This is a genomic window from Streptomyces sp. NPDC002671 (assembly GCF_053592475.1).
The window spans coordinates 1-52,410 of the sequence record NZ_JBSFVU010000040.1; the positions used below are offsets into that span (position 1 = coordinate 1).

At 68.4% G+C, this 52,410-nt stretch carries 40 protein-coding genes, 1 tRNA gene and 15 pseudogenes; 34 read left to right on the forward strand and 22 right to left on the reverse strand.

The window, feature by feature from the left end:
- Window positions 1–92: 92 nt before the first annotated feature.
- Together ACWD35_RS37915 and ACWD35_RS37920 are read right to left on the reverse strand one after the other, a co-directional pair.
- Entirely contained in the window at window positions 93–1,199 is a 1,107-nt protein-coding gene (locus ACWD35_RS37915) for a sensor histidine kinase (RefSeq protein WP_451355928.1), read from the reverse strand.
- A complete protein-coding gene (locus ACWD35_RS37920) occupies window positions 1,192–1,887 on the reverse strand; it encodes a response regulator transcription factor (protein WP_451355929.1) in 696 nt (231 codons plus the stop codon). The genes ACWD35_RS37915 and ACWD35_RS37920 overlap by 8 nt, the downstream gene beginning before the upstream one ends.
- A 130-nt stretch (window positions 1,888–2,017) precedes the next feature.
- Here ACWD35_RS37920 and ACWD35_RS37925 point away from each other — a divergent pair, with 130 nt between their 5' ends.
- The gene (locus tag ACWD35_RS37925; RefSeq protein WP_451355930.1) at window positions 2,018–2,545 is read left to right on the forward strand and encodes a tyrosine-type recombinase/integrase; all 528 of its coding nucleotides are present in this window, start codon (window positions 2,018–2,020) and stop codon (window positions 2,543–2,545) included.
- Between the two features lie 442 nt (window positions 2,546–2,987).
- Here the strand turns inward: ACWD35_RS37925 and ACWD35_RS37930 are convergent, their stop codons facing one another.
- The 3 genes from ACWD35_RS37930 to ACWD35_RS37940 all read right to left on the reverse strand — a co-directional run bounded on the left by ACWD35_RS37930 (window position 2,988) and on the right by ACWD35_RS37940 (window position 5,632).
- Window positions 2,988–3,767, reverse strand: coding sequence for a Tn3 family transposase (locus ACWD35_RS37930; protein WP_451355931.1), 780 nt, complete (start codon window positions 3,765–3,767; stop codon window positions 2,988–2,990).
- A 123-nt stretch (window positions 3,768–3,890) separates the two neighbouring features.
- Window positions 3,891–4,715 (reverse strand): ABC transporter permease, encoded by an 825-nt coding sequence (locus ACWD35_RS37935; RefSeq protein WP_451355932.1) that lies wholly within the window; start codon window positions 4,713–4,715, stop codon window positions 3,891–3,893.
- Entirely contained in the window at window positions 4,712–5,632 is a 921-nt protein-coding gene (locus ACWD35_RS37940; RefSeq protein WP_451355933.1) for an ABC transporter ATP-binding protein, read from the reverse strand. The genes ACWD35_RS37935 and ACWD35_RS37940 overlap by 4 nt, the downstream gene beginning before the upstream one ends.
- Window positions 5,633–5,841: 209 nt before the next feature.
- On the opposite strand from ACWD35_RS37940, the gene ACWD35_RS37945 reads away from it, so the two are divergent.
- Window positions 5,842–7,017, forward strand: coding sequence for a sensor histidine kinase (locus ACWD35_RS37945; protein ID WP_451355934.1), 1,176 nt, complete (start codon window positions 5,842–5,844; stop codon window positions 7,015–7,017).
- Window positions 7,014–7,676, forward strand: coding sequence for a response regulator (locus ACWD35_RS37950; protein WP_451355935.1), 663 nt, complete (start codon window positions 7,014–7,016; stop codon window positions 7,674–7,676). The genes ACWD35_RS37945 and ACWD35_RS37950 overlap by 4 nt, the downstream gene beginning before the upstream one ends.
- Window positions 7,677–7,807: 131 nt before the next feature.
- Here the strand turns inward: ACWD35_RS37950 and ACWD35_RS37955 are convergent.
- A pseudogene (locus ACWD35_RS37955) lies at window positions 7,808–10,580 on the reverse strand (Tn3 family transposase); the annotation flags it as partial.
- Between the two features lie 308 nt (window positions 10,581–10,888).
- Between ACWD35_RS37955 and ACWD35_RS37960 the strand changes: the two are divergent.
- The 5 genes and pseudogenes from ACWD35_RS37960 to ACWD35_RS37980 form a co-directional block, all read left to right on the forward strand.
- Window positions 10,889–11,827: an ATP-binding cassette domain-containing protein gene (locus ACWD35_RS37960; protein WP_451355936.1), complete on the forward strand. Its 939-nt coding sequence runs from the start codon at window positions 10,889–10,891 to the stop codon at window positions 11,825–11,827.
- A complete protein-coding gene (locus tag ACWD35_RS37965; protein WP_451355937.1) occupies window positions 11,824–12,675 on the forward strand; it encodes an ABC transporter permease in 852 nt (283 codons plus the stop codon). The genes ACWD35_RS37960 and ACWD35_RS37965 overlap by 4 nt, the downstream gene beginning before the upstream one ends.
- A gap of 34 nt (window positions 12,676–12,709) precedes the next feature.
- On the forward strand, window positions 12,710–13,993 hold the full coding sequence (locus ACWD35_RS37970; protein ID WP_451355938.1) for a histidine kinase: 1,284 nt from the start codon (window positions 12,710–12,712) through the stop codon (window positions 13,991–13,993).
- A complete protein-coding gene (locus ACWD35_RS37975; RefSeq protein ID WP_451355939.1) occupies window positions 13,990–14,658 on the forward strand; it encodes a response regulator in 669 nt (222 codons plus the stop codon). Before ACWD35_RS37970 ends, ACWD35_RS37975 begins: the two co-directional genes overlap by 4 nt.
- 262 nt (window positions 14,659–14,920) lie before the next feature.
- Window positions 14,921–15,193 (forward strand): annotated as a pseudogene (locus tag ACWD35_RS37980) (ankyrin repeat domain-containing protein); the annotation flags it as partial.
- 120 nt (window positions 15,194–15,313) lie between these two features.
- Here ACWD35_RS37980 and ACWD35_RS37985 read toward each other — a convergent pair.
- Window positions 15,314–15,424, reverse strand: a pseudogene (locus tag ACWD35_RS37985) (IS982 family transposase); the annotation flags it as partial.
- 136 nt (window positions 15,425–15,560) lie between these two features.
- Between ACWD35_RS37985 and ACWD35_RS37990 the strand changes: the two are divergent.
- A complete protein-coding gene (locus ACWD35_RS37990) occupies window positions 15,561–15,983 on the forward strand; it encodes a pentapeptide repeat-containing protein (protein ID WP_451355940.1) in 423 nt (140 codons plus the stop codon).
- A gap of 63 nt (window positions 15,984–16,046) precedes the next feature.
- On the opposite strand, the pseudogene ACWD35_RS37995 reads toward ACWD35_RS37990, so the two are convergent.
- Window positions 16,047–16,610: pseudogene (locus ACWD35_RS37995) on the reverse strand (IS110 family transposase); the annotation flags it as partial.
- Window positions 16,611–16,816: 206 nt separating this feature from the next.
- On the opposite strand from ACWD35_RS37995, the gene ACWD35_RS38000 reads away from it, so the two are divergent.
- The 12 genes and pseudogenes from ACWD35_RS38000 to ACWD35_RS38055 form a co-directional block, all read left to right on the forward strand.
- Window positions 16,817–17,653 carry a COG4705 family protein gene (locus ACWD35_RS38000; RefSeq protein WP_451355941.1) on the forward strand — a complete coding sequence of 279 codons (837 nt, stop codon included), beginning with the start codon at window positions 16,817–16,819 and terminating at the stop codon, window positions 17,651–17,653.
- Complete coding sequence (pyrF, locus tag ACWD35_RS38005; RefSeq protein WP_451355942.1) at window positions 17,641–18,261, forward strand: orotidine-5'-phosphate decarboxylase; 621 nt, start codon at window positions 17,641–17,643, stop codon at window positions 18,259–18,261. Before ACWD35_RS38000 ends, pyrF begins: the two co-directional genes overlap by 13 nt.
- Window positions 18,262–19,562: 1,301 nt before the next feature.
- Entirely contained in the window at window positions 19,563–20,807 is a 1,245-nt protein-coding gene (locus ACWD35_RS38010) for a COG4705 family protein (RefSeq protein ID WP_451355943.1), read from the forward strand.
- An 868-nt stretch (window positions 20,808–21,675) separates the two neighbouring features.
- Window positions 21,676–22,760, forward strand: a pseudogene (locus ACWD35_RS38015) (integrase core domain-containing protein).
- Window positions 22,761–22,803: 43 nt separating this feature from the next.
- Window positions 22,804–23,961: a mandelate racemase/muconate lactonizing enzyme family protein gene (locus ACWD35_RS38020; RefSeq protein ID WP_451355944.1), complete on the forward strand. Its 1,158-nt coding sequence runs from the start codon at window positions 22,804–22,806 to the stop codon at window positions 23,959–23,961.
- Complete coding sequence (locus ACWD35_RS38025; protein WP_451355945.1) at window positions 23,958–24,962, forward strand: zinc-dependent alcohol dehydrogenase; 1,005 nt, start codon at window positions 23,958–23,960, stop codon at window positions 24,960–24,962. The genes ACWD35_RS38020 and ACWD35_RS38025 overlap by 4 nt, the downstream gene beginning before the upstream one ends.
- A 93-nt stretch (window positions 24,963–25,055) precedes the next feature.
- Window positions 25,056–26,024, forward strand: a complete 969-nt coding sequence (locus ACWD35_RS38030; RefSeq protein WP_451355946.1) for a hypothetical protein — start codon at window positions 25,056–25,058, stop codon at window positions 26,022–26,024.
- A 148-nt stretch (window positions 26,025–26,172) separates the two neighbouring features.
- Complete coding sequence (chvE, locus tag ACWD35_RS38035) at window positions 26,173–27,282, forward strand: multiple monosaccharide ABC transporter substrate-binding protein (RefSeq protein ID WP_451355947.1); 1,110 nt, start codon at window positions 26,173–26,175, stop codon at window positions 27,280–27,282.
- 42 nt (window positions 27,283–27,324) lie between these two features.
- Complete coding sequence (gene mmsA, locus ACWD35_RS38040) at window positions 27,325–28,875, forward strand: multiple monosaccharide ABC transporter ATP-binding protein (RefSeq protein WP_451355948.1); 1,551 nt, start codon at window positions 27,325–27,327, stop codon at window positions 28,873–28,875.
- Window positions 28,872–30,119: a multiple monosaccharide ABC transporter permease gene (gene mmsB, locus ACWD35_RS38045; RefSeq protein WP_451355949.1), complete on the forward strand. Its 1,248-nt coding sequence runs from the start codon at window positions 28,872–28,874 to the stop codon at window positions 30,117–30,119. Before mmsA ends, mmsB begins: the two co-directional genes overlap by 4 nt.
- A gap of 56 nt (window positions 30,120–30,175) precedes the next feature.
- The gene (locus ACWD35_RS38050; protein ID WP_451355950.1) at window positions 30,176–31,339 is read left to right on the forward strand and encodes an aldose epimerase family protein; all 1,164 of its coding nucleotides are present in this window, start codon (window positions 30,176–30,178) and stop codon (window positions 31,337–31,339) included.
- Between the two features lie 138 nt (window positions 31,340–31,477).
- Window positions 31,478–31,909, forward strand: a pseudogene (locus ACWD35_RS38055) (beta-galactosidase); the annotation flags it as partial.
- On the opposite strand, the gene ACWD35_RS38060 reads toward ACWD35_RS38055, so the two are convergent.
- Both ACWD35_RS38060 and ACWD35_RS38065 read right to left on the reverse strand, forming a co-directional pair.
- Window positions 31,867–32,262: a zinc ribbon domain-containing protein gene (locus ACWD35_RS38060; RefSeq protein ID WP_451355951.1), complete on the reverse strand. Its 396-nt coding sequence runs from the start codon at window positions 32,260–32,262 to the stop codon at window positions 31,867–31,869. The pseudogene ACWD35_RS38055 and the gene ACWD35_RS38060 sit on opposite strands and share 43 nt — an antisense overlap.
- On the reverse strand, window positions 32,178–32,810 hold the full coding sequence (locus ACWD35_RS38065) for a hypothetical protein (RefSeq protein WP_451355966.1): 633 nt from the start codon (window positions 32,808–32,810) through the stop codon (window positions 32,178–32,180). The genes ACWD35_RS38060 and ACWD35_RS38065 overlap by 85 nt, the downstream gene beginning before the upstream one ends.
- A 237-nt stretch (window positions 32,811–33,047) precedes the next feature.
- Between ACWD35_RS38065 and ACWD35_RS38070 the strand changes: the two are divergent.
- Window positions 33,048–33,662: pseudogene (locus ACWD35_RS38070) on the forward strand (IS630 family transposase); the annotation flags it as partial.
- A 7-nt stretch (window positions 33,663–33,669) separates the two neighbouring features.
- Here the strand turns inward: ACWD35_RS38070 and ACWD35_RS38075 are convergent.
- The 3 genes and pseudogenes from ACWD35_RS38075 to ACWD35_RS38085 form a co-directional block, all read right to left on the reverse strand.
- Window positions 33,670–34,512: an SMP-30/gluconolactonase/LRE family protein gene (locus ACWD35_RS38075; RefSeq protein WP_451355952.1), complete on the reverse strand. Its 843-nt coding sequence runs from the start codon at window positions 34,510–34,512 to the stop codon at window positions 33,670–33,672.
- Complete coding sequence (locus tag ACWD35_RS38080) at window positions 34,509–35,282, reverse strand: IclR family transcriptional regulator (protein WP_451355953.1); 774 nt, start codon at window positions 35,280–35,282, stop codon at window positions 34,509–34,511. The genes ACWD35_RS38075 and ACWD35_RS38080 overlap by 4 nt, the downstream gene beginning before the upstream one ends.
- A 128-nt stretch (window positions 35,283–35,410) precedes the next feature.
- Window positions 35,411–35,557 (reverse strand): annotated as a pseudogene (locus ACWD35_RS38085) (helix-turn-helix domain-containing protein); the annotation flags it as partial.
- 165 nt (window positions 35,558–35,722) lie between these two features.
- Between ACWD35_RS38085 and ACWD35_RS38090 the strand changes: the two are divergent.
- The 3 genes and pseudogenes from ACWD35_RS38090 to ACWD35_RS38100 form a co-directional block, all read left to right on the forward strand.
- A pseudogene (locus tag ACWD35_RS38090) lies at window positions 35,723–35,920 on the forward strand (3-hydroxyacyl-CoA dehydrogenase family protein); the annotation flags it as partial.
- A 56-nt stretch (window positions 35,921–35,976) separates the two neighbouring features.
- Window positions 35,977–36,567, forward strand: coding sequence for a TIGR02391 family protein (locus ACWD35_RS38095; protein ID WP_451355954.1), 591 nt, complete (start codon window positions 35,977–35,979; stop codon window positions 36,565–36,567).
- 111 nt (window positions 36,568–36,678) lie between these two features.
- Window positions 36,679–37,851, forward strand: coding sequence for a PIN domain-containing protein (locus tag ACWD35_RS38100; RefSeq protein WP_451355955.1), 1,173 nt, complete (start codon window positions 36,679–36,681; stop codon window positions 37,849–37,851).
- Between the two features lie 99 nt (window positions 37,852–37,950).
- Here the strand turns inward: ACWD35_RS38100 and ACWD35_RS38105 are convergent, their stop codons facing one another.
- The gene (locus ACWD35_RS38105) at window positions 37,951–38,460 is read right to left on the reverse strand and encodes a hypothetical protein (RefSeq protein ID WP_451355956.1); all 510 of its coding nucleotides are present in this window, start codon (window positions 38,458–38,460) and stop codon (window positions 37,951–37,953) included.
- Between the two features lie 118 nt (window positions 38,461–38,578).
- On the opposite strand from ACWD35_RS38105, the pseudogene ACWD35_RS38110 reads away from it, so the two are divergent.
- A pseudogene (locus ACWD35_RS38110) lies at window positions 38,579–39,502 on the forward strand (transposase); the annotation flags it as partial.
- A gap of 87 nt (window positions 39,503–39,589) precedes the next feature.
- Here ACWD35_RS38110 and ACWD35_RS38115 read toward each other — a convergent pair.
- The gene (locus ACWD35_RS38115) at window positions 39,590–40,159 is read right to left on the reverse strand and encodes an NADPH-dependent FMN reductase (RefSeq protein ID WP_451355957.1); all 570 of its coding nucleotides are present in this window, start codon (window positions 40,157–40,159) and stop codon (window positions 39,590–39,592) included.
- A 108-nt stretch (window positions 40,160–40,267) separates the two neighbouring features.
- Between ACWD35_RS38115 and ACWD35_RS38120 the strand changes: the two genes are divergently transcribed.
- Window positions 40,268–40,741 carry a MarR family winged helix-turn-helix transcriptional regulator gene (locus tag ACWD35_RS38120; protein WP_451355958.1) on the forward strand — a complete coding sequence of 158 codons (474 nt, stop codon included), beginning with the start codon at window positions 40,268–40,270 and terminating at the stop codon, window positions 40,739–40,741.
- Window positions 40,742–41,328: 587 nt separating this feature from the next.
- Here ACWD35_RS38120 and ACWD35_RS38125 read toward each other — a convergent pair.
- Together ACWD35_RS38125 and ACWD35_RS38130 are read right to left on the reverse strand one after the other, a co-directional pair.
- A complete protein-coding gene (locus tag ACWD35_RS38125) occupies window positions 41,329–41,466 on the reverse strand; it encodes a hypothetical protein (RefSeq protein WP_385200261.1) in 138 nt (45 codons plus the stop codon).
- 114 nt (window positions 41,467–41,580) lie between these two features.
- A pseudogene (locus tag ACWD35_RS38130) lies at window positions 41,581–41,853 on the reverse strand (transposase family protein); the annotation flags it as partial.
- Window positions 41,854–41,860: 7 nt separating this feature from the next.
- Between ACWD35_RS38130 and ACWD35_RS38135 the strand changes: the two are divergent.
- Window positions 41,861–41,954, forward strand: a pseudogene (locus ACWD35_RS38135) (IS5/IS1182 family transposase); the annotation flags it as partial.
- A gap of 155 nt (window positions 41,955–42,109) precedes the next feature.
- Here ACWD35_RS38135 and ACWD35_RS38140 read toward each other — a convergent pair.
- Complete coding sequence (locus ACWD35_RS38140; protein WP_451355964.1) at window positions 42,110–42,805, reverse strand: glycerophosphodiester phosphodiesterase; 696 nt, start codon at window positions 42,803–42,805, stop codon at window positions 42,110–42,112.
- Between the two features lie 290 nt (window positions 42,806–43,095).
- On the opposite strand from ACWD35_RS38140, the pseudogene ACWD35_RS38145 reads away from it, so the two are divergent.
- Together ACWD35_RS38145 and ACWD35_RS38150 are read left to right on the forward strand one after the other, a co-directional pair.
- Window positions 43,096–43,785: pseudogene (locus ACWD35_RS38145) on the forward strand (integrase core domain-containing protein); the annotation flags it as partial.
- Complete coding sequence (locus ACWD35_RS38150) at window positions 43,778–44,674, forward strand: zinc ribbon domain-containing protein (RefSeq protein ID WP_451355959.1); 897 nt, start codon at window positions 43,778–43,780, stop codon at window positions 44,672–44,674. The pseudogene ACWD35_RS38145 and the gene ACWD35_RS38150, both read left to right, overlap by 8 nt.
- 175 nt (window positions 44,675–44,849) lie before the next feature.
- On the opposite strand, the gene ACWD35_RS38155 is transcribed toward ACWD35_RS38150, so the two are convergent.
- A complete protein-coding gene (locus ACWD35_RS38155) occupies window positions 44,850–45,176 on the reverse strand; it encodes a putative quinol monooxygenase (protein WP_451355960.1) in 327 nt (108 codons plus the stop codon).
- 132 nt (window positions 45,177–45,308) lie between these two features.
- Here ACWD35_RS38155 and ACWD35_RS38160 point away from each other — a divergent pair.
- From ACWD35_RS38160 to ACWD35_RS38170, 3 genes and pseudogenes are all read left to right on the forward strand, one after another.
- Window positions 45,309–45,903 (forward strand): annotated as a pseudogene (locus tag ACWD35_RS38160) (transposase); the annotation flags it as partial.
- Window positions 45,904–45,971: 68 nt separating this feature from the next.
- Window positions 45,972–47,384: an aminopeptidase P family protein gene (locus tag ACWD35_RS38165; RefSeq protein ID WP_451355961.1), complete on the forward strand. Its 1,413-nt coding sequence runs from the start codon at window positions 45,972–45,974 to the stop codon at window positions 47,382–47,384.
- Window positions 47,385–47,632: 248 nt separating this feature from the next.
- Window positions 47,633–47,785: a hypothetical protein gene (locus tag ACWD35_RS38170; RefSeq protein WP_451355962.1), complete on the forward strand. Its 153-nt coding sequence runs from the start codon at window positions 47,633–47,635 to the stop codon at window positions 47,783–47,785.
- 122 nt (window positions 47,786–47,907) lie between these two features.
- Here the strand turns inward: ACWD35_RS38170 and ACWD35_RS38175 are convergent, their stop codons facing one another.
- Window positions 47,908–49,266, reverse strand: a complete 1,359-nt coding sequence (locus tag ACWD35_RS38175) for a tetratricopeptide repeat protein (RefSeq protein ID WP_451355963.1) — start codon at window positions 49,264–49,266, stop codon at window positions 47,908–47,910.
- Window positions 49,267–49,412: 146 nt separating this feature from the next.
- Here ACWD35_RS38175 and ACWD35_RS38180 point away from each other — a divergent pair, with 146 nt between their 5' ends.
- Window positions 49,413–50,756 (forward strand): M64 family metallopeptidase, encoded by a 1,344-nt coding sequence (locus ACWD35_RS38180; protein ID WP_451355965.1) that lies wholly within the window; start codon window positions 49,413–49,415, stop codon window positions 50,754–50,756.
- Between the two features lie 303 nt (window positions 50,757–51,059).
- Here ACWD35_RS38180 and ACWD35_RS38185 read toward each other — a convergent pair.
- Both ACWD35_RS38185 and ACWD35_RS38190 read right to left on the reverse strand, forming a co-directional pair.
- A pseudogene (locus ACWD35_RS38185) lies at window positions 51,060–51,296 on the reverse strand (transposase); the annotation flags it as partial.
- 753 nt (window positions 51,297–52,049) lie between these two features.
- Window positions 52,050–52,123 (reverse strand) — tRNA-Met (locus ACWD35_RS38190).
- Window positions 52,124–52,410: the final 287 nt, after the last annotated feature.

Here is a 52,410-nt window from a genome sequence, read left to right on the forward strand (position 1 = left end):
AAGCTACCTCGCCGGCCTCGAACTCCGCGCCTCCATGATCTGGGTCGGAGATCTCTTGCAAGCAGCCGATTGATCACGACATCACACAGGCCCTAGTGGGCCCCGCTCAGGGACGATGCCTGCGGCGTGCCGGGAAGTCGAATCGTGACGAGGAGACCGCCGGTGGGGCGGGGTGCGAGGTCGATGGTCCCGTCGTGTGCTCGGACGATGCTGTGCACGATGGCCAGCCCGAGGCCGACCCCGGCATGTTCGTCGGTGCGTGTGCGTTCTGTTCCGCGTTGGAAGGGTTCGGTGAGGGTCGGTAGGAGTTCCGCTGGGACCCGATGGCCAGTGTTCTCGACTCGCAGCACGCTCGCGTCGTGCTGCGGTTCGGTGTGGACCGTTACGGTGCCGCCGGCGGGAAGGTTGTGGACGATGGCGTTCTGGACGAGGTTGGTCACCATCCGCAGAATGAGCGCCGCGGAGCCGAGGGTCTGTGCCTTCTCGCCGGTGACATCGAGCGTGATCTGGCGTTTTTCGGCGAGGGGAAGCAGCGTTTCGGTGGCTTCTTCGGCGATGAGGGACAGGTCGACGGGCTCGCGGGTGAAGCTCTTGCGGTCGGCGCGGCTGAGTAGCAGGAGGGCCTCGGTGAGGTCGATCGCCCGCGTGTTGACGGTGTGGAGGCGTTCGATGAGTTCGCCCTGGTCCCGCGTGGGGTTGTTGCGGGCGAGGTCGAGGAGTGTCTTCGAGATCGCCAGCGGGGTGCGCAGTTCGTGGGAGGCGTTCGCGGCGAAGCGTTGCTGTTCGGTGACGTGGGATTCGAGTCGTTCGAGCATGGTGTCGAACACGTCGGCGAGTTCGCGGAATTCGTCTTGGGGACCTTGCATGCGGACCCGGTGGGACAGTGATCCGTTCGCGGCCATCCGTGCCGCGTCTGCGATCCGTGTGAGTGGTGCGAGCATCCGGCCGGCGAGGATCCATCCTCCCAGGAGGCCGAACACCAGCAGGAAGGCCAGTGCTATGGCCGCGGCGGGGGCGAACATGCGCTCGAGGACGTAGCGGTTGGGTGCGACCCCGAGAAGGCCCTGGGGGCTGTCGGGTACGTAGCGCAGCAGGAACACCCATACCACGGCCAGCAGGAGAGTGCCGGCGATGAGGAGGAATCCGGCGTAGCTGATGGTGAGTTTCAGGCGGGCGCTGAGCCCTGGGCGCCTATTCACGAGTGCCGCCGGGGTGGGTGGTGTCCATGCCGGTGTCGATTCGGTAGCCGACGCCGGGCACCGTGGCGATGAGCCATGGTTCGCCGAGTCGTTTGCGCAGGGCGGAGACGGTGATGCGGACGGCGTTGGTGAAGGGGTCGGCGTTGGCGTCCCAGGCCCGCTCCAGTAGCTCTTCGGCGCTGACGACACCTCCTTCGGCGGCGACGAGGACTTCGAGCACGGCGAACTGCTTCCGGGTGAGCGCGACGTAGCGTCCGTCGCGGAAGACCTCCCGGCGGAAGGGGTCCAGCCGCAGGCCCGCGAGCTCGCGGACCGGGGGGCGGGCGTACGCGCGTCTGCGGTCGAGCGCCCTCAGCCGCAGGACGAGCTCCCGCAACTCGAACGGTTTGGTGAGGTAGTCGTCGGCGCCGAGTTCGAACCCGGACGCCTTGTCGTCGATCCGGTCGGCAGCGGTGAGCATGAGGATCGGGATGCCGCTGCCGGAGGCGACGATTCGTCGGGCGACCTCGTCGCCGGAGGGGCCGGGGATGTCGCGGTCGAGGACCGCGAGGTCGTAGGAGTTGACGCTGAGCAGTTCCAGAGCGGAGTTGCCGTCGCCGGCGATGTCGGCGGCGATCGCTTCCAGCCGGAGACCGTCCCGGACGGCTTCGGCCAGGTAGGGCTCGTCCTCCACGATCAACACGCGCATACCTGAAGCCTAAGCAGCACGGCATATCGCCGACATATGCTTCTTCACCCAGCTCGGACTCAGCCCCGCCGTCGTCCGCCGCGACGGCGCCTCCGAACTCGCACCCCGCTCCCTGGACGCCCGCCAGCAAATGCGCTACCTGAGCGCCGTCGAACGCCGCCCACTCGCCCGCGACCGCGCCATCGGCCGGCTGCTGTTCTACTCCTGGCTACGCATTGCCGAACTCGTCTCCTGGCTGCGCATTGCCGAACTCGTCGCCCTGAACGACACCGACGTCGTCCCCCTGTCCGCGCGCAAGGGAAAGGTCATCGTCCGGTCCGGCAAGGGCGAGGCATCCCGCGAGGTCCCGCTCATCGACACCACTGCCCGGACCTCGCGCACCGAATGGCGGACCGAACGCGCCTCCTGGCCCGGCGCAGACAGCCCTGCGCTGTTCCTCAACCGACGCGGCGGACGGCTCACCACCCGGGCAGTCGACCAGCTCATGGACGAACTCGCCACCGACGCCGACATCGTCGACGAAGCAGGCAACCTCGCCCTGACCGCCCACATCCTCCGGCACACCATGGCCACCAACCTGCTCCGCGTCGGCCTCGACATCGTCGTCGTCGCGAAATCCTCGGTCATGCCCCGCTCGACACTCCCCACCGATCAATAGGGCGCCGCTGAGCTGGGCGAACTCAATCGCGTGTACCGGGTTGCACGAGTCTTACCGGCACCATGATCGTCTGGGGCGCCTGCTACGCCACCGGCCAGATCATCACCCACGACCAGGACCTCACCGGCGCCACCGCCAAGACCGTCCTCGGCGGCTCCCGTCGGCCTCGCCCTGACCTTCGGTCTCATGGTCGCCGTCCGGCGCTACATCGCTCTCGCGCATCCAGCACGACGTGCACAGACCGCTGCCGCGGACCTGGCGGTTGGTCCAGAAGGCGAGTTCGACGCCGGAGCGGTGGGCTTCTCGGTCATCGTCCGGCAGGCGCCACCACGCGGGCGAGATCAGTACGGTGGCTCAGGCGCGGGCGCGGGGCAGCCAGGTGTCGACGTCGCGCCACGCGAGACGCCGGCGCGGCCCGCTCGCAGTGCCGTACAGGCGCGGTTCATATGTTCTCCACAGTGGATCGCGCGGTCTGGTCGGCCGGGGCCCGGGGTTCCGGTACGGAGGTCACGGCGAGGCTGAGACGGGCGCCCATATCGAGGTTCACCTCACCGGAGGGCCGGACATGGGACCAGAACAGCGGGGTCAGGCCGCGCCGGTCGGCGGGCGTGAGGAGGTCCGCCCACTCCGGTTCACCGAGGATGTCCTGGAGCATCAGGGTGTTCACGTAGACCGGGGCCGATTGCAGAATCCGCAGGGACAGCACGAACATCTCCTGCTCGGCGCGCCGGTTCGACGCTATCTCCCCGCCCTTCCCGTAGGCGATCACGGAGTTGGCGCCGTTGGAGGACTCCATCACGTTCAGGCCCTCCTCGATCTCCCGCTGAAGGTCCCGAAGCCGCAGGTAGCGGGCCACGAAGATGGTCTTCTGGGCGCGGCCGACCTCCAGCATCGCCGCGTAGGTGGGGTGGGATGCGTTGCGGGTGAAGCGGCGCAGGATCGCCTCGGTGGACGCGGTCCGGGTCTTGCCGGTGAGGACGGCGATGACCAGGCCGCGCGGGTGCAGGGTGACGTCGCCGGCTAGCAGCCCGGCCGGGTCCTGACTGCGGCTGGCGTACCGGTCGCCTGCCCGTGGCCTCGCCGTTCCCCGGCCTGCAGGAGCTTGACCGTCAGGCCACCCAGCGCGGCGCGGGCTTCGGTACGGGCTGCCCGCCGAAGCCTCGCACTTCGGGCAATCATGGCGTTCCACCGCACCTGCGGCCTGATCTGGTGTCAGATCCATGGCGGAAATCTCGCAGAAGTGCCTCTCGGAACGCGGGAGTTCCGAGAGAAGTTCTGCGTCGTTTATGAGAGACCGTCATCAAGGCTGCCACGAGCTACTGGGACCTCGCTCCTGGGGGCACACTCACACGTCGCGGCGTTTCACGACGAGAACGGCGAGTGCGATCGTGATCAGCGGCCAGAGCGTGTACACGATCCAGGAGCCGGGGACCGTGGCTGTGTAGCCCAAGGATCCGGGCTCCGGCCCCCAGGTTCGGATCAGGCGGTTCCAGGCGGCCGACATTAGCGCGTGTTTGATGTCCGCCGACCAGCGGCTGCTCTCCGAGAACATGGGGGGCAGCATCATCAGGGTGAAGACGCTGGTGACCATGGTCCCGGCGGCATGCCGGAGCAGAACACCGAGACCCAGACCGACCAGGGCGCAGACCGGAGCCAGCAACGCGGATGCCACCAGCGCCCGGAACACACCGGGGTGGGTGATCGGAACGCCGGCATAGTGCCCGTCCAGGATGGCCTGGGAGACCAGGAAGGAACCGGTGGAGGCGGCCGTGCCGACCGCGGTCCACAGTGCGGCGGTGACGGCCGCCTTGGCCAGCACGACCGAGCCGCGGGCCGGGACGGCCACGGTGGTGGTGCGGATCAGCCCGCTGCTGTATTCGCTCACGACGGCGAGGGCGCCCATGCTGCTGGCGACGAGGATCAGCGTCCAGTAGCCGGCCGGCGGATAGGCGTCGTAGGGCCGGAAATCAGCGGGGCCGGAGGGCGCGGCTTTGTCCGTCAGCGTGGCCACGGCGGTGGACCCGATGCAGAACAGGAGGGTGAGTGCGATCGTCCACGGTGTGGACCGCAGGGACCGTGTCTTGATCCACTCGGCGGCGAGCAGGTCGCAAAAGCGGGCGGGCGGCGCGGCGACGGGGGTGGTCCGGGGGGCGGAGGTGAGCGTGGTCATCGGGGCTGTCCTGCCTGGTATTCGGTGCTGTCGGCGGTGAGTTCCATGAAGGCCGCCTCCAGTGAGGCGGTACGGGTGGTCAGCTCGTTCAGCTGGATACCGCCCTCGAAGGCGAGCACCCCGATCCGGTCGGCCGAGAGCCCGGTCACGGCGAGTTTCTCGGCGCTGGTTGAGCCCTCCGGCTCGACCGAGGCGCCCGCCGCGGTCAGCACGGCTGCCAGCTCGGCGGCCTTCGGTGTCCCCACCACGACGCTGCTACGGGTGCTGCGGGCCGCGAAGTCCCGTACCGACTCGGCGGCGATGAGGCGGCCCCGGCCGATGACGACCAGCTGGTCGGCGGTGTTCTCCATCTCCGACATCAGGTGGCTGGAGAGGAAGACCGTGCGTCCCTCGGCGGCCAGTCGCCGGAAGAGCCGGCGTACCCAGAGGACGCCCTCCGGGTCCATGCCGTTGATCGGCTCGTCGAACATGAGCACAGGCGGGTCGCCGAGCAAGGCCGTGGCGATGCCGAGGCGCTGCTTCATACCGAGGGAGAATCCGCCGATGCGGCGGTTCGCCACCTCGGTCAGCCCCACCTCCCGAAGTACCTCGTCCACCCGGCGCCGCGGGATGCCGTTGCTGCGGGCCAGAGCGGACAGGTGGGCCGCGGCGCTGCGGCCGCCGTGGACCTGCCCGGCTTCGAGGAGGGCGCCGACGTGCCGCAGTCCGCGCGGGTGGCGGTGGAAGGGGACGCCGCTGACGGTGGCGGAGCCGGTGGTGGGCGCGTCCAGGCCGAGGATCATCCGCAGGGTGGTGGACTTGCCGGCTCCGTTGGGGCCGAGGAATCCGGTGACCTGGCCCGGCCGGACGGTGAAGGACAGATTGTCGACGGCCGTCTTGGTGCCGTAGCGCTTGGTGAGTTCGCTGACTTCGATCACGGCACCCACACTGCCGAGAGGAGCCCCGTCAGGGCATGCGGCCGTGGGCGGCAATCGTGCGGCCGAGTTGGCCCGTGGGCGTACGTCCCCGGGCTGATGCCGCGCTGGTGGTGGCCCGGTTAGTCTCGCGGCGTGAATCCCATGACGACCATTTCGTTGCCTGCGCGTGTTGCGCACCGTGGCCTTGTTCCCGGGAGGGCGCACCGCCGATGACGAGAACGAAGGCCGTGGCTTGGGCGGGGGGTGCCTCCTATCTCCTCGTGGTGGGTCTGCTGGTGGGGGCCGCACCGCGGGCGTCGGGCACGGTCCACGGTGTCGGGGCGCTGCTGGCTGTGAGCCTGCTCGCCGGCGTGGTGCGACGGATGCCGCTGCTGGCTCTGGCCATGGCACTCTTCGGATCCACTGCTGTGGTGGTGGGCCCTCCGAGTTCCGGCCATGAGAGCCTGGCGGCGTCGTACCAGGGCCAGTTCCTGTCGTATCTGGCGGTGGACCTCGTGCTGGCTTTCATCGTCGCCACATGCGTACGGCGCGCTTCGACTGTCGCCGTGGCCGCGTCTGTCGCCGTGCAGGTGCTGGTGATCGGCGTCTTCGCGCACGGGGACGGCCTGGCCGTCAACGAGGTGATCGCCCTCCTGGCGTTGGCCGCATCCTGCATGGCCAGTCTGCTGAGTCGCGAGCGCCGCGAGCACGCGGTGGCGCTGCGTGCACAGGAGGTGGCCGAGGCCGTGACCGCCGAACGGCTGCGGATCGCACGGGAGCTGCACGACATGGTCGCGCACAGCATCGGCATCATCGCCATCCAGGCCGGTGTGGGCAGCCGGGTCATCCAGACCCAGCCGGCACAGGCGCGCGAGGCCCTGCACGCCATCGAGGTCACCAGCAGAGAGACTCTGTCAGGCCTTCGGCGCACGTTGGTGTCGCTCCGTCAGGCCGACCTGGGCGCGACCGCGTCGGAGCAGTCACCGCTCGCGCCCTCGCCGGGGCTGGCGGACGTCGAACGGTTGGCGGCAGCGACCGCGGGCGCGGGGGTACGCGTCGACGTGCGCTGCAGCGGGGAGCAGCGTCCCGTGCCGGCCGACATCGAGCTGTCCGCCTACCGCATCGTGCAGGAAGCCGTGACCAACGTGGTCCGGCACGCGGGCACCGGGCGTTGCCGGGTGGTCATCGACTACGGAGACGAGGAGCTGTCCGTGGAGATCGTCGACGACGGGCGCGGCGCCACCGGGAACGGCTCGGCCCACGGCTTCGGCATCATTGGGATGCGGGAGCGGGTCAGTCTGCTGGGCGGCCGCCTCAGCGCCGGGCCGCGCCCTGAGGGCGGCTTCCGGGTGGCGGCCCTGCTGCCGCTGCCCGCACCCATCGCAGTTCCGGTGGAAGCCCGATGACCGTCCGGGTGGTACTCGCCGACGACCAGCCGCTGGTGCGGTCCGGTCTGCGCGTGCTCATGGCCGATCACAGCGATCTGGAGGTCGTCGGTGAAGCCGCTACCGGCGCCGAGGCCGTCCAACTGGTGAGCGACATTGGCCCCGACGTCGTGGTCATGGACATCCGGATGCCCGGCATGGACGGGATCGAGGCCACCCGCCTGATCACGGCCGGTCCGGCAACCACACGCGTCCTCGTCCTGACCACCTTCGACGAGGACGACCATGTCTACGGCGCGCTCCGGGCCGGCGCGAGCGGCTTCGTGGTCAAGGACATGGCGCTGGACGACATCCTCGCGGCGATCCGCGTGGTCGCCGCCGGCGACGCACTGATCGCGCCGGGTGTGACGCGTCGTCTGATCGCGGACTTCATCGCGCGCCCGGCACCAGCCCCGGAGCACTCCCCACGGTCGGTCGAGGGCATCACCGAGCGGGAACGGGAAGTACTGACCCTGGTCGGCCGCGGCCGGTCGAACGCCGAGATCGCCGAGGACCTCTTCATCACGGTGGCCACCGCCAAGTCGCACGTTTCACGGCTGCTCACCAAACTGGGCGCCCGGGACCGGGTCCAGCTCGTCATCACCGCCTATGAGATGGGGCTCGTCACCCTGCCTCGCTGACGGCGTCACCGGCCCCATGGTGAAGCCGGAAATACCCTGTCGCTCACGTCGCGGGTACGAGCAGCCGAAGGAGCAGCCGCCACCCGCCACCCGCTGCGGCCGTAAACAGGACTGGCCGGTCCCGGGCTGGCTCAGTCCTCTCCGTCGTCGTCATCGTCGGGGTTGACGGCGTCCGGGTCGCGCAGGGGCCGCAGCCCGTCAACCGGCTGGGAGGCAGTGCAGCTGTAACGGCCGAGCACGTTGAGGTTGCGGTGCTTGAGCGGGGAGAGCCGGGCGATGTCCTCGTCCCGGATATCGTGGCCCTCGGCGCGGAGCTGGGCGACGGCGGCGTCGATGTACCGGGTGGTCCAGAGCACCACGGCGTTGAGGACCAGGCCCAGCGATCCGAGCTGGTCCTCCATGCCGTCCCGGTACGCCTGGTGGATGGTGCCGCGCTTGCCGTGGCACACGTCGCGGGCCAGCTTGTGGCGAGACTCCTGAACGGTGAGCTGCCGGTTCATCTGCCGCCGGTAGGTGTCACCGACCGGGTCCACGACACGGAGCAGGTGCTCGGTCTTGGCGATCCGCCCGTACTCGGCGAACGCCTGGCCCAGCGGGGTCGGGTGGCCCTCGCGGCCGAACATCCGCAGCAGCTCATAGGCACGTACCTGGTTGGTGACCAGGGAGCCGGCGACCCGCAGCATGTCCGGCCAGTGCGTGATCACCTTGTTCAGGTTGACCCGGTTGCGGGCCAGCGGCTCCAGCGGCCCGTATGTACCGGTTTCGACGCCGGGCAGTGTCGCGCGCCAGAACCGCTGGGGCGGCGTTGATGGTGCGGACGGGGACGACGAACCGCAGTCCGTCGACCGAGGCCGGCAGCCCGTCGCCCCAGTACGCGACGATCGGCACACGGCTTTGGGCCGCGACCAGCGCGGCGTTCGCCGCGGCAATGGTGTCGGCGCGCAGGTAGAACTGGTCGACGTGCACCAGCCGGGCTCTGGTCAGCGCCTCATGTGCGGGGTTGATGACCGGAGTCATGCCTATGTTGCACGCCTCCGAGACCAGGAGGGCCACCAGGGAGGTGGTCAGGTCCTTCATGCGGGTCGTGCCGTCGCCCAGGTGCACGAAAGCGTCCAGGAACCCGGTCCAGCCGTACACCTCGAAGAGCAGCTCCGGCAGGTCGATCTTCGGGAGCATCTTCTGGACCCGGCCCCGCAGCCAGGCCAGCGACTTCGGCTCACCCAGCGCGCCGAGCTTGGACACGTTCAGCTTCACCCGCCCGGCGGGACCTCGATGGAGACCTTCGTGACCTGCCCGGCCGTCTCCAGCCGCTCCGCCATCTGCTTCCACGCCGTGTCCAGCGCCGTCACCAATGCGGCCAGGTGCTCCTCGACCGGCATGTCCAGGCTCAGCCCGGCCAGGACCTCCTCCCGCACCGCCTCCCACTCTGTGCCGTCCAGCAGCCGAGCGCGCGGGTCCGACCAGCGGTGCGAGGGAGAGGCGAACACGTCCCGGCGCTGAAGCGCGCGGTGCAGTTGCTCCAGCACGCACACGACGTACGCGTCCCGGTCCACGGCCCCCGGCGGCAGCTCGGCGTTGGCGTACACCGCCTTGCGCCACACGGCCGGCACCAGCTTGTCGTCGACCTCTCGCGGCAGCAGTGGCTTGTCCTTCACCCGCCGCCTCGCCAGCACGGGCAGCCGCTTCACCCCGGCCAGGATGCGGGCTCCTCCGCTCGCCGCGTCCAGCGCCTTCGACTCGCCCAGCAGCGACAGGAACGGCCGCACCGTGTTGTACCGGGTGGCCAGCGCAGCCCGCATGGCGACCGCCGCCGAGTCCTCGTCCTCTGGCACGAGCGAGACCACCATCGCGGCCGAGCTCATCACCACCGCCCGCGGCGCGACCTCCTCCACCGCCCGCCACAACGCGGCCGCGTCCAGATCCGTGCCCTGTGCCTCGACCAGCTTCAGCTCCTCGACCAGCTCCAGCTCCTCGAACAGCACCTTCGCCGCCCGCGCCAGGGTCCGCGACGCCTTCTCCAGCTGTGGCAGCGTCGAGAGCCGTTCCTTGTCCGTGGCCCTCTTCGCCGTGCTGATCAGCCTCGTCGCCATCAGCACCGAGAACAGGTCCAGCGCCTCGTCGATCGCTTTGGCCTCAAGGTGGCGCATCACCGCGGTGAGCATCGCCGTGCGCTTGGGCTCCGCCGCCCGCTCCAGGCTCGCGGCCTTGGACCCCAGCCCGTACCGGGCCAGCGCCGCGAGCCGGTTCGGCGGGATCTGCGACAGCTTCAACCGGCCCAACTGGAACGCGCCGATCTCGTCGACCCGCTCCAGCGACCGCGCGAAGGCCGTGCCCGTCGTCCGCGTCGGCGGCCGGCGCAGCCGCTCCAGCTCCGAGTACCGGCCGCCCTCCGGCGTCACCAGTGTGGCCACCAAATCCGCCGGCAGCGCCGGATCCGCGCGGTGAGCCGCCCTGGCCACGGTGGCGTGCAACCGCTTCTCCGCGATCGTGCGAACCTCGGACACCTGCCGGGCCAGCACCGACACCCCCGGCAGCAGCACCCGGTTCCGCCGCAGCCGGCCCACCGCCTGGTTGAACAGCGCGACGCCCCTTCGCGTGCGTCCACGCCCGGCCGTGCAGGAACGTACGGAACTTCCGACCCCACTCCGGGTCGTCGTACGGGTGGTAGCCGTAGGCGTCCCGGATCTCCCACGCGTGCTCGTACGCCGTCTTCACCCGCTCGGTGTACCGCTTCACGCACGACGGGTCCTCGATGCCGAGCTGCGCGGCCAAGTGCTCGACCACCGGCCACGGCACCGCGAGGGGGTCCTCCATGAACAGCCCCACGTACCGGACCGTGCACATCTGGAGGGCGAAGCCCAGCTGGTGATACTTCGTACGCCGCAGCGCGATCAGATCCCGGTCCGGCACGCTGTGGGCACGAGTCTGCCTCCGGAACGCTGCCCAGACGGCGACTGCTTCTCTGCGGTGCTGTGCTTGTGGCCGCGAGTTCCTGCCGACGCGTCGGATCGCAGGCGCACACTCCGCCGCGTCCTCGGTCATGCCCTCGCCGCCGCCCCGACCAGCGAGGCCGCAGGAGCCGTAGTACCCCGGTACCACCTGCCCGGCAGTGTTCAGTCCCCGGTACCACCGGATCCGGGAGATCGCGGACTTAGCGTGGTGGAGGAGGCGCCGGGCGTGCCGGGCGCCGGAGTCCGAAAGAGAGAACGCGAATGATCGAGGCCCAGCAGCTCACCAAGAGGTACGGGGAGAAGACAGCCGTCGACGGTCTGGACTTCACCGTGAAGCCGGGTACGGTGACCGGATTCCTCGGCCCCAACGGGGCGGGCAAGTCCACGACGATGCGCATGATCGTCGGACTCGACGCACCGACGCGCGGTTCCGTCACGGTGAACGGCCACCGCTACGCCCGTCACCAGGCGCCCCTGCAGGAGGTCGGGGCGCTCCTGGAGGCGAAGTCGATCCACCCGGGCCGCTCGGCCTACAACCACCTCCGTGCGCTCGCGCTGACCCACGGCCTTCCGCGCCGCCGGGTCGACGAGGTCGTCGAACTCGCCGGTCTCGGCAGCGTCGCGAAGAAGCGGGCCGGTGCCTTCTCCCTCGGCATGGGACAGCGACTCGGCATCGCGGCCGCGTTGCTGGGCGATCCGCAGACGGTGATGCTGGACGAGCCTGTCAACGGACTGGACCCCGAGGGCGTGCTCTGGATCCGCAACCTGCTGACCTCGCTCGCCGCCGAGGGACGGACGGTGTTCGTCTCCTCGCACCTGATGAGCGAGGTGGCGTTGGTGGCGGACCACCTGATCATCGTCGGCCGGGGACGGCTGCTCGCCGACACGACCGTACGGGACCTGGTCCGCGAGGCGGGCGGCGACACCGTGAAGGTCGCGACGCAGGACCCGGCCCGGCTGCGGGACGTGCTGGCCGGGCCGGGCGTGGAGATCACCGGCCGCGTCGGCACCGAGGAACTGCAGGTGATCGGGATGAGCGCCCGTGAGATCGGGCTGAAGGCGGCCGAGCACGGGATCCCGCTCTTCGAGCTGACCACGAAGCCGGTGTCGCTGGAGGAGGCATTCATGGAACTGACCAGGGACGCCGTGGAGTACCACGGCTCCACGACCGGCACCGACACCTCCGGGAGCGCGGCATGACCACCCTGACGGCCACACCTGAGACCCCCGAGACGGCCCAGCCCGCTGCGGACCGGCCCGCCTACCGAGTGACCGGACGCCGCGTGCTTGCCTCGGAGTGGGCCAAGCTCTGGTCCCTGCGTTCCACCTGGATCACTCTCGGTCTGGGCCTGCTGTTCCTCGTGGCCTTCGGCGTCATCGCCGCGAGCCACTACAAGTCCAATCTCGACTCCGGCCGGCACATGGACCGCGACTTCGCCACCGCGACGGCGGTGAGCCTGTCCCTCTTCGGCACGAACTTCGCCCAGCTCGCCCTCGGCGTGCTCGGCGTGCTGGTCACGGCGGGCGAGTACTCCACCGGCATGATCCGCTCGACCCTCGCGGCCGTACCGCGCCGGCTGCCCGTGCTGTGGTCCAAGGCGGCGGTGTACGGGCTGGTCGCACTGGTGGTCGCGACCGTCGGCGCGTTCGCCGCCTTCCTCGTCGGCAGTCAGATCGTGTCCGGCACGCCCGCTGCCATGGACCTCGGGCACGCCGGCGTCGTACGCAGCCTGCTGGGCGCCGGGCTCTACCTCGGCCTGGTCGGCGTGATCGGCACCGCCCTCGGGGCGCTGCTGCGGTCCGTCGCCGGCGGCATCTCGGTCCTGGTTGCCGCCCTCATGCTGGTGCCCGGACTGGTCTCCCTGCTGCCCACCTCGTGGCAGGGCGGCATCGACCCCTACCTGCCGAGCCACGCGGGCGAGTCGATCTTCGCGCTGGCCCATGACTCCACCACCCTGTCGCCCTCCGCCGGGCTCCTGGTCTTCCTCGGCTGGACGGCACTGGCGCTGGCAGGGGCGGCGTACCGGCTGCTGCGCAGCGACGTCTGAGGAACGGCACCCGCATCATGGACGGGTGAATTCCGTGACCACCGATGATCTCAGCGGGATGGGTCCGCTGGTCGCCCGGCTCGGCCGGGTCGGCCAGCGGCTCCGGCACGCCGACCGGGACCGTCCGTGGGTGCTGGACGCCGCCGTGGTGGTGCTGGTCTTCCTGATGTTCTGCCTGCCGGATCTGCTGCACGGGGTCCACGGGGACGGCGACGGTCCGCGCCGCTTCCGCCTTGCGTTCACCCGGCTGCCCGTGGTCGGCACGCTGGCTCTGCAGGCCGGGCTGGTGTTGCCGCTGTTGTGGCGGCGGCGGGCGCCCGCTGTGGCCTTCGGCGCCGTCACGGCCGTGTTCGTCGTCCAGTGGTCCCTCGGCGCCGCACTCCGTGCGGACGTCGCCCTTTTCATCGCCCTCTACAGCCTGGCTCTGCACGGGCGGCTGGGGCAGCTGCCGTGGGCCTGTGCGGTCATAGCGGGTGCGCTGGGCCTGGTGGCGGCGCGGGTCTCGGCGGCGATGTCGGTCTGGGACGCGCTCTTCTTCCTGCTCAGCACTGCGACCGCAGCCCTCGCGCTCGGTCTGATGATCCGTATCCGGCGGGCCCAGCTGGCCGGGCTGCGGGACCGCGCGGCCCGGCTGGAGATCGAACGCGACCAACGGGGCAGGCTCGCCGTCGCGGCCGAGCGGGCGCGAGTGGCCCGCGAGATGCACGACATCGTCGGCCACAACCTGTCCGTCATCATCACACTCGCCGACGCGGGCACCTACGCCACTGCCGCCGCCCCAGAACGGGGAAAGGAGGCCCTGCACCTCATCGGCGACACCGGGCGCCAGGCCCTGAGCGAACTGCGGCGCGTGCTCGGCGTACTCCGCGAGGCGGACGGCCCGCGGAGCGAGCCCGAGCTGAGCCCGCAGCCCGGTCTCGCGGACATCGACGCGCTGTGCGAGGGGGTACGGTCCGCCGGCCTGGAGGTCGTCTACCGTACCGTCGGTGACATCGACGCCCTCGACAGCGGGGTGCAGCTGACCGTCTACCGCATCGTGCAGGAGGCCCTGACGAACGCCCTCAAACACGCCGGCGCGGGCGCACGTGCGAACCTGGCGATCGTCGTGGAGGACGCACGGCTGACCATCACCGTCCAGGACTCCGGCCCACCCACACCGGCCGACCGTCCCGGCACGGCGAACGAGGAAGGACACGGCCTGGTGGGCATGCGAGAACGAGCAGCTCTCTACGGCGGAGACGTCAGCGCGGGTCCCGCGGGGCCAGGATGGACGGTGCACGCCACCCTCGACCTCGCTCCCCAGGGCGGTGCCCGGTGACCACCGTGCTCGTCGTGGACGACCAGCCCCTTCAGAGGTACGGCTTTCGCATGCTTCTGGACTCCGTACCCGAGACGGAGGTGGTCGGGGAGGCGGCACACGGAGCCGAAGCCGTGCGCAGGGCCGCCGAACTCCGCCCGGATGTCGTCCTCATGGACGTACGCATGCCCGGCATGGACGGTATCGAGGCCACGCGCCGTATCGTCGCCGCTGGCGACCGTTCCCGCGTCCTCGTCCTGACCACCTTCGACCTCGACGAGTACGTCCACGCAGCCCTGCGCGCTGGAGCCAGCGGCTTTCTCCTCAAGGACGCCCGCCCTGAGGAACTCCTCGCCGGCATCCGCGCGGTAGCCGTCGGCGACGCGGTGATCGCGCCCGCGCTCACCCGCCGCCTGCTGCACGAATTCGCCCGTCTCGTGCCACCCGGGGGCGACGGCTCCGCCGAGGATCCGCGCCTGAGTGTCCTCACCGACCGCGAACGCGAGATCCTCGTCGCCATCGGCAAGGGCTGGACCAACGGCGAGATCGCCACGCGTTTCGTCCTGTCGGAGTCCACGGTAAAGACGCATGTCGGCCGCGTCCTGGCCAAGATCGGTGCGCGCGACCGCATCCAGGCGGTGATCTTCGCCTACGACCACGGCCTGGCCCGACCTCACTCGGACTGAGCGGCGGGTCACGTCACGGATGATCTGACGCCTGCCTGGAGGGAGTTGGGCGCGGGTTTCGGCGACGAGGTCATGGTTGCAAGGACACCGGTCCGGACAACAAAGAACCCCTGGGTCTCTGACCTGGGGGTTTCGCGTGGAGCGGGTGACGAGAATCGAACTCGCGCTCTCAGCCTGGGAAGCGACGGCACTTGTGTATGGGCACGGCGCTGCGAGGGGGGTGCCCCTATCTCTTTCGTCAAGCCGGGTGAGGATGGTCGGCATGACGGATCGGGATCGGTTGGGGCGGGCCGCGGTGCACTATGCGGCTGGCGGCGGAGATGTGGACGGCCTGAGGGTGCTGTTGGCTGAGGGCGCCGACCCGGTGGCTGCCGATGCCGAGGGTTGGACACCGCTGCATTTTGCTGCTCAGGCGCAGGTGCCCGCGGCCGTCGAAGTCCTGCTGGCCTCGGGTGCGGCGGTCGATGTCGTGGACCGTCATGGCAATACGCCGTTGTGGAGGGCGGTGTTCTGTTCGCGGGGCGAAGGCGGGACGATTCGGCTCCTTCTGGAAGCCGGTGCCGACCCTGACCGGGACAACGTTCATGGCGTGAGCCCGAGGGCGCTGGCGGGGCGGATTGCCAACTATGACGCGGCTGTTCACCTTCCGGCTGGGCGGAGCGATGCCCACGGCTGGCCGCCATGGGGCCAACTGCGGCGAGTCCTTCAGCAAGTCGTCGGTCTTTACATGGAGTGCGGTCGCGAGGGAGTCCAGCTCTGTCTTCACACACAGAGGTTGGACTCCTTCGCGACGTCCGCGTGCGTCTTGCCGCGCATCTGGGCGCGAGCGATACCGGACAGAGCGGTCCGCCCCGGCTGCCCGGCAACGACAGCCCTCCTCAAGAGCTGGCACGATGTCCAGCATGAGCCGACTGGTAACGCTGAAGGAGAGCCTCGCGTCCCGCCGTCCACACGCAACGCTCCAGCGGGAGTCCTTCGACGGCGGCGATCTCGCTTCCGTGCGTTTGCAGCCGTTGTGGTTCACGCGGTGCACATTTCGTGAGACCGATCTCCGTCAAGCCACCCTCGACGGCTGCCACTTCAAACTGTGCGATCTTCGCGGGGCGAATCTGCGCGGTGCTTCGCTGAGAGGGGTCACGCTGGCGGGCTGCGATCTGACCGGCGCCGACCTCCGCGCCGCTGACTTGACCGGCGCCCGTTTCGGCCGGGTTCTCACGGGCGCCCCGCCCCACGGTCTGACTAATGCCACCGGCGTCAAACTGGACAACGCCGTCCTCCGCAACCTCCAACTCGAGCAGGTCATCGGCTGGCCCATTACCGGGTGAACGACTGACGACCGAGGCTCACGCTCTCGTCACGGACGTCGGCCAAGCCTTGGAATTGATCATCTGGTCAAGGACGGCCGTCAATGAGGCGGCCAGGCTCGGGACGATCAGCGCTGCAGCCTCGGTCCCCGGAACGGTCACGGTCTGCTCGTCCAACGCGGCGAAGATGTCCTTGACCAGCCGCTCGGCCATCCGCGGTGCCTTCGGCCGCAGCAGGGTGACCAGCCGCCGACGGCCGGCCTTGCGGATCTGGGCCGGAGACCCGAACCGTTCCAGCAGCGTGAGGACGGCCGGGTGCTGCAACCGCGGCCCCAGCACCCGTTCCAGCGAGGGGTGGATCTGGGTCAGCAGGCCGTGCAGCCGGTTGGCGACCCTGGTTGCCTCGCCGGCCAGGTCGTCGTCGAAGCCCACGATCATGTCCAGCTCGGCGATCGCCTCGTCCTCGCCGTCGATCGCCCGCAGCGTGTGAGGCATCGCGCGAGCGGCGTCGGCGATGATGAACGCGTCCCTCGCGTCGGTCTTGGCCTCGCCGGGGTAGAGGTCGGCGATCCGCCGCATCGTCAGCCCGAGCAGGTAGACGACCGGGCAGCCCATGTCCCTCGCCACCGCCAGCGGCAGAGCCCCGATTGGTCAGTGGGCGCGGGGGTGGTGGTCGGAGTGTCCAAGGCTGCCTTCTTCCGTCACGTGGGCCGGGGAGGGATGGAGGGCTGCTATGCGGAGACTGTCTGTGTGCGTGCGCATGGCGCCATGGTGCTCGTACGGGACGGGCGGGGTGGGCGAAGCGCGCCAGCAGTCAGGATGCGTTCAGGTGCCCGGTGGCACGGTCGGACAACGTGACCTATGAAACGTCTGAGAGTCGGGTGGTTCCGGAGGAGGGTCAGGCCCCCGGTTCGCGTCACCGGCTGCGCTGGATCAAGGTGCCCGAGGTCACCGTCTACTTCTGGATCATCAAGGTGCTGTGCACGACGGTCGGCGAGACCGCGGCGGACCTGCTGAACGAGAAGGCGGGTCTCGGGCTGACCGGTGTGTCGGTTCTGATGAGTGCCCTGCTGGCCGTCGTCCTGGTGGTCCAGTTCCGCTCCAGCGTCTACCGGCCGGGCGTGTACTGGCCGGCGGTGGCACTGATCAGCGTCGTCGGCACGCTGATCAGCGACAACCTCACCGACAACATGTGTGTGCCGCTGGAGACGAGCACCACGGTCTTCGCGATCGTCCTCGCGGTCGTGTTCGTCGTCTGGTACCGGCGCGAGCGGACCCTGTCCATCCACCACATCGACACCACCAGCCGCGCGTCCTTCTACTGGCTGGCGGTCCTGTTCACCTTCGCCCTGGGCACCGCGGCCGGTGACCTGGTGTCCGAGCGTATTGACCTCGGCTACTGGCTGTCCGCCGTCCTGTTCGCGGCGGCCATCGCGGCGGTGGCCATCGCGCACTTCGCGCTGGACCTGGACGCGGTGTGGAGTTTCTGGATCGCCTACATCTTGACCCGCCCGCTGGGCGCCTCGATCGGCGATTACCTCTCCCAGCCAACTGGCGACAGCGGCCTCGGCCTTGGCACCGTCGTGACGAGCGTTCTGTTCTTCGCGGTCATCCTCGGGCTGGTCATCTACCTTTCCGTCACCCGCAGGGACGTCGCCGAACCGGAGCAGGCGACGGGATGCGCGGCCTGAGCCACACGTCAGTTCGGTGGGCCCGGCGGCACGCGGCGGCTGGCCCCGATCTGGTCAAGGGCCTTGTCGCGCAGGGCAAAGAGGTTTTCCTGGACCTCAAGCTCTTCGAGATCCCCAACTCGGTCGCCGGCGCGGTCCGTGCCGCGGGGGCTCTGGGCGTCTCCATGGTGACCGTGCACAGCATGGGCGGCACGAGCATCATGACCGCCGCTGTCGAAGCAGCCCGCGACTTTCCCGAAATGCGGATCCTCGCCCTGACCGTGGTCACCAGCATGACCGACGAGGATCTCGCTGACATCGGCATCGGTGACTCGGCCAAGCAGCAGGCGCTCCGGCCGGCCCGCCTGGCGGGCAAAGCCGGTTGCCACGGCGTGATCGCCTCGCCTCAGGACGTCGCGTTCTTGCGCAGCGCACTGGGTACCGATGCCCTGATCGTCACTCCTGGAGTCACACTGCCTGGTGAAACCCCGACCGACCATGCCCGTCCCGGGACTTCGCGGGCTGCCCTCGATGCCGGCCTCTCACATGTCGTCGTGGGGCGAACGGTCACACACGCCAAGGACCCGGCAGCCGCCTTTCGTTTCGTCCGCGCCGGTCTCGCTCTGTAGTAGACCGATCTGGGAAGACGTCAGGCGGGGTGGCGAGTGGTCGGCCCTCCTGACGGATGCCTTTCTCGCGCTGGAAGTGGGCTCGTTCGCGGCGTAGCACGGTCAGGACACCGATGCGGCAGGCACCGGCGTTGCGCCAGTGCACTGGTAGCAGTTCCTGGGCCGGGTCACCTCACGGGCAGAAGTTCGGCCGCGGGACCGCTGGTGGTGATCCGGCCGGTGTTCATCAAGTGCGCGGTGTCGGTGTGGCAGGCGATCAGGTGGTGTTCGTGGGAGACCACGAAGCCAAGTGGTCGCGCGTTCGGACGGTGCTGGCGTTGTGGTCTGAGCGTGCAAGGCGGTCTTCTTCGGTCGCGGGGGAGGGACGGACGACCGATATGGAGAAGAGGTGCGTGTGTGCATGGAGCCATGCTGCTCGCGTTGCACGAGTGGGGCGAGTGATCAACGGGACAGTCAGGATGTGTTCAGGTTCCCGCTGGCACAGTCGAGCAGTATGACCCATGAAACGTCTGAGAGTCCGGTGGTTCCAGAGGTGGGCACCCAGCAACGAGACCAGCAGCGAGCCGGCGAACAACCGACCGAGGCGGGCTCACACCACCTCTCCGGCACTGGATAGGAGAGTGGCAGGAGAGCCTCCTCTGTGCGGCCAGGAAAGAAGGCCGTACGGGGGATCCGGCGACGCGAATTCACGCGCTCCGCAGGTTGAATTCCGGGACGAAGTTCCCAGAATTCTGGCCAGCTCCGCCGGCCAGGGCTCGAATTGGCTCCACGAATTCCATAGGCTGGCTAGGGGGCTGGGGGGGCTTCCGGCCGACCAGCAGGGGCACGGTCTGACCTGAGAAACCGAACGCTTCCGAGGCGGCTAATGCTCCCCTGCTGGTGACTACGGCACCGAGTCTCTCCAACTCGGCGGCTCCCATTAGAGGCATCAGCGCCTTCCCGGCGCCTCCCTGCCGGGCGGAGCGGGCAGTAAAAGCGTGTATTGCATCATGCAGGAAAACCTCAAGATCCCGCCTAACAAGCTGCGCCACCCCTGGGTCATAACAGGCATACAGAAAGGCCTCGCGCAGGCCGAGGAAAGAATAAAAGCGGAGGCCATCCTGAAAACGCGAACCGTGTCACGGATAACGCCTCCGGCGGCGCGGCCCGAGTGGGCTTGACGAGCAATCGAAATCATCCCACCGCCCGGCAGGTCCGAGGCTGCACCTGTCTACACATTTGTAGACAATTACCGTTCCGCAGACGTGAGGGCCGCTCCCTCTGTGCTGCCGCCCGTTCTATGTGAGGGTTGCATGACAACTATGACGACGCCCGAGAGTCCTCGGACGCATGCCAAGCAGATGCTGAACAAGGTTCCCGAGGTCACGATCTGGTTCTGGATCATCAAGATCCTGTGCACCACGGTCGGCGAAAGCTTCGCCGACTGGATCAACATGAACCTCGGCGTTGGCCTGATCAACACGGCATTGATCTTCACCGCGGTTCTGGCAGGCGTCATGGGCTGGCAACTCACCACCAAACGCTACGTCCCGTTCGTGTACTGGCTCACCGTCGTGGTGGTGAGCGTGACCGGCACCCTCTACACCGACATCCTCACCGACAACCAGGGCGTTCCCCTCGCGCTGAGCAGTAGCGTGTTCGCCGGCGTCCTGGCCGTTGTCTTCGGGATCTGGTACGCCCGCGAGCGGACCCTGTCGGTCCACACCATCACCACCCGTCCCCGTGAACTCTTCTACTGGCTCGCGGTCCTGGTCACTTTTGCCCTCGGCACCGCGACCGGCGACTGGACCCTGGACCTGACCGGCTGGAGCCCAGGTGTCTCCGTGTTCCTGCCTCTCGGGTTGATCGTCGCGATCGTCCTCGCATGGCGCCTCGGCGCCAACGCGGTGCTCTCCTTCTGGCTGGCCTACATCCTCACCCGCCCGCTCGGCGCCAACCTCGGCGACTGGCTCGGCTCGCCCAGCGGCGACGGCGGCCTGGGCCTCGGCACCGCGGTGACCAGCGTGATCTTCCTGGCCGCGATCCTCGCTACGGTCGTGTACCTCACGCTCAGCCGCAGCGATGTCATCGAGACCGACGACCTCACTCATACCCCGCGAGCGCTGAACCCGGCGCGTGAGCGGATCATGCTCGGTTACTACGCCGTCGTAGCGGTCGCAACTGCGGCGCTTCTCATCTGGGCACACCACCAGCCCCACGCGGCCGCGGCCAGCGAGGATGACGCCCCCGCACCTGTAACCGCCCATCTCACCCCGGAGCAGGCGACGTCGCCGTTCCCTCCGGCTGAGATCGCAAAGTTCCGCACGATCGCAGCTGACACCCTGGCAAAGCTCAATTCGGGCAACCAGTCAGCCGCGACCACCCGAGTGACCGACCTCGAGACCGCTTGGGACGACGACCAGTCCACCCTTGAGCCCAAGAGCGAGCAGTCCTGGCACTTCCTCGACAACGAAATCGACCACGTCCTGAAGGCGCTACGCGCCCCGAGCCCGGACAAGGCCACCGAGGTCAAGGCGCTCAACACCCTCCTCACCTCACTCGGCTAGCCAACCACCATGACGGATTGCCCCGACGCATCCCCTGCGCCGGGGCAGTCAACATTCCGAACCGCACGCGGCACGCGGATCGCCAACAGCCACGGCCGTTTGGTCTGGACGCTCCTTTGACGCTCCGAGCGTCTGAAGGGTCCTTCAACGGAGCCGTGAACGGCCTCTGACCTGGGAGCCGCGGCGCTCGCGTTCCTGCTCTCCGCCCCGGCGATCAACCCGATCGTCAGACCGTCCCTGCTGGGCTGCGCGGGAAGACATTGAAACCGCCGACCGCAAGGGGCTCCAAGCGGCTTGCCGAGTAAGAGGAACATCAACGGCTCCCGTGATGTACCGATGGGTTCGTTACCCCGCAGAACCCCCGTGTCGACAAGGCCCAGCCTCACTCTCTGAATCCCAGCGGCCAGAGAACGACAAGTCTGCCGTGCGACATCTCTATAACGGATGTGTCAGCACCCAACGACTTTCCCGGCCTCGACGCCCAGCCATGCATGCCGCAGCCCCCGTCCGAGCGGCACTCGGGCCCGGACAACTCCCGGAAGATCCACCTGGCCCTTCCCGAGGAGCCACCCGACGTGACCGGGCCCGTCGCTGCCGCCCTCCTGCACTTCCTTCGCGCCCTGCTCGGCGATCCGAGTCAACCCCGTCCCGAAGCCAGAGACAGTCAGGAAGAACGGGCAGCTGCTGGCCCTTCTCACCCTTCCGAGGTATGACAGATCGCCACATAACAACCCGCGGCGCGCTCCATGTCACGCCTACGTACGTACTGGGGGTTTCACCGCACGTGATCCTGTGCCGTTCAGAAACTCATCGCTGCTGCTCGAGGTAGGTCTGGCGCGCCGCGATGGCCTCCTGGCACCCTGGCCGGATGTTCGTCTCACTGGTGTACGAGGTGGCCCGGAAGCTGCTGTCGGTCCCGGCGGTGCTGGTACGCCGGCGCGCGGCGAAGGACGCCGAGTTGCTGGTACTGCAGCATGAGAACGCGGTGCTGCACAGGCAGCTCACGGGCCCGGTGCGGTACGAGCCGGCGGACCGACTGTGGTTCGCGGCATTGTCCGGGCTGATCCCGCGACGTCGGTGGTCGCGCGTTTTCCCGGTCACGCCCGCGACCCCTCTGGCATGGCACCGAAGACTCATCGCACGCAAGTGGAACTACAGCAAGCGCCGGAGCAGGCCGGGCAGGCCACCGACCATGAGCGCGGTAAGGGCGTTGGTGGTGCGGCTGGCCCGGGAGAATCCGCGTTGGGGCCGCCGTCGGATCCAGGGCGAACTCGTTCGTCTGGGGCATCCGATCGGCAGCACGACGGTCTGGGAGATCCTGACGGCTTCCGGCATCGATCCGGCCCCGCGTCGCAGCGGACCGACATGGCGCGAGTTCCTGACCACGCAGGCCGAGGGCATCACCGCCTGCGACTTCGTGCATCGACCTGATCGACCTGCGCCGCGTGTACGCATTGGTCTTCCTCGAGCACGGCACGCGCCGACTACACATTGCAGGGGTTACTGCGCATCCGACCGGACCGTGGACGGTGCAGCAGGCGAGAAACCTCGCCCTCGAGTTCGGTGTCCGGGTCGACTCTCTCCGCTTCCTGATCCGCGACCGGGACGCGAAGTTCACCGAGTCCTTCGACGCGGTCTTCGCAGCCGACCACATCGAGACCCTGAGGACCGCGCCGCGAGCTCCTCGGATGAACGCGCACTGCGAACGGGTCATCGGAACCCTGCGGCGCGAAGCCCTCGACCACCTGCTGATCTGGGGTGCACCCTGCGACCACTACCGACCTGACCACGCGCCGACTCCTCCGCACCCGAGTACTCGGCGGCGTCATCAACGAGTACAGATATCCAGCCCGACCAGCGGCGACGAGTTTCCGAACGGCACAGGTTCCGTTCGACCCATTGACACCCCAGGGGCGACGTCCTTACTGTCACGCCAGCATTTCGAACGGGTGACGAAATTTCGAACAGAATCCAAGGGCACAGGGGGCCAACTGCCGTGCGCATCACGGGAATCAGCACACACGTGGTCGGGACGCCTTGGCGCAATCTGACCTACGTCCAGGTGCACACCGACGAAGGGCTCACAGGAGTCGGCGAGACCCGGATGCTGGGCCACACCGGCGCACTGATCGGCTATCTGCGGGAGGCGGAGGCCAATCACATTCTCGGCTCCGACCCGTTCGCTGTCGAGGACCTCGTCCGCCGTATGAAGTACGGCGACTACGGGCGGGCCGGCGAGATCGTCATGTCCGGCATCGCCGTCATCGAGATGGCCTGTTGGGACATCAAGGGCAAGGCCCTCGGCGTGCCGGTGTGGCAGCTGCTCGGCGGGAAGGTGACCGACGAGGTCAAGGCCTACGCCAACGGCTGGTACACCACCGAGCGCACCCCGGAGGCGTACCACAAGGCCGCCCAGGGAGTGATCGAGCGCGGCTACAAGGCCCTCAAGATCGACCCCTTCGGGACCGGTCACTTCGAGCTGGACCACGAGGAGAGCCTGTACGCCGTCTCCCTCATCGAGGCCGTGCGGGACGCGATCGGCCCCGGGGCCGAGCTGATGCTGGAGATGCACGGCCGCTTCTCCCCGGCCACCGCCATCCGTCTGGCCCGCGAGCTCGCGCCCTTCAAGCCCGCCTGGCTGGAGGAGCCGGTCCCGCCGGAGAACCTGAAGGCCCTGGAGAAGGTGGCCGCCAAGGTCGACATCCCGGTGGCTACCGGTGAGCGCATCCACGACCGGATCGAGTTCCGCGAGCTCTTCGAGAGCCAGGCGGTGGACATCATCCAGCCCGACGTCGGCCACATCGGCGGCATCTGGGAGACGCGGAAGCTGGCCGCCACCGCCGAGGCGCACTACGTGCTCGTCGCGCCGCACAACGTCGGTGGGCCCGTCCTCACCGCCGCCTCCCTCCAAGTCGGCTTCACCTCCCCGAACTTCAAGATTCTTGAGCACTTCAACGACTTCGCGGACGCGGAGATCAAGCAGGTCGTGAAGGGGGCGCCGCAGGTCGTCGACGGGTACTTCCAGCTCTCCGACGCGCCCGGTCTCGGCGTCGAGCTGGACACCGACGCGGCGGCCGAATTCCCCCAGCAGCAGGCCCGGTTCGACCTGTGGGCCGACGGCTGGGAGCAGCGCAAGCCGAAGGGCACGCAGTGAGCACGGCCGTCGTCATCGAGGGGCCAGGCGAGCACCGGATCGTCGCGCACGAGCCGACGGCTCCAGTCGCCGGTGAGGCCTTGGTCCGGGTCCACGCGGCGGGCATCTGCGGCAGCGACCGCGAGGTCTACCAGGGCAACCGGCCCGAGGGGTACGTCCGGTACCCGCTGACGCCCGGCCACGAGTGGTCCGGGACCGTCGAGCAGGTCGGCGCCGGTGTGCCCGCGGCGCTCGTCGGCCGCAAGGTCGTCGGCGAGGGCTTCCGCAACTGCCAGGTCTGCGACCGCTGCCACGCGGGCGAGACGACGTTGTGCACGGCGGGGTACGAGGAGACCGGATTCACCCAGCCGGGCGCGATGGCCGCCACGCTGACGCTTCCGGCGCGGCTCCTCCATGTCCTGCCGGACGACGCCGATCTGACGGCCGCCGCCCTCCTCGAACCGGCCGCCTGCATCGCGGCCGCCGCACTCAAGGCCAACGCCCGGCCGGGCGAGCGCGTGGCCGTCGTGGGCACCGGCACGCTCGGGATGTTCGCGGTCCAGTTCCTCAGGGCGGGCTCTCCGGCCGAGCTGCTCGTGGTCGGCACCCGCCCGGACCGGGCCGCACTGTCGCAGGAGTTCGGCGCCACCGACTTCCGTACGAAGGACCAGGAGCTCCCTGACGACTTCGACGTGGTGATCGAGACCGCTGGGTCGGACTCGGCCGCCCGCACCGCGACCTCGCTACTGCGGCGCGGTGGGCGTCTGGTCCTCACCGGTATCCCCGCGCCGGGCGCCGAAGGGCTCGACCCCACCGATCTCGTCGTACGGCAGCTGGAGGTGCATACCGTGTTCGGGGCGCCGCCGGCGGCCTGGGCGCACACCGTACGGGTGTTCGGCGCCGGGCTGCTGGACCCGTTGCCCCTGGTCACGCACGAGCTGCCGCTCGCCGAGTTCCCCGAGGCCATCGCACTGGTGGAGTCCGGCGATCCGAAGGTCGGCAAAGTCCTCCTCCGCCCCTGAACCATACGCCGGTACGGAGACTCCTGACGCTCCGTACCGGCGTACACGCAAAGCCACGAACATTGTCCGAAATATCGAACACAGAGGACAACTGTGACCGACGCTCCCCCTACGGCAGCCCGTCGACCCGGCGAGCAGGCGCTCGCCGCGCTCGGCCTGGGCGCGCCCGACCCCTCTCCCGCCGACGCCTCGCCGCACACCTTCCCGGGAGGCGGCCGCTGGCGCACCGAAGTGCCGTCCGTCGAAGGGCCCGAGGCCCTGGCCGTGGTCCTGAAGGAGTCCTCGCGGCTCGACGTGCCGATCCACCGGATCAGCCAGGGCAGCGGTGTGTGGATGCTGACCGACGCCGAGATCACCGAGATGGTCGAGGCCACCGGTGAGCGCGACATCGAGCTCTGCCTGTTCACCGGCCCGCGCGGCACCTGGGACATCGGCGCCTCCGTACGCACCGACTCGCGCGGCGGCGGGCTGCGCGCCCGCGGCCACGACGCGGTGGCCGGCTGTGCCGAAGATGCCGTCCGGGCAACGAAGCTGGGCGTCAAGTGCCTGCTCGTCGCCGACGAGGGCGTGCTGTGGACCCTGCACCGGGCGCGCGCGGCCGGCATCATCCCGGCGGACACGACCCTGAAGGTCTCCGCACTGATCGGGCCTGTCAACCCGGCCTCGTACGCCGTATACGAACACCTCGGCGCCGACTCGCTCAACGTGCCGAGCGATCTGACGCTCGATCACCTCACCGAGATCCGGCGGGTCTCCGCCGCCCCCATGGACATGTACATCGAGGCCCCCGACGACCTCGGCGGCTACGTCCGGATGTACGAGGTCGCCGAGCTGATCCGGCGCGGCGCGCCGCTCTACCTGAAGTTCGGCCTGTCCAAGGCGCCCGCGATCTACCCGTACGGGCACCATCTGCGCGACGTGACGCTGGCGACCGCCCGGGAGCGGGTGCGGCGCGGGCGGCTCGCCCTGGACCTGCTCGCGCGGCACGGAGCGGACGGCGACATGGCGCCGCTCGGCTCGCGGCTGCCGGGTGCGCTCAAGCGGTTCGTCACCTCCTCATAGCGTTCCGGACAAATCCCCGAAAACTTCATAAACCTCGACGTTGCCGCACACGATCCCACACACCGCTTCTCGGTCGCACCCGTGCCGCCGCCCGTAACCGCTTCTCCTCGCAAGACCGAGCCCTGCACACACATCAAGGATGATGATCATGCGTAATCGCAGAGCAGCCCTCGCCGCCATAGCCGGAGCCGCCTCCCTCGCTCTCACCCTGTCCGCCTGCGGCCAGAGCGGCTCGGGCGGCAGCAAGGAGAAGTCGGGCAGCGCCAAGGGCGGCACCATCGGCATCGCGATGCCCACCAAGTCCTCGGAGCGCTGGATCAACGACGGCAACAACGTCGTCAAGAACCTCCAGGCCAAGGGGTACAAGACCAAGCTGGTCTACGGCGAGGACGACCCGAGCACTCAGGTCTCGCAGATCGAGAACCTGATCACCCAGGGCGTCAAGGGCCTGATCATCGCGGCCATCGACAACAAGTCCCTGAACAACGTCCTCCAGGAAGCCGCCTCCGCGAAGATCCCCGTCATCGCCTACGACCGGCTGATCCTCGGCACCAAGAACGTCGACTACTACGCCTCGTTCGACAACGAGAAGGTCGGCGTGCTGCAGGGCACGTACATCGCGCACAAGCTCGGTCTGGACAGCGGCAAGAAGGGCCCGTTCAACATCGAGCTGTTCGCCGGGTCGAACGACGACAACAACACCAAGTACTTCTTCGGCGGCGCGATGAGCGTGCTGCAGCCGTACATCGACAAGAAGGAGCTGGTGGTCAAGTCCGGGCAGACCCAGCTCAACCAGGTCACCACCCTGCGTTGGGACGGCGCCACCGCGCAGAAGCGCATGGAGGACATCCTCACCTCCACGTACTCGAGCGCCAACGTCGACGCGGTGCTCTCGCCGTACGACGGCATCTCGATCGGCATCCTCGCCGCCCTGAAGTCGGACGGTTACGGCTCCTCCAGCAAGCCGCTGCCCGTCATCACCGGACAGGACGCCGAGCTCGCCTCGGTGAAGTCGATCATCTCGGGCCAGCAGACGCAGACCGTCTACAAGGACACCCGCAAGCTGGCCGACGTCGCGGCGACCATGGTCGACGACGCCCTCAACAGCAAGACGCCGCAGGTCAACGACACCAAGACCTACCACAACGGCACCAAGGTCGTCCCCGCCATGCTGCTGCAGCCGGTGAGCGTGGACAAGACCAACTACGAGGACGTGCTGGTCAAGGGCGGCTACTACACCGACGCCCAGCTCAAGTAACCGCCGCAGCCCACCGACCGCAACCGACTGGAAGGCACGACCATGGCGGGACCCGTCCTGGAAATGCGCTCGATCGTCAAGACCTTTCCCGGCGTCAAGGCGCTGTCGGACGTCACTCTGACCGTCCGTCAGGGCGAGGTCCACGCCATCTGCGGCGAGAACGGCGCCGGCAAGTCCACCTTGATGAAGGTGCTCTCCGGCGTCCATCCGCACGGCACCTACGAGGGAGAGGTCCTCTTCGAGGGAGAGGAGTGCCGTTTCAAGGACATCCGGGCGAGCGAGAACAACGGCATCGTCATCATCCACCAGGAGCTGGCGCTGGTGCCGTACCTCTCCATAGCGGAGAACATCTTCCTCGGCAACGAACACGCCACGCGCGGGTTCATCAACTGGAACGACACCCTCAAGCACGCCACCGAGCTGCTGCGCCGGGTGGGCCTCGACGAGCACCCCGAGACCCGCGTCACCGACATCGGCGTGGGCAAGCAGCAGCTGGTGGAGATCGCGAAGGCGCTGTCGAAGTCGGTGAAGCTCCTCATCCTGGACGAGCCGACGGCAGCGCTGAACGACGAGGACAGCGGCAAACTCCTCGACCTGATCCTGGAGTTGAAGAACCAGGGCCTCAGCTCGATCATCATCTCCCACAAGCTCAACGAGATCCGCAAGGTCGCCGACTCGGTGACGATCCTCCGCGACGGGAGGTCGATCGAGACGCTCGACGTGAAGGCGGCAAAGACCACCGAGGAACGGATCATCTCCGGGATGGTCGGCCGCGACCTCGACCACCGATTCCCCGAGCGTACCCCGCACGACGGGGAGCCGGACGCCGCCCCGGCCCTGGAGATCCGCAACTGGACGGTGCACCACCCGATCGACCGGCAGCACAAGGTCGTCGACGACGTCTCGATCAACGTGCGGCGCGGCGAGATCGTCGGCATCGCGGGCCTGATGGGCGCCGGCCGCACTGAACTCGCGATGAGCGTCTTCGGCCGCACCTACGGCCGGTACGCGGCCGGCACGGTCCTCAAGGACGGCACGGAGATCCGTACGAAGTCCGTCGCCGAGGCGGTCGGGCACGGCATCGCGTACGTCACCGAGGACCGCAAGCACTACGGCCTCAACCTCATCGACACCATCAACCGCAACATCTCGCTGACCGCCCTGCACAAGGTCGCCAAGCGGGGCGTGGTCGACGAGCACGAGGAGCGGCAGGTCTCCGAGGGCTTCCGCACGTCCATGAACATCAAGGCGCCGACCGTCTTCGAGCCGGTCGGCAAGCTGTCCGGCGGCAACCAGCAGAAGGTCGTGCTCAGCAAGTGGATCTTCGCGGGTCCCGACGTGCTGATCCTGGACGAGCCCACCCGCGGCATCGACGTGGGCGCCAAGTACGAGATCTACACGGTCATCGACCAGCTGGCCGCCCAGGGCAAGGCGGTCGTCTTCATCTCCTCCGAGCTGCCCGAGCTGCTGGGCATGTGCGACCGCATCTACACGATGGCCGCGGGACGGCTGACCGGTGAGGTGCCGCGGGCCGAGGCCACGCAGGAAGTTCTGATGCGCCAGATGACCAAGGACAAAGAGGTACCCCGATGAGCACGGATGTAACCGCGAAGAGCCCGGCCCCCGCGCCGCCGGGCGGAAGCGGATCGGCCGCAGGCGGCGGGGGCCTGCTCCAGCTGATGCTGAACGGCCTGCGCCGCAACATGCGGCAGTACAGCATGCTGATCGCGCTCGGCCTGATCGTCGTCCTCTTCCAGATCCGGACCGGCGGAGACCTGCTGCTGCCGCGCAACGTCTCCAACCTGGTGCTGCAGAACAGCTACATCCTGATCCTCGCGATCGGCATGATGCTGGTGATCATCGCCGGGCACATCGACCTGTCGGTTGGCTCGCTGACGGCGTTCGTGGGCGCGTTCGCCGCCGTACTGACCGTCAGTCACCATGTCGCCTGGCCCATCGCCCTGGTGCTGTGCCTGCTGGTGGGCGCGGTGGCGGGCTCGGTGCAAGGCTTCCTGATCGCGTATCTGGGCATACCGTCGTTCATCGTCACCCTGGCCGGGATGCTCCTCTTCCGCGGTCTGACGGAGATCCTGCTCAAGGGACAGACCCTCGGCCCGTTCCCCAACGGGCTGCAGAAGATGGGCAACGGCTTCCTGCCCGAGGTCGGCCCGAACACGAACTACCACAACCTCACACTGCTCCTCGGCATCGTACTGATGGTCGCCGTGGTGTGGCAGGAGGTACGGGCCCGGCGCCGGCAGCAGGAGTTCACGCTCGCGCTCCTGCCCGCGCGGCTGTTCGCGCTGAAGCTCGTCGCGCTGGGCGCCGCGATCCTCGCCCTCACGATGCTGCTCGCCAGCTACAACGGCGCCCCGATCGTCCTGATCATCCTCGGTGTCCTGGTGGCCGGCTACGGCTACGTGATGCGCAACGCGGTCTTCGGTCGCCACATCTACGCGATCGGCGGCAACCTGCCGGCCGCGAAGCTGTCCGGCGTCAAGGACAAGCGGGTCACCTTCCAGGTTTTCCTGAACATGGGCGTGCTCGCGGCCCTGGCAGGTCTGGTGGTCGCCGCCCGTCTCAACGCGGCGTCACCGAAGGCCGGCGTGAACTTCGAACTCGAGGCGATCGCCTCGTCGTTCATCGGTGGCGCGTCCATGAGCGGCGGTGTCGGCACCGTCCTCGGCGCAATCATCGGCGGTCTCGTCCTCGGTGTGCTGAACAACGGCATGAACCTCCTCAGCGTCGGCACCGACTGGCAGCAGGTCATCAAGGGCCTGGCCCTGCTGGTAGCGGTCGGCTTCGACGTGTGGAACAAGCGCAAGTCCGGTTCGTAAGTCAGATCGGGCCCCGCCGGAACAGGCGGTGCCCCTCCCTTTCCAGGAGCCGTTGCATGGAACTCAACAGACGCACGGTCATTGCAGGCGCGGCAGCCGCGGGCCTCGCCGCGACCACCCTCGGCACAGGCACGGCACAGGCGGGCACCTCGGCCCCGGAAGGCAGGAAGCCGGTGAAGGAGCTCTTCGGCACGCTCGCCGACGGCACGAAGGTCTACCGCTGGTCGCTGGAGAACGGCGGCACCCGCCTGAAGGCGCTGTCCTACGGCGGCATCATCCAGTCCCTGGAGATCCCGGACCGGCACGGCCGGTACGCCAACGTCTCCCTCGGCTACGACAACCTCGACGCGTACATCAAGGGGACCACCTTCTTCGGCGCCACCATCGGCCGCTACGGCAACCGCATCGCCAAGGGCCAGTTCACCCTGGACGGCAAGAAGTACCAACTGTCCGTCAACGACGGCGCGAACAGCCTGCACGGCGGCGCCAAGGGCTTCAACACCAAGGTGTGGGACATCGAGCCGTTCGCCGCCGGCTCCGACGTCGGCCTTCATCTGTACTACACCAGCGTCGACGGCGAGATGGGCTACCCCGGCACCCTGAAGACAAAGGTCACCTTCACGCTGAACAAGCACGGCGACTGGCGCATCGACTACGAGGCCACCACCGACAAGCCCACCGTGGTCAACCTCACCAACCACACGTACTACAACCTCGCGGGCGAGGGCAGCGGCAGCGTCTACGACCATGAACTCTGGCTGGCGGCAGGCCGGTTCACCCCGACCGACTCGGGCCTGATCCCCACCGGCGAGCTGGCGAAGGTCAAGGGCACCCCCTTCGACTTCTCCCACCCCAAGCCGATCGGACGCGACATCCGCATCGGCCATCCGCAGCTGGTCACCGCCAAGGGCTACGACCACAACTTGGTGCTCGACAAGGGCGTGACCGCGAAGCCCGAGCACGTGGTGACGCTGCGCGACCCCGGCTCCGGCCGCACCCTGAAGATCTTCACCGACCAGCCCGGTGTGCAGTTCTACTCGGGCAACTTCCTCGACGGCACCCTGGTCGGCCCGTCCGGCCGCACCTACCGGCAGGGCGACGGACTGGCCCTGGAGACCCAGCACTTCCCGGACTCGCCGAACGAGCCATCGTTCCCGTCGACGGTGCTGCGGCCGGGGCAGACGTACCGCACGACCACGGTGCACACGTTCGACTGCTGAACAATGCGGATGTCGGATGCCGCCACCTGCTGTCGGTTTCTGAACTCTCACCGGAATCACACGGGTTGAACAGCTCACTATCCGTATGAAGAGGTGGTCCGCGCTCCCCCGCGCGGGCCACCCAGATGCGGAGGGTCCATGGCCGACAACGTCACCTCGCTGTTCCGCTCTGCCGCGGCGCACAGTCCGTCGACGGCCGCGCCGGCACGCGAGGGAGACGGGGCGGCTCCGCTGGACCTCTGCATCCCGTGCAACCCCTACTTCCCCACGCCCGCCATATTCGACGAACTCGCGGGCCGACCGCGCGAGATCCACACGTACTACCCGAACAGCGCCGACACCATCACGGCCGAGGAATGCGACGGCAAGGGGCACGCGGAGTCGCGGTGGACGCGCGACGCAGCGTACGAGCGGCGCTTCTACCTCACCAACCTCGCCAACGGCATCAAGGTCCACAACGTCTACATAACCTTCGGCGGCACCTCCTGGGGCTGGCTGCCCGCGCCAATCGTCCACACCTCGTACGACTACAGGGCCGCCCTCGACGAGGCGCGCCGGCCGACCGCCAAGCCGGACCGGGCGGCGGACATCACGCTCCCGAATCCGTCGGTCAAGGCGTACCACCTGGTCAATACGGATCGGATGGCCAGGGTGCCGGTGGCGTGGTCCTGGCCTGGTGGGTCAGGCCGCGTGCGGCGATGCTCCCCCAGAGGGGGCACCCCCAGCCAGGCTCCGGTGTCGCGGTCGCCCTGCCAGCCGCATTCGGGGTGGGGACGCAGGGCCCACTTCCAGCCCGTGGCGGTGGGGCGGTCGGGGGCTTTGCGGTGGCGCAGCGGGGTCAGGCAGTGGGGGCAGTGCCGGGAGGTGCCCCGCGCCGGGACGGTGACGACGGCGATGCCCGCCTCAGGGGCGAGGTGCCGCAACGGCCGGCGATCCGCCCGCGCACGGTCTGCGACAGGCGCGTGTTCGTGGTGCGGCCCATGCCGTGGGCTTCCATCGACCGCAGGTTTTCCAGGTAGATGACGGTGGCCCCCACGGTGACGGCCTGGTCCACCGCCCAGCGGGCGGCCGACCAGGCCAGGGCGTCGTTGAGGTTCGACCGCCGGTTGGAGACGTGCCGGATCTCGCCGCGCAGTACTTCGTGCTTGTCGGCCAAGTGGTGCTGTTCGTCCCCTCCGATGAGCCGCTGGTAGTGGTCGGCCTTGGTGTGCAGGTGCTCCGAGAGGCGGCGCAGGCGGTGCTGTCTGGCCAGCACACCGGCGGCACGGAACTGGGCTCCCGCACCGAGTGCGGTGATCGTGCCGTCGTCGTGGAGGCGGGCGGCCCCGGCGGACAGCAGGGTGTTCGGGCCCCAGTCCACGCCGAGCGCCACGCGGTGGCCGGTGCGGCGGGCCTTCGGCACGGGATGGGTGTTGGCGAGATCGGCCCGCACCCGGCCAGCCGCGACACGCAGGGTAGGCAGGTGCAACACCGGGCGAGGCGACGCCGGCCCGGTGCGCGGGCCGCTCAACAACGGCGGTCTGTACGGGGAGCGCGAGGGCTGGCATCTGCCGGGGTTCGCGGAGGCCGCTGGGAGGCCGTCGACCTCCCCCGGGCAGAGCGGCGGCAGCAGGTGACCACAGCCATCAGTCGGGAGACCCTGCGCCGGATCCTGCGCGCCGGCAAGGTCTCCTGGAAGACCACCACTACGTAAAAGGCGTCCACCGACCCGGAGTTCATCACCAAGATGCACCGCATCCTGGCGCTCTACGACACCCCGCCGACGGACGGGCGGGTGATATGCGTCGACGAGTTCGGGCCGCTGAACCTGATGCCCCGCAAGGGCAAGGCCTGGGGGTTGGTGAGGCGTCCGCGCAGGCTGCGGGCCACCTACAACCGCTATGGCGGCGTGCGGCACATGCTCGCTGCCCTCGATCTGGCCACCGGCAAGCCGTACTACCGCATCCGCCCGCGCAAGCGCTGGCGCGAGTTCCTTGGCCTGCTCAAGGCCCTGCGTGCGCGCCGGCCTGGGGAGAAGCTGTATGTGGTGCTGGACAACTTCTCCCCGCACAAGCATGCCCAAGTGCGTGCCTGGACCACGGACAACGACGTCGAGTTGGTCTTCCTGCCGACCTACGGCTCCTGGCTGAACTGGATCGAGGCCGAGTTCGCGGCCCTGCGCTACTTCGCCCTGAACGGCACCGACCATCGCAGCCACGGCGAGCAGAATGCGGCCATTGCGGCCTACGTCCGCTGGCGCAATGCCCGCGCCGAGCCGAAGACGGCGTTCGCGCCCGACTCACCGATCCGGTCCTGGACCGATTACCCGAACAAGGCTGCGTGACGAGCCACTAGCCGCCGAACGCGGGCTGCGGCAGCCCCTTCCCGGCGCCGGGCAGCACCAGTACCGAGCCGGAGAGCGGGTGCGGCGCCTCCAGGCCCGTATGGGCTGTCGTGATGTACAGGTCGGTCAGGTCCGCTCCGCCGAAGACGCAGGCCGTGGGGCGGCGCACGGGGAGCTCCACGACCCGGTCCAGCGCGCCGGACGGGGTGTAGCGGCGGACCGCGCCGCCGTCCCACAGCGCGACCCACACACAGCCGTCGGCGTCGACGGTGAGCCCGTCCGGGAAGCCTAGGCCTTCATCCACAACCGCCAACGCCCTTCTGTTAACGGGCAGTTGACCGTCACCCACATCGAAGACGTCGATCCGCCGGGTCGGCGTGTCGATGTAGTACATCAGCCGGCCGTCGGGACTCCAGCCGGTGCCGTTGCTCACCGTCACGTCGTCGAGGAAGGTGTGGGCGGTGCCGTCGGGCGCGAACCGGGTCAGCGTGCCGCCGCCCACTGCCTCGTCGTAGCGCATGGTGCCGGCCCAGAGCGCGCCGTCGGGTGCAACAGCCGCGTCGTTGCCCCGGCGGCCCGGGGCAACCTCCCGGTGCAGCCAGCGGAAGCCTTCCGCGCCGTAAAGCCCCACGCCGTCACGGAGGTTGACCACCAGGCCGCCGCCCGCGCGGGGTTTCGCCGCGCCCACGTGCTGCTCGGTGGCCATGACCGTACGGCGTCCGGAGCCGGGATCGTACGTGTGGACCCGTGAGCCCAGGATGTCCACCCAGATCAGCCGCTGTGCGGCGGTGTCCCACGTGGGCCCCTCCCCGAGCGCCGCCTCCGCGCGGACGGCCACGTCGAGAGTCATCCCATGCTCCGGTGGCCCAGCCGCTCCGACAGCTCGGCGGCACCCTTGGCGGCGAGCTGCTCCAGCTCCCCGCGCCGCGCGTCGCTCCAGCGGATCATCGGTACGGATATGGACAGCGCCGCGACGACCTGTCCGGTGCGGTCGCGCACCGGGGCGGCGACGCAGCTGACGTCCGGGTTGGACTCGCGGCTCTCCACGGCGATGCCGCGGTGGCGGATCTCTGCGAGGGCCTCGCGCAGGGCGGACGGTTCGGTGATGCTGTTCGGGGTCATCGCGACCAGCTCCGCGCTGTCGGGGATGCGCGAGGTCAGCTCTGGCTCGGGGAGCGAGGCGAGCAGCATCTTGCCGACGGAGGTGCAGTGGGCGGGCAGCCGGCGCCCGGCGGCGGACACCATGCGCACCGCGTGCGTGGAATCCACCTTCGCGATGTAGATGACGTCGGTGCCTTCCAGGATCGCCACGTGTACGGTCTCGTCGCAGGTCACGGCGACGGAGCGGGCGACCTGCTGGCCCTCGGCGGCGAGATCCAGCTGCTCGGCGTACCGGCTGCCGAGCTGGTACGGGCGGACGCCGAGCCGGTAGCGACCCGGCTGGCCCGGCACCTGGACGATGTAGGAACGGGCGGTGAGCGTCGTGACCAGCTCGTGCACCGTCGTGCGCGGCAGCTGTAGCTTGCGCACGATGTCGGGGGCGGAGAGCGTCCCGTCCCCGTCGAGGAAAAGCTCGAGAATGTCGAGAGCTCGGGTCACGGCAGGTACGAGTCGTCCCACAACCGGTCCCCTCCCTTGTGTTCGAAATTTCAACAGACGATCGGCATGACGAACACAGGCTACTCACAGTAGTCTTGGACGGGCAATGGGCGTGCGTTGCCGTATGTAATCTCCGTGGCGAGCGGTGACTAACGTCGGCCTCTGCGGTCGCCGAGTTCTCCGCGCAGGCGTTGGGCCCGGAGCACCAGTTCCAGTTCGAAGCGCCGGTCCGGGTCGTCGATCTCGTCGCCCCACAGCCCGCGGATCTGCCGGAGGCGGCAGCGAACCGTCTGCGGGCGGCGTTGTCAACTTGCTCGGGGCGGGGTGTTGAGGACGTGGTGGGGCCGGGTGGAGGCCTGATGGTCAGGCTGCCGCGGGCAGGTCGGCGGTGCCTCTCACCGACACCGCGCGGGAACGGAGCCCCGCCATCCGCAGCGCCAAGCAGCCGAACCGCCTTCGAAGGCATGGTCCGCGGCTGCGGGCATCTGATGGGACCGCTGGCACTGGCCGATCACATCGGTTTGGACACAGCGCTGGCAGTTGCCGAATCTCTGTACGCCGAATTCAGGGAACCCCTCTACGCACCCCCGCCTCTGCTGTCCCGGATGGTCGAAGCGGGGAACGTCGGGCGGAAGTCCGGGCGAGGTTTCTATACGTACCCGACACCCGCTGGACGTATAAGCTCGACAAGCCCAAGGCTGACGTGCAGGCAGCGGTGCAGATCATCGAACAGGTCCTGGACCGAGTCCTGCCTGGATGGCGAACCGCCGACTGGCCCGAAGGAAAGAGGCAGCCGTACTGGCGTGAGCGGGAGGCTGCCCACCGGGCCATCGCGCAACTGGAAGCCGAGCAGGAACTGATCGAGAATCTCGGAAGCGGTGCCCCTCAGCTCGATGCAGCGACGCTCCACCCGTGGGTATGGGGCAGCGTTCAGGGGCTCTGGGGTAGTGGCCACTTCCGCGAGGCGGTAGGGATGGCTGCCAAGGCGGTCAATGCCCAGGCGCAAGCAAAACTGGGTCGAAAGGATCTTTCCGAGGCGAAGCTTCTGGGAGATGCCTTCTCCACCAAGCCGCCGGCTGATGGACATCCGCGACTGCGCTTGGGCACCGACGACGGCAGCGACACGTTCAGGAGCCGTCACGAAGGTGCGGGGAGCTTTGCCCGCGGCATCTACTCGGCGATCCGCAACCCCATCGCTCACGAACTTGATCACGAGCTGGACGAGAATCAGGCGCTCGAGCAGCTGGCCGCCTTCAGCATCCTTGCGCGGTGGGTCGATGAGGCAGATGTCGAGACCGCGCCGTAGCCAGCAGGTTGCACGTCAGCTGTTCCTGTGTCAGGTCTGAGCGTGCTGCAGAGGTCGGCGGTGTAAGAAAACGCCCCCAGCTCCAGGGACCAGCGCCGTAGCCTTCATCGAGTGATCGTCATCGACAGCAACCAGCTCATCCAGGCTCAGCCCGGCAGTCCTGTCTGGCTGCTTCTCAAGGCTGTAGGCGAGCAGACTGGGCACTCGCTCGCGATCAGTGATGTGTCGCTCTGGGAAGCTACAAATAAAGCGCGAGAACTCATAGCGGCGGACAGTCAGGCAGCGGACAAGGCGCTTCAGAAGCTGAACGGCAGGCTCCGTTCCTACGAGGTCCGCGTCGGCGCGTCCACCGTCGCCGAGGTGGGCATATCCGACAGCCGAATCGATGCAATGATCCGCCGGTATGAGTCTCGGCTGCGGGAGACCTTTCAGGTCCTGACAACCCCGCCTGACACCGCAGTTGAGGCGCTTCGCCGCGAGGCCCTCAAGCTCCCGCCCTGCAAGCCCAATGGTGAGGGCGGGCGGGACACATCCATCTGGCTCACAGCCCTAAGGGCTGCTGCGAATGAGCATGCAAACACAGGCACGGCTTTGCCCCTGATCTTCGTGTCGCGTGACAAGGGCTTCACTGACCCCTCCGATGTGGAGCGCCTGCACCCAGCTCTCCGCAATGATCTTCCAGATGGTCTGGATGTGGTGTTCTGCCGCAGCCTTCCCGCCGCCTTTGCAGAGGTCAGCGCCCCGGCAGAACCCTCCAGCCTGGTGATCGACACCAGCAGCACGGAGGTCAGTGACCGCATCATCACAGCTGTCGTTGAGGGAGCACTTCCAGGCGTCCCCGAAGCTGTGAGCGCTGGTGCCCGTGAAGGGAACAGCCAGGTCTTCACTATGGGCGATCTTCTGCGGTCAGCCTCCGTCCTCTTCGAGGGGTTCGCCGAACCGCCGATAGCGTCCAAGAAGCCTGGCCAGACCGTTGTGGTCGGCACCGGCTCATGGCGTTTCCTGCCGCCTGCCGAGGACGAGGAACTTTCAACGGACGCCCGGCTCACTCGGGGGCGAAGGTATGCCTTCGGTGAACGAATCGGTAGGTCGCTGTGCGTCACCGCCACTTTGGTGTGGACAGTCGACCCCAACGGCGGGCTCGGAGACTTTCAGGTGGCCCAGGTCTCTAGCAACGCCTACTTCATCGGACCTGCGATGCGTGTGACCGCCCATGACGACGGAAGTATCAGCACCATGCCTGTCACTCTCGGACCAGACGGAGTCTGGGGTGCCACCTGCTGATTCGCCCGTGGGGATGTCCTCAGAGGCACATCCATCGGCCACAAGGTGCTCAGCGGCACTGCAGACCGGCGTCCTGCTATGCCTGCCCGGGGCCCGCGGTCAGTGCTGCAGAGTCGGCGGTGCCGAGCGCTGTGGCAGGACCCGGACCGCGCCGCCCTTCCCTGCGCCGGATGTGGTTTTGAGCTGGTCGTTCTCCACTTCCAGGACGTGGATGATGCGGACGAGTCGCTTGACCTCCTCGCGTAGTTCGTTGCGCTCCCGGCGGGCCTTCTTCAGCGCCTCCGCGAGCTCGTCCCGCTCCCGCTGAAGCCGCTCGGTGTCCTTCGGGCGGATGTTCTGGGCCCGCACCAGGGCATAGAACAGGTCCTTCAGACCGGTGTGCTTGTGCGTGAGCTTGTTGCGTTTCAGGCCCGCCTCCTCGGCTAGTGACTTGATCGTCAGCTGGCCGTCGGACCGCAGCGGCACTCCCGTCAGCAACTGGACCATCGCGTCGGTGATCGCCTGGATCTCCTCGGCGTCATCCGGCCGCTGAGCCCGTGCCGCCTCCGCGGCAGGCCCGAGCGCCGAGGCGATGATCTCGGTCAACTGCCCGGCCGACACTGGGCCCACGATGCCCTCTCGGTCTTCAGCGGGAGTATCGATCACCGGTCAACCTCGGTCCTCGGCTCGGGGATGATGCGGGTGGCCTCGTGCTGGCTGATGCGCTCGAATGCCGGCTGCGCGAGCACCTGGTGCTGAGATCGTCTGCCGGGATGGCTCAGGCGCCTACGGCGAGGCGGTCCGCCGGGCCCTGCCCGGCGCGGTGCAGGTCAGCGACCGCTGGCACCTGTGGAAGAACCTGTGCGACAAGACGCTGGCCGAGGTTCGCTCCCACAGCTCATGCTGGGCCACCGTAAACCCCTCCCGCCCCGCGAGAGCACACGAGCAGACCACCCGCGAGCGCTGGCACCAGGTCCACGACCTCCTCGGCAGGGGCGTCGGCCTGCTGGAATGCGCCCGCCGCCTGAACCTATCCCTCAACACCATCAAGCGGTACGCGCGCACCCGCGAGCCCGAGGCCCTGCGCCGGGCACCGCGCTACCGGCCCACCCTGGTCGACCCCTACCGTGACCACCTGCGCGAACGCCGGGCCGCCGACCCCGCGGTCCCCATGCTCCAGCTCTTCCGCGAGATCAAGGAGCTGGGCTACAGCGGCAGCCTCAACCTCCTCTACCGCTACATCACGCAAGGCAGGGCCGAGGGCGACCGCCCCGTGATCACCCCGCGCCGGCTCGCCCGCCTACTCCTCACCCGCCGCGACAACCTGCGGGACAAGGACACCGACCTCCTGCGGGAACTCACTGCCGCCTGTCCTGAAATGACCGAACTCACAAGGCTGGTTCGGAACTTCGCCGAACTACTCACTCCCGCCGTCGGCAACGACACCAGGCTCACAGAGTGGATCACAGCCGTCCGTACGTCCACCCTTCCCCACCTGCACGCCTTCGTCAACGGCCTCGAACTCGACCGCGCCGCCGTCGAGGCCGGCCTCACTCTGCCCCATCACAACGGCCGCACCGAGGGTGTCAACACGCGAACCAAGAGGATCATGCGGCAGATGCACGGCCGAGCCGGGTTCGCCCTGCTCCGCCACCGCATTCTCCTCCAGTGACCACTCAGCGCTACCACCGAATAGGGGACAGAGCCGCTCGTTTGACAGACCTCCACCTCGCCGGGCGCCTCGTCACGGCTTGACGCGTCACACCGTGACAGTCTCCTGAGCACGGAGCGCGGCCAGCGTCGCCACGTCGTCGAGTACGCCGGCCAGTTCCTCGGCGAGTCCCTTGGGAGCCTGGAACCCCTCAGGCCCGACCAGGTTGGAGATGCCTGCGACGGCGACGGACCGCTCGGCGGGCCGCATGCCAAGGCGGGTGAGGACCGGCAGCAGCATCTCGGCAGCCGGGGCGCCGCCAGTGGGGCCGGCGCTGTAGCTGACGATGCCGACCGGCTTGCCCTGCCACTCGCGGTAGAGGAAGTCAACGGCGTTCTTGAAGGGGGCGGTGAAGCCGCCGTTGTACATCGGCAGCACGAAGACGAAGGCGTCCGCGGAGTCGACGAGGGCGCTCCAGTCGCGGGTGTGCTGGTGGGCGTAGTTGCCGGAAGAGGCGTACTCCGGCTCGTCCAGGAAGGGCAGTGCGATCGTGGCGAGGTCGACGGGGGTGACCTCGAAGCCGCCCTGGGCGCGGGCCTGCTCGACGACCCAGTGGGCGAGGGGGCGGCCGGAGGAGGTGGGGCGAGTGGCGGCGGAGATGACGTGCAGGCGGGTCATGGTGTGCGCTCCAGACGACGTTGTTGACGTGTCACCTATCAAAGCCGCAGATGGATGACATGTCAACCAGGTAGATGACGTGTCACCCACCTGGTTTACAGTGCTTGCATGACCCCATCGGAGCCGCGCTGGCTCACTGAGTCCGAGCAGGACGCCTGGTACGCGTGGCGGCGGATGTTCCCGCTGGTCAATGCTGAGATCGCGCGCGACCTCAGCCAGGACAGCGCCCTCTCCGAGGCCGACTACGACGTCCTGTCGGTGCTCGGTTCCACCGAAGGCCACCGCATGCGGATCAGCGCCCTGGCCGTCCTGATGCAGTGGTCACGCAGCAGGCTCTCCCACCAGCTCACACGCATGGAGCAGCGCGGCATCGTGCGCCGCGCGGAGGTGGCTTGCGACGGCCGCGGCGCGGAGGTGATCCTCACGGAGGCCGGCGTGGCCACGATCACGACGGCGGCCCCGCTACACGTGGAGTCCGTACGCCGCCACCTGATCGACACCCTCACCCCGGCCCAGCTCCGCACCCTGGCCGAAATCGGCGAAACCCTGCGCGAACGCCTGGGCATCACCCGCAAGGCATAGCCCACACCCGGCACCCCTCAGGGCCGCCACACGAGGCAGTGTTTCGGCCGGGTGGGTCGAGGAAGGCCAAGAGGGAGAGCGTGAGTGCCACAGCCAAGGCTCTCGGAGCGTCCAGGGTGCACCCGCCACCACACCCCGTCGATCAGCCGTCGACGGCTACGTGACCTACGGCCCAGCCCCGCCAACCGGCCTCGCTTCACAGGCCGTCGGAAACCCCCGGACAAGCTGATGCCGCCGACACACCGCATCAGGGTGATACTCCCCCAACAGGCTCGACTGGAGCCGCTATTCGTCCCTCCATGATCACCCCACGCCTCGGACGGCGCCTCGCCCTGCCCGCCCTGCTGTCCCTGCCCCTGCTCTCCCCTACAGGGGCTTCAGCACTACTACGGGCCGGTCCGCCGACACGCCCCGCGACGGTACTCAGCTCCTCACGGTGTTCGCCGCTTGGAGTGCTTCCTCTCGCACCCTCACCGGGATGCAGTGTCAAGGCATGAATTCCCACGTTCCGTACAAGAGCAGCAGATCAGGCTCACGTCACCTCCATGCCGGACACCGCCTGACCAGTAAACGGGAACCCGCCAGACTCATCCCGAAGCAAAAGCCATCGCCCCGGTTTTGATGCCACTTGAGTTGGATAACGACACGTCGTCAGTGATCCGCTCGCGCTCGTCTTCCTGATCCCTACCTGACACTTCAAAGAGCGCCTTTTCCACATCGCTCACCACGGTCGCGTCGCCGCTCCCGCAGCATGTGGCGGTTTGGAGCCTCCCCCCGCAGGGCGGCTCCGAAGGGCCAAATCCTTCATCTCTTGCACAGCATCAATCGCAGCGGCTCTCCTACATTGAGCCCCTCCTCTTGTTCGTGGCACACAGCCTTTTCCAACCGCACCCTGAGCTGGTCAGATGCAGAGTGAGTATCGCTTGGACGAGGTTGGTGATCCGGTCGGTTGAGCACCGGAGTTTGCGTAGCAGTCTCCAGGCTTTGAGGGTGGCGACGGCCTGCTCGACGAGGGCGCGGATCTTCGCGTGGGATCGGTTGACCGCTTGCTGGCCCGCGGAAAGGGTCTCCCACCGGCCCCAGTAGGGGGTGCGGACCGTGCCTTTGGCGCCTGTGCCAATCGTTGACGCTCTTGCCTAGGTCGGCGTCAACTGCCGGGGCGACAAGGGCTATCAGGGAGATGCAGGCATGATACGAGTTCCCTACCGCTCCGCGACGACCTGCGTTCGAGAAGCTGGTCAAGCAGCCGGCCTAACGCCGGCAAACGCGCAGTTGTCCCGGTTTCCTCCCGTGCGCGGGACTGCGACCACGGCGTTCATGCTCTCGTCTGACCGCACGGGTGGCCGGTTCGGTCCCGGACCCCTGAGGTCAGGCCGTGGCCTCGACGAGCTGCTTCACGCCGGGCTGGTCGGTCACGCAGCCCACCAGGCCGAGCGTCCGGGCCAGCGCCAGGTCGCGCTCGTCGTTGACGGTCCAGGCCATCACGTCGATGCCGGCGGCGCCGCACTTCTCCACGATGGCCCGGTTCAGCTGGCGCAACTCCACGCTGACCAGGGTGGAACCGACCTTCTGAGCCCGGCCGACGAAGGTGTCGTGGTGCGCGCTGGGGCCTGCCACCAGCACGGTGCGGGCGTGCGGCAGCAGGTTGTGGATCTCGATCAGCGCCACGTCGTGGAACGACAGCACCGAGACCCGGTCCAGCAGGTCGCGGTCGGTAAGCACCTTGGCCAGCGACCGGGCGGCGGCCACGTCCTTGATCTCCGCCTGGATCGGCAGCGTCGGCCCGACGGCGTCCAGCACCTCCCCGAACGTGGGGATGCGCTCGCCGAGGCCGGCGTCGAGCTTCTTGAGCTTCCGCAGCTCCTGGTCGGCGATCGGACCGGAGCCGTCCGTCGTCCGGTCCAGGGTCTCGTCGTGTATGACGACCAACTCACCGTCCCTGCTCAGGTGCAGGTCCAGCTCGATGCCGTCCAGCCCCTCGCGTTCGGCCCGCAGGAAGGAGCGCAGGGTGTTCTCCGGCTCGGCGGCCATGACACCGCGGTGACCGATGGTGAAGAAAGACACTCGGTTGCCGTCCTTGCGTGTGATGGTGTGGGGCAGTCGCACGAATGCGGTACCTCGCCGGGCGTGGGCGGACCGCCCGTCGGAACGCCCAAGCCTAATGGGCCCGTCCGGCCGCGCGCTCCGGCGCGGTCCAGGGATCAGGTGGGCCGGATCAGGGTGGGTGAGACAGGGTGCGTGCGGAAGGGGTGCCGCTCCGCCGGGTGGCACCCCCTCTGACCTGCAAGCTTCCGACTTGCGAAGCGGTGGGGGTGGGATTTGTACCCACGGCGGCTTGCGCCACGACGGTTTTCCAGGGCGAACTCGTTCGTCTGGGGCATCCGATCGGCACCACGACGGTCTGGGAGATCCTGACGGCTTCCGGCATCGATCCGGCCCCGCGTCGCAGCGGACCGACATGGCGCGAGTTCCTGACCGCGCAGGCCGAGGGCATCATCGCCTGCGACTTCGTGCACATCGACCTGATCGACTTGCGCCGCGTGTACGCATTGGTCTTCCTCGAGCACGGCACGCGCCGACTACACATTGCAGGGGTTACTGCGCATCCGACCGGACCGTGGACGGTGCAGCAGGCGAGAAACCTCGCCCTCGAGTTGGGCGTCCGGGTCGACTCTCTCCGCTTCCTGATCCGCGACCGGGACGCGAAGTTCACCGAGTCCTTCGACGCGGTCTTCGCAGCCGACCACATCGAGACCCTGAGGACCGCGCCGCGAGCTCCTCGGATGAACGCGCACTGCGAACGGGTCATCGGAACCCTGCGGCGCGAAGCCCTCGACCACCTGCTGATCTGGAACGAGGCCCACGCCCAGCAGGTCCTGGATAGCTACGCCCGGCACTACAACCACCATCGCCCACATCAGGGCCGAAAACAGCTTGCTCCCCTCACCCAGGTGCACCCTGCGACCACTACCGACCTGACCACGCGCCGACTCCTCCGCACCCGAGTACTCGGCGGCGTCATCAACGAGTACAGATATGCAGCCCGACCAGCGGCGACGAGTTTCCGAACGGCACAGGATCCGCTCCAACGAACCCGCCTACGAAGCCATCATCAGCCCGGACCTCTTCGAGGCCGCCGAAACCGACCGCAGACAGCGAGCCCGTACCCCGGCCCGACAGGAACGTACCGGAAAGCAAAGCGCACACCCCTACGCCCTCCGCGGACGGATCCGGTGCAGCCTGTGCGGGCGGAAGATGCAGCCCGCCACCATCCACAACAGCGTCTACTACCGCTGCGAGTTCAAGGAACAGGAACAGGCCCTCTACCCCGGCCTCACCCACCCGCGCACCGTCTACCTGCGCGAAGACGTCGTGTGCAACGCCCTGGATCAGTGGATCGCCCGGGCCTTCGCCCCCGACCGGCTCACCACCACCCTCGAAGCCCTCACCCACGCAAGCGCCGCAGCAAGCGCCCAAGTGACGCAGACACCCGAGCAGGCGCAAGCACGCCAGACGATCAAGGACTGCGAGCGCCGGCTCGCCCGCTACCAGGCAGCCCTCGAAGCCGGAGCCGACCCCACCGTCGTCACCCGGTGGATCAACGACGTACAGCAAGACAAAGAGGCGGCACGGAAGAAGCTGGACGCGCTCCCCACCGTCACTCGCAAGAAGGAATCCCCACTCGACGCGCAACAGATCCGACAGGTCACTGAGAGTCTTGGAGGCATTGCACGGCGCATCCATGCAGCAGACGCGGACAAGAAAGGCCCGCTCTACGAAGCCCTCGGGATCGAAATCACCTACGAAAACGCAACGAGGACCGCGACCGTAAGGTCGAGGCCCTCGTCTCCGTATTGTCAATCGTTGTGTCCGAGGGGCGAGCCGACGGCTGACGACACGGCTGTGGTGGCACAAGGGAAGCTCTGCTTCTGAGACCGCTGTCGGCGCACGCCGCGCCACGAGCCGGCCGCACAGCCGATGAGCGACGTGGATCCACTGCCTTCCGGCGGTGGGCGAGGCCCTGGCACCGCACGCACATAGCGGTGAGTGACATGTTCCTGCCCAGGAGAACGCGGCAATCGCGTTTCCCCGCCCCTCCGCGCCTCCGTCAGTCCTGGACGGCCATTTCTCCGAGCAGGGACCAGTCATCCTGCTCCAGGACCGCGTTGACGATTCGCGGCGTCTCGACCAGGTGGGGTGGCAGGGTCTGCTGTGCCGACTTGAAGTGGTCGGACTGAACATGTGCGGCACCGGCGTCACCGTCCCGGAACGCCTCGACGAGCACATACTCGGTCGGATCGTCGAGGCTGCGCGACCAATCGAACCACAGACAGCCAGGCTCACTGCGAGTGGCCTCCGTGAACTCGCGCGAGATCTCAGGCCACCTCTCCGCGTACTCCGGCTTGATCCGGAACTTGGCCGTGATAAAGATCATTTCACGCTCCCTGATCGCATTTGATCTTCACCCATCGTAGGACGCCGGGCGGTCACCGAGCGCCAGCGTGAGGCGCCTGAAGTGCTGGGCACAAGACCGTGTCCTACGAGGTGAGGCGGACGTCGACCCGGTATGGGGCGGGGAACGTGGAGCTGGATCGTGCCGGACGGCTTGTGGGAGATCGCCAAGCCGCTGATCCCGGAGCAGCGAGCGCGGCCGCAGGGCGGCCGGAACGGTGAACGCTCCTGATGGGACGCTCTTCCCGGCCGTCATCTACGTACTGGTCAGCGGTTGTGCCTGGCGCGCGCTGCCGCCGTGCTTCGGTATCTCGAAGTCGACTGCTCACCGCCGGTTCCTGATCTGGTCTCGTGCTGGGGTGTGGGGCCGTCTGCACCAGGCCGTGCTCGACAAACTCGCAGGTCCGAGCCCCGTGGACCGGGGTGAGCCAGGTTCCGAAATACATGTCCTGTCCGACCGGTCGGGACTGCCTCTCGTGGTCGGTATCTCAAGTGGCAACACCCACGGCGGTCAGGGGCTCAAGCCCATGATCGCCGGGCTCCAATCGAGACACGACCCCGATCGGGGCCGACATCACAAGCCCCGCAAGCTCCACGCCGACAAGGCGTATGACCAGCCCGGCCTGCGTAAATGGGTCCGCGGCAAGCGGATCGGCGGGCGCATCGCCCGCAAGGGCACTGCCAGTGACACGACAGGGCACCATGCGTGGGCGTCGCGGGATAGCGTCGCCGAGCCGCCGACGCATGGCGGCGCTCGACTCTCAGGAAGGCGGACGCAGTGGCTGAAGGCCGGAAGAACGGATCGTACTCAGGGATCTCCGAGGAACTGTCCGCGTCGATGCGGACGGGGTGGGCGGACACCGAGCGGCGTGAGCTGACGCTCGACGAACAGGCCCCGTACGCGGCTGTGCGCCGGGCCGCGCTCTCCGCGCGCTTCCCGGGTGAACGGCTACTGATTCCCTCGGGGAACCTCAAGGTCCGTTCGAACGACGACACCTATCCGTTCCGGCCGTACTCGGGCTACGTGCACATGACCGGCGACCAGGCCCGGGACGGTGCCCTTGTCCTCGAACCCCGTGCGGACGGAGGCCACGATGCCTACTGCTACCAACTGCCGCGGGACAGCAGGGACGACAACGAGTTCTGGACCGGTGCAACAGCAGAGCTGTGGATGGGACGGCGCCGTTCCCTGACCGAGGCGGGGCGCGTGCTCGGCCTGCCGTGCCGGGACGTGCGCACGGCGGCCGGCGAGCTGGCAGCCGTCTTTGGCATACCGACCCGCATTGTCCGTGGTATCGACCCGTCCCTGGAGGCCGCCGTCGCCACTGAGGCGGAGCGCGACGCGGAGCTGGAAGAGGCCCTCAGTGATCTGCGCGTCGTGAAGGACGAGTGGGAGATCAAGGAGATCCGCTCGGCCGTGGACTCCACGGTGCGGGGATTCACGGACGTCGTCGGTGAGCTGTCGAGGGCGATCGCGTCGTCCGAGCGGTGGATCGAGGGCACCTTCTTCCGTCGCGCCCGCCTTGAGGGCAACGCCGTCGGCTACGGCACGATCTGCGCCGCGGGCGAGCACGCCACGATCATGCACTGGACCGACAACGACGGACCGGTGCGCCCCGGGGAACTGCTCCTGCTCGATGCGGGCGTGGAGTCGCGCACCCTGTACACCGCCGACGTCACGCGCACCCTGCCGATCAGTGGCACCTTCACCCCCGTGCAGCGCCGGGTCTACGACGCGGTGTACGAGGCCCAGGAGGCGGGCATGGCGGCCGTCAGACCGGGCGCCGCGTATCGGGACTTTCATGAGGCGGCCCAACGTTCTCTGGCAGCGCGGCTGGTCGAGTGGGGTTTCATCGAAGGGCCTGCCGACCGCGCGTACGAGCTGGGCCTCCAGCGCCGTTTCACGATGGCCGGTACCGGTCACATGCTCGGCCTGGACGTCCATGACTGCGCGCAGGCCCGGACCGAGGAGTACATCGACGGCGTACTGGAGCCGGGCATGGTGCTCACCGTCGAGCCCGGCCTGTATTTCCAGCCAGACGATCTCACCGTACCTCAGGAGTGGCGCGGCATCGGCGTACGCATTGAGGACGACCTGCTCGTCACCGCCGACGGTCACGAGAATCTGTCGGCGGGCCTGCCGCGGTCGGCGGACGAGGTCGAGGCGTGGATGGCCCGTTTCGCGGGCTGAGCACATCGAGAGCTGGACCCGAGGCAGGGCCGTCGTGCGGCGAGGCTGCCCTCGTATGACCGTGATCTCGCCACCTCACGCACGAGCGAGCGAGCGGACGAGTCGGCCGGTGTGAAGTTCAGCTGGAACCGGGGGGTTCGGTCGGCCGGCGGTGCACCACGGGGCCCTTGTGAGGGGAGAGGCTTTCGCAGATCACACGGACCGCCAGGCCGGACTCGGCCCTGGCGGTCGATCTCGTTCAGGAAGCCATGAGAGCCGGCGGGCTGTCCGAAGAGCCGGGCGTTCCTCAGGTGGCGTCGAAGGCGGGCACGAACACGATTCGCCTCACCTCGGCCAAGGACGACGGGCCGAACATCGGCTACCTCACCGTCACCGCACCGGACACGAGCACCCGCGGCTGAGCCCCAGGGCCTCTGCCGTCGACGAGGCGGCAGGGACTCGCGGATCGCGCGGTCGGTACTGGCCGGCTGAGTCCCCCGGCTCACCCGTCCAGGTGCTGGGCGGCCCGGGCCGGCCGTGTTCATCAGGCGCCGCGGAACGGCGGTGCCGTGGGCGCCGGGCCCAGCGTGGTGGTACCCGGCGCCGCCCGGTGGCCGAGGCCGGTGCGGTACGCGTCGAGCGCGGCTTCCGTACGGCCCGTACGCCGCAGCAGATCGCCCAGCAGCCGGCACAGATCGGCCAGATCGCCCGCCGCCTCGCTGCGCTCCAGCAGGGCGAGGGCCATGACGTAGTGCTCCTCGGCCTGCTCGTCCGCATGCTCCTTCTCGGCGATCAGTCCCAGCAGCCGGTGGGCGCCCGCGGCGTGGACGGCGCCGCGTCCGTCGCCGAGGTCCGCACCGAGTTCCAGCAGCCGGGACAGCAGGGCCACAGCCTCCTCACGCTTTCCCCGGCGGCGCAGCACATCGGCCAGTTCGACCTCGACCTGCGCGGTGTAGAGGGCGGCGCTGCGGGCGGCGAGCATCTCTCGGGCGGTGCGCAACTCGTGCTCGGCGGCTTCCAGGTCGTTGTTCTGGGCGTGCACATAGCCACGCATCCAGTGGCAGTGGGCCAGCTCGGTACGGGTCTGCAGTTGTTGGTAGAGGTCCTGAGCCTTGGCGAGCGAGGCGTCGGCTTCGGCGATCCGCCCTTCGGCGAGCAGGGTGCGTGCCACGCTGCGGTGCATTCCGGCGACGAGAGCCGGGTCGGAGACCTGCGGGGCCAGTGCCAGGGCGAGTTCGGCGGCCTGGGCGGCGCGGGCGTGCGCTCCCATGTCCATGTACGGGCCGATGCAGGAGGCGTACAGCAGCACCAGGGCGTCCGGGTCGTGCAGGCCCTGGGCGTTCAGTTCGTCGAGGGCGGTCTCCAGGACGTAACAGGCGTACCGCAGTTCACCGGCGAGCAGGTGCGCGACGGCTCGGCCGCGCAGGGCGCGGACCCGGCGGGGCAGTGGCTCGCCGGCAGACGCGAGGAGCCGCTCCGCCGACTCGAAGTGCTCGCGGGCGGCGTCCAGTTCGCCGCTTTCCAGGGCGCACTCGCCGAGCCCGGTGAGCGCGTCGGCCCGCTCGGGCTCCAGGGCGAGCTCCCCGGCCTCGGCGAGCAGTTCCCGGTAGCGGGCTGCCGCCTCGTCGAGGGTACCGGCGGCGATCAGGCGGCGGGCGTCGGTGAGGGCGAGGCGCAGCTCGGTGGCGAGGCGGGCGGAACGGCCGGTGGTCAGTTCCTCGTATGTGGTGCCGAGCCGTTCGGCCAGGAAGCGCAGGGCGGTCCCGGAGGGGCGGACCTTGCCGGACTCCAGTGTGGAGATGTACGCGGCCGTGTACGCGGTCCCGGCCAGATGTCGCTGCGTCAGACCTCGTTCAGCACGCAGGCGTTGTACGCGCTGTCCGATGACAGCCGGTTCGTCCATGGTGCGTTCCCCTTCCTGCGGCCGCAAGGGCATTGTGCGGCACTGGCAGAGAGCCCTAGGTTAAGCATCTTGTTAAGCGTATTAATACGCGCACTTAAGTTGCTTGTTCTGGGGAGAGACTGTTGCCCTTGTCCATACGCAGATCAATGGCGGCGGCCACGGTGGCCGCCGCCGTCATATCCGCCCTCGCCGTCGCCCCCAGCTCCGCTTCCGCGGGTGCAGCCCCGGAGGCGACCGGGCGGGTCAAGGTCGAGATACCCGGCCGCGAGCACGCCGAAAGCGGTGAGCCCGGCCACCAGGAGGCCGGCTCCGGCTACACCTGGGTGCCGTCCGCCCACAAGGCCCGTACCGCCGCACCGCTCTCCGCGGCCGAGACCCGGGCCGACGGCGTTGTCACCGAGGTCGTCGACAACGGCCCCACCGCCGACCGCCTCGACGTGGTCATCGTCGGCGACGGCTACACCGCCGCCGAACTGGACCAGTTCCACGCCGACGCCAAGGAGAAGTGGGCCGAGGTGACGGCCGTCGAGCCGTACACCACCTATCAGAACCTCTTCAACGTCTGGACCGTCGACGCCGTCTCGAACGACTCCGGAGTCTCCGGCGATCCGGGCCGGGACGTCGTCAAGGACACCGCACTCGGCTCGTACTTCTGGTGCGACGGCACCGAGCGGCTGCTCTGCCTCGACGAGCAGAAGGTCGACTCGTACGTCGCCGAGGCCCCCCAGGCCGACCTCGTCATCGTCCTGGCCAACAGCACCAAGTACGGCGGTGCCGGCTACAACACGCCCAGCAAGACGCTCGGTTACGAGGGCATCTCCACCGCCTCCGCCGGCAACGACAGGTCCGGCCAGATCGCCATCCACGAGACCGGCCACTCCCTCGGCAAACTCGCCGACGAGTACTTCTACCCCGGCTACCCGGGCTACGAGCAGTACACCGGCGCGGAACCCGAGCAATCCAACATCTCCACGCTCGGTGCCGACGCCATGGGCGCGCAGAAGACCAAATGGTACCGCTGGCTCGGCGAGGCCTCTCCCGACGGCGGCACGGTCGGCGCATACCAGGGCGGCGGCTACTACGTGGCCGGCCTCAACCGGCCCACCGACGCCTCGATCATGCGGGTTCTCGGCAAGCCCTTCAACCTTCCCGGCCGCGAGGCGATGATCGCCGGCTTCTACCGCCACGCCTCCATCGCGACCCCCCTCACCCCCACCGACGGCACGCTGCGCCAGCGCGACACGGCGCGTGTCGAGGTGCCGCGGCTGGCGGGCGAGCAGCAGCTCGACATCCAGTGGTACCTCGACGGCAAGCCGCTGGCCTCTCAGGCGGGCCGGACCGACGTGCCCGTCGCCGCGCTCCACCTGGACTCGCGGGGCGCCCGCAGCCATCGCCTCACCGTCGTCGTCACCGACCGCACGGACGCCGTGCGCGACCCGGCGATCGCCACGACCCTCAAGGACAAGCAGTCCTGGACGGTCCGGCACTGATCCCTGGACCACCAGGATGCGGAGGTCGCCCTGCAGGCGGCCTCCGCATCCACCGTCAGTGCGTACTCGCCAAGCGCCGCGCCCAGCGCCGCCGACGAGAACTCCACCTCGGCCGGCGCCGCGTCCGTGCCGTAGTGGTTGCCCCAAGGCCGTGAAGTCGGTCGCTGCCTGGTCCGGCGAAGTGGTGACTGCGGATCAGAGGGTGATCTTCTTGTGAAAGCGCCCCCGGTCCTGGCCAGGACCGTCGTAGTCGCTGTGCAGGGGCACAACATCGACCTGTCGGTCAACCATCGGCCTCTCGGTCACACCGGCCGCGATCAGCGGATGGACGTTGATGATCCGACCACCCTCACGGACCTTCTGGGGCAGCGCGTCCACCCGGACGAACACATACGGTTTCGCGTCCAGCGGCCGGTTGCGGAACGTGGCGCCCTGCTCGTCCAGGTGCCGGGCCATCGCCGAGACCTGCGACTTCGAACGCCGGGTCACTCCGAGGGACTCGGCGAGCTTCTCGATGCAGCGGGTGGAGACACCGAGCAGGCGCCGCTGCGCCCACTCCCCCCAACCGATCAACGAGCCCGCGCAGATCAGACACTTGGAGGTACGCCGACGAGACCGGCTCGGTGGAACCCTACGCGAGTACCAACATGCCGCGAGACCAGGCCGGATGATGTATCGGCACCCGCAAGGTCAAGCGCGGTTTGCTGGTCCGGTGACGTGCGCGGGTGTCCGTGGTGGTTGTGCGGGGTTGTTGCCGTAGCGTCAACTACTGCCGTCAGACGCCCAAATGGCCGGGAGAGCTCCCTGAGCAACCGCACGGCAGGCGGCCTGCCGGGAAACACTGGTGCAGCGGGCGTAAGTACGGGCCCGCCGGCTGGTATGGCCCTTCGCCATCAGTGCATACCTTTCACTCCGTCCCGTCGGCCCGCGGAACCTGAGGAACAGGAACTGCACACATCGATGAGAGGCGAAAAGGTGCAACTGTGGTGCGAGCCAGGCTTGTTCACCTCCGCCTGGAGTCCGATGGGCCGAGGACTCGCGCAGGAACAGCAGACCGACGCCGCAGCGTAACGGCATCCGATGACCCGGCTGGCGCCGGCACGACGCGCCATCCGCTCACGCGTACCGCGAGTGCGCCACCGACCCGGTCGCCGATCTCCCCGTCATCAGCGGGCAGCCAAGCCCGTACTCCACGTCGGCAGGGTAACGCTCACACGAGACCGGCCGATCTCATCGAACCGACCCAGGCCAGACACATCGAAGGGCCCGGCGGTTGCCGGGCCCTTCGCCTCGTAGCGGGGACAGGATTTGAACCTGCGACCTCTGGGTTATGAGCCCAGCGAGCTACCGAGCTGCTCCACCCCGCGTCGGTCCCTCAACTGTACACAGCACGTCCGACGGAGGCGAAATCCATTTCTCAGCTGGTTCTCGATGCACCGGGACACACCCCGTGCATACCGATCACTCTCTCTTTCCGGGTGGTTCGGCCCGTAGCGGTCCAGAACTGCTTCACCGCAGCTGACCTCGGGCGATGTGCCCGGATCAGTGGGGCGAGTTGATGTCGGCGGCGGCTGAACCGTGACCCAGTTTGGGCGGGTCAAAAGTGACCCAGGTGTCTTCTGTTTCGTGTGTTCAGCAGTCGTTGTCTTGGGTG

Excerpts from the sequence above, each read along its gene's own strand:
- ACWD35_RS37945 (WP_451355934.1), top strand. The coding sequence starts at position 5,842 with ATGACGAGAACGAAGGCCGTGGCTTGGGCGGGGGGTGCCTCCTATCTC.
- pyrF (WP_451355942.1), top strand. The coding sequence starts at position 17,641 with ATGCGCGGCCTGAGCCACACGTCAGTTCGGTGGGCCCGGCGGCACGCG.
- chvE (WP_451355947.1), top strand. The coding sequence starts at position 26,173 with ATGCGTAATCGCAGAGCAGCCCTCGCCGCCATAGCCGGAGCCGCCTCC.
- ACWD35_RS38180 (WP_451355965.1), top strand. The coding sequence starts at position 49,413 with ATGGCGGCGGCCACGGTGGCCGCCGCCGTCATATCCGCCCTCGCCGTC.
- ACWD35_RS38150 (WP_451355959.1), top strand. The coding sequence starts at position 43,778 with ATGCAGCCCGACCAGCGGCGACGAGTTTCCGAACGGCACAGGATCCGC.
- ACWD35_RS38010 (WP_451355943.1), top strand. The coding sequence starts at position 19,563 with ATGACGACGCCCGAGAGTCCTCGGACGCATGCCAAGCAGATGCTGAAC.
- ACWD35_RS38170 (WP_451355962.1), top strand. The coding sequence starts at position 47,633 with ATGAGAGCCGGCGGGCTGTCCGAAGAGCCGGGCGTTCCTCAGGTGGCG.
- ACWD35_RS38175 (WP_451355963.1), bottom strand. The coding sequence starts at position 49,266 with ATGGACGAACCGGCTGTCATCGGACAGCGCGTACAACGCCTGCGTGCT.
- ACWD35_RS37965 (WP_451355937.1), top strand. The coding sequence starts at position 11,824 with ATGACCACCCTGACGGCCACACCTGAGACCCCCGAGACGGCCCAGCCC.
- mmsB (WP_451355949.1), top strand. The coding sequence starts at position 28,872 with ATGAGCACGGATGTAACCGCGAAGAGCCCGGCCCCCGCGCCGCCGGGC.
- mmsA (WP_451355948.1), top strand. The coding sequence starts at position 27,325 with ATGGCGGGACCCGTCCTGGAAATGCGCTCGATCGTCAAGACCTTTCCC.
- ACWD35_RS38050 (WP_451355950.1), top strand. The coding sequence starts at position 30,176 with ATGGAACTCAACAGACGCACGGTCATTGCAGGCGCGGCAGCCGCGGGC.
- ACWD35_RS37925 (WP_451355930.1), top strand. The coding sequence starts at position 2,018 with ATGCGCTACCTGAGCGCCGTCGAACGCCGCCCACTCGCCCGCGACCGC.
- ACWD35_RS37960 (WP_451355936.1), top strand. The coding sequence starts at position 10,889 with ATGATCGAGGCCCAGCAGCTCACCAAGAGGTACGGGGAGAAGACAGCC.
- ACWD35_RS38115 (WP_451355957.1), bottom strand. The coding sequence starts at position 40,159 with ATGACCCGCCTGCACGTCATCTCCGCCGCCACTCGCCCCACCTCCTCC.
- ACWD35_RS37990 (WP_451355940.1), top strand. The coding sequence starts at position 15,561 with ATGAGCCGACTGGTAACGCTGAAGGAGAGCCTCGCGTCCCGCCGTCCA.
- ACWD35_RS38120 (WP_451355958.1), top strand. The coding sequence starts at position 40,268 with ATGACCCCATCGGAGCCGCGCTGGCTCACTGAGTCCGAGCAGGACGCC.
- ACWD35_RS38075 (WP_451355952.1), bottom strand. The coding sequence starts at position 34,512 with ATGACTCTCGACGTGGCCGTCCGCGCGGAGGCGGCGCTCGGGGAGGGG.
- ACWD35_RS37920 (WP_451355929.1), bottom strand. The coding sequence starts at position 1,887 with ATGCGCGTGTTGATCGTGGAGGACGAGCCCTACCTGGCCGAAGCCGTC.
- ACWD35_RS37935 (WP_451355932.1), bottom strand. The coding sequence starts at position 4,715 with ATGACCACGCTCACCTCCGCCCCCCGGACCACCCCCGTCGCCGCGCCG.
- ACWD35_RS37950 (WP_451355935.1), top strand. The coding sequence starts at position 7,014 with ATGACCGTCCGGGTGGTACTCGCCGACGACCAGCCGCTGGTGCGGTCC.
- ACWD35_RS37930 (WP_451355931.1), bottom strand. The coding sequence starts at position 3,767 with ATGGATCTGACACCAGATCAGGCCGCAGGTGCGGTGGAACGCCATGAT.
- ACWD35_RS38155 (WP_451355960.1), bottom strand. The coding sequence starts at position 45,176 with ATGATCTTTATCACGGCCAAGTTCCGGATCAAGCCGGAGTACGCGGAG.